Here is a 57245-nt window from a genome sequence, read left to right as displayed (position 1 = left end):
AACACGTAGGGCTGGTGCATATGCCGCTCCTGGTGAGAGGACCGGCTAATTTAGGCTACGCGTTGAGGCGCCTGAATAGGACTATTCTGAAACGCTTGAGGGAAGATTCCGAGCTTCTGGAGCCGCGTTGCGGCCCCAGAAGACAACGCAGTTACAGCGGCTTGCCGCGGTTACCGTGCTGGCTGACAAAGCCCTGGACTGCTTTCAGGTCATTGGCCAGCACCGTGCAACGCTCTTCACGGCTGAACAGGTCGCTGAGGTGCGCCGGCAGTTCCAGCGCCCTGCCTACACCCGCCTTCTCTACCGCTTCCGGGAACTTGACCGGGTGCGCGGTACCCAGCACCACCATTGGCGTATCCAGGCTACGGCGGCACTCACGGGCAGCCTTGACCCCGATCGCGGTATGCGGGTCGAGCACTTCACCGGTGGCGGCGAAGACCTCGGCAATGGTCTCGCAAGTCTGCTCGTCACTCACGGCCAGCGAGTCGAACAGCTTGCGGGCTTCGGTCCAGCGGCCTTGCTCGACGCTGAAGCCGCCACCTTGTTTGAAGCTGTCCATCAGCTCGGCAATCGCCCCACCGTTGCGACCGTGCAGGTCGAACAGCAGGCGCTCGAAGTTGGACGAGACCATGATGTCCATCGACGGCGACAGGGTCGCGTGCAGGGTTTCCTTGACGTACTGATTGCCGCTCATGAAGCGGTGCAGGATGTCGTTGCGGTTGGTGGCGACGATCAGCTGGCTGACCGGCAGGCCCATGTTGCGCGCCAGGTAACCGGCGAAGATATCGCCGAAGTTGCCGGTTGGCACCGAGAATGCCACCGAACGCGCCGGGCCACCCAATTGCAGGGCTGCATGGAAGTAGTAGACGATCTGGGCCATGATGCGCGCCCAGTTGATCGAGTTGACTGCCACCAGGCGGGTGCCCTTGAGGAACGACTGGTCAGCGAAGCTGGCCTTGACCATTTCCTGGCAGTCATCGAAGTTGCCTTCGATGGCGATGTTGTGGATGTTGTCGCCGAAGAGGGTGGTCATCTGGCGGCGCTGCACTTCAGACACGCGCTGGTGCGGGTGCAGGATGAAGATGTCGACGTTGTCGCAACGGCGGCAGCCTTCGATGGCGGCGGAACCGGTATCACCGCTGGTGGCACCGATGATCACTACGCGCTCGTTACGCTTGGCCAACACGTGGTCAAGCAGACGGCCAAGCAGTTGCAGGGCGAAGTCCTTGAACGCCAGGGTCGGGCCGTGGAACAGCTCCAGCACCCACTCGTTGCCGTTCAGCTGACGCAGCGGGGCGACCGCAGCGTGAGCGAACTCGCCGTAGGTTTCTTCGAGGATCTTCTTGAAGTCGGCGTCGGCGATGCTGCCTTCAACAAACGGGCGCATCACACGGAAGGCCAGCTCGTGGTACGGCAGGCCAGCCCACGAGGCGATTTCTTCCTGGGTAAAGCGTGGCAGGTTCTCGGGGACGTACAGGCCGCCGTCACTGGCCAGGCCAGCCAGCAGCACGTCTTCGAAATTCAGGGCCGGTGCCTGGCCGCGGGTACTGATATAGCGCATGGGTGCAAACCTTCAATGCTGGGGCCGGGGCCGCACTGGCGGCCCGACGGCACTCGTTTGTTAGTTGAGCTGTTCGACGCGGATGCGCACGACCTTGCCGACCACGTCCTGCAGGGCTTCCAGGGCGACGATGGCGTCGTTGATGCTCTGCTCGACCACGCCGTGGGTCAGGAGGATCATTGGCACCAGGCCGTCCTGCTCCTCGGCTTCCTTCTGCATGATCGACTCGATGTTGATGCCACGCTCCGACAGGATGCTGGCCACCTGGGCCAGTACGCCTGGGTGATCCTTGGCCTGGATGCGCAGGTAGTAGGCGCTTTTGCAGGCTTCGATCGGCAGGATCGGGTGGGCCGACAGCGAGTCTGGCTGGAAGGCCAGGTGCGGTACGCGGTTTTCCGGGTCGGAGGTCATGGCGCGGACCACATCGACCAGGTCGCCGACCACCGACGAAGCGGTGGGCTCCATGCCGGCGCCAGCACCGTAATACAAGGTGGAACCGGCAGCATCACCGTTGACCATGACGGCGTTCATCACACCGTTGACGTTGGCGATCAGGCGGTCGGCCGGGATCAGCGTCGGGTGCACGCGCAGCTCGATGCCTTCGGCGGTGCGGCGCGCCACGCCCAGGTGCTTGATGCGGTAACCCAGGGCCTCGGCGTAGTTCACGTCAGCGGTGGTCAGCTGGGTGATGCCTTCGGTGTAGGCCTTGTCAAACTGCAGCGGAATGCCGAAAGCGATCGACGCCAGGATGGTCAGCTTGTGCGCGGCATCGATGCCTTCGACGTCGAAGGTCGGGTCGGCTTCGGCGTAACCCAGCGCCTGGGCTTCGGCCAGCACGTCCGGGAAGGCACGGCCCTTCTCACGCATTTCGGTGAGGATGAAGTTGCCGGTGCCGTTGATGATGCCGGCCAGCCAGTTGATACGGTTGGCCGACAGGCCTTCGCGGATGGCCTTGATCACCGGGATGCCACCCGCCACGGCCGCTTCGAAGGCGACGATCACGCCCTTTTCGCGGGCCTTGGCAAAAATTTCGTTACCATGCACGGCAATCAGCGCCTTGTTGGCGGTGACCACATGCTTGCCGTTTTCGATGGCCTTGAGCACCAGATCACGGGCGATGGTGTAGCCACCGATCAGCTCGATGACGATATCGATCTCCGGGTTGCTCGCAACTTCGAACACGTCAGCGGTAATGGGGGTACCGGTAATCTGGCAGTTCGGGTTCTGCGAGCGCATGGCGATCTGGGCCACTTCAATACCGCGCCCGGCACGGCGGGCAATCTCCTCGGCGTTGCGCTGAAGTACATTGAAGGTTCCGCCACCGACGGTCCCCAACCCACAGATGCCTACTTTGACCGGTTTCACTGTGAACTCCCCATTGAACGGCCGACACCTTCGCCGACCGTGAAACATGCCGTCACCCCATGACGACGGCGTACTGAATTGGATTACTTGGCAAGTGCCAGCTTGGCGACCTGCGGTGCCGGCTGGTAGCCCGGAATGACCTGGCCGCTTTCGAGGACGATAGCCGGCGTGCCGTTGACGCCGATCGACTGGCCCAGCTGGAATTGCTTGCCGACCGGGTTGGCGCACTTGGCGGCCTTGATCTCTTCACCTTCGACCATCTTGTCCATCGCCCCGCGGCGGTCACTGGAGCACCACACCGCCTGCAACTGCTGGTCACCCGGCGAGCCGAGCCCTTGGCGCGGGAAGGCGACATAGCGCACTTCGATACCGCGACGGTTCAACTCGGGCACTTCGGCGTGCAATTTGTGGCAATACGGGCAGGTGGTGTCGGTGAACACGGTGATGTGCGACTTGGTCTCGCCTTTGGCAGGATAAACCACCATCTCGGCGGCTGGAATGCCGTTGATGAGTTTGGCAACCCCTTGGCGTTCGGTCTTCTCGGTGAGGTTGACCGGCTTGCCGTCCTGGATCTGGAACAGGTAGCCCTGCATCACGAACTGGCCGTCGGCGCTGGCATACAACACGCGGCCGCCCTGCAGCTTGACTTCATACAGGCCGTTGAGCGGGCTGCTGGCCACGCTTTCTACTGGCACTTCCAGCTCGAGGTTCTGCAGCGATTTGCGGATGGCCTGCTCGGCCACGGCATTGCTGTCGGTTGCCGCGGCAACGGCAAAGGTACTGGCCAGCGCCAACGCGGCGGCGGCGAAAAACTGGGTCACGCGCATGGGAACTCCTGAAGGCGGACAGGGGCCGGGGGCGCCACCTGCGGAAAATACGCGGTGGCCGTGCGGCCCTTGGTGCAAACCGCCCAAGCCTACCACATCACACCACCGGTGAAGGGGCTTGCAAGGACCAGTCGGCGGAACATGAAAAACATTCATCCACGTGGGTGGTGCTGTGCGTGCAACTGCTGCAGGCGGGCTTTGGCCACGTGGGTGTAGATCTGAGTGGTCGAGAGGTCGCTGTGGCCGAGCAGCATCTGGACCACGCGCAGGTCGGCCCCATGGTTGAGCAGGTGAGTGGCAAAGGCATGGCGCAGCGTGTGTGGCGACAGCGGTTTGTCGATACCTGCCACCCGGGCATGGTGCTTGATGCGGTGCCAGAAGGTCTGGCGGGTCATCTGTTCGCCGCGCTGGCTGGGGAACAGCACGTCGCTGGGGCGGCCATTGAGCAACTCGGCGCGGCCATCGCGCTGGTAGCGCTCCAGCCACACTACTGCCTCTTCGCCCATGGGCACCAGGCGCTCTTTGCTGCCCTTGCCCATCACCCGAAGCACACCTTGGCGCAGGTTGATCTGGTCAAGGGTCAGGCTGACCAGTTCGGTGACGCGCAGACCGCAGGCATACAGCACTTCGAGCATGGCGCGGTCACGCTGGCCGATGGCTTCACCCAGGTCCGGGGCCTGCAGCAAGGCTTCAACGTCAGCTTCGGACAACGACTTGGGCAGCGGCTTGCCCAGTTGCGGCATCTCGACCTGCAGGGTCGGGTCAATCGCCACCAGCTTCTCGCGCAGCAGGTAGCGGAAGAAACCCCGCAGGCCGGACAGAAAGCGCGCCGTGGAGCGTGGCTTATAGCCCTGATCGAGGCGCCAGGCGAGGTGGTCGAGGATCAGGTCACGGCCGGCGTCGGGCAGGGAAACCGAATGCTCCTGCAGCCAGCCATTAAACAGCGCCAGATCGCTGCGATAAGACACGCGGGTGTTGTCGGACAGGCCTTTTTCAAGCCAAAGGGCGTCGAGAAACTGGTCGATCAGGGGGTGGTCTAGGGCGGGCATTCGGGGCTGCTGGATGTTGGACGTTGGCCTAGTGTTTCACAGCAGCTGACAGGTTGTCTGTACTGGCCTCCTCGCGGCTAAAGCCGCTCCCACAGGGTTTGCCACAAGATCAGGAATTGTCTTACCCCTGTGGGAGCGGCTTCAGCCGCGAAGAGGCCGGTGCAGGAAAAGCTCAGGCCTGGGGCAAAACGGGCACAGGGCGCTTGTCCTCATCGATGGCGACGAAGCTGAAGACACCGTGAATCGCCCGCTCGCGGCCGTCCAGGTACATGTTCTCGACAAACACGTCCACCTGCACCTGCAGGCTGGTATTGCCAACCTTGACCACCGAGCCCACCAGTTCAACGATAGAGCCCGCCGGGATCGGGTGCTTGAAGTCGATGCGGTCGGTGGACACGGTCACCAGCGGCAGGCGGCAGAAACGCGTGGCGGCGATGAACGACACTTCGTCCATCCAGGCCAGGGCGGTACCGCCGAACAGTGTGTTGTGATGGTTGGTAGTGTTGGGGAACACCGCCTTGGTCACGCGGGTCACCGACAACTCGGTGCGGCGCTGGATTTCCTGGTCTCGGGTAGTGCTCATGGGTTACTCCATCATACAGCGGGCGGGCCATTGCGCGCCCTTCGCGGGTAAACCCGCTCCCACAAAAAAAGCAGCCCGAAGGCTGCTTTTTTCTCGCTAGGCGGCCTTGGCCACCGGGCAAACTGTACTCAGGACAGTTTTTCCTTGATGCGAGCGGCTTTGCCGGACAGGTCGCGCAGGTAGTACAGCTTGGCTTTACGCACGTCACCACGACGTTTCACGGCCAGGCTGTCGATTTGCGGGCTGTAGGTCTGGAAGGTACGCTCTACGCCAACGCCGCTGGAGATCTTGCGCACGGTGAAGGCGCTGTTCAGACCGCGGTTACGCTTGGCGATAACAACGCCTTCGAACGCCTGCAGACGGGAACGCTCACCTTCCTTCACTTTAACCTGGACAACAACGGTGTCGCCTGGTGCGAAGGTCGGGATTTCCTTGCTCATCTGCTCGGCTTCGAGCTGCTGGATGATCTTGTTGGTCATGCTGTGCTCCTAAGATGGATACGCGATCCACCATCGATACGTTTAACTATCGTCCCGCTCGCGGAGGTATTCCTCGAGCAGCTTCTTCTCTTCTCCAGAAAGCGAGCGACTTTCCAGAAGATCGGCGCGTCGTTCGAAGGTCCTACCAAGGGACTGCTTCATCCTCCAACGCCGGATATGTGCATGGTTGCCACTTAGCAACACGTCGGGAACACGCTGATCCGCATACACCTCAGGTCGGGTGTAGTGCGGGCAATCCAGCAGACCGTCGGTGAAGGAGTCTTCTTCCGCCGAGTCCACATGCCCTAAAGCTCCGGGCAGCAGCCGTGTAACCGCATCGATCAGTACCATGGCCGGCAGCTCGCCACCGGAAAGCACATAGTCACCAATCGACCACTCCTCATCGACATGAGCCTCGATAAAGCGCTCGTCGATGCCTTCATAACGACCGGCGATCAGGATCAACGATTCCTGTTCGGCCAGGCCTTTGACCGCCTGCTGAGTCAGCTTGCGGCCTTGTGGCGAGAGGTAGATCACCTTCGCCGCAGCTCCGGTCGCTTGCCTGGCGCTAACCAGGGCGTCTTCCAGAGGCTTGATTTTCATCACCATGCCCGGACCACCGCCAAACGGCCGATCATCTACCGTGTGGTGACGATCTGTGGTGTAGTCCCGCGGGTTCCAGCAAGTTACCTGAAGCAACCCCTGTTTCACCGCGCGGCTGGTAATGCCGTACTCCGTGATGGCCGAGAACATCTCGGGGAACAACGTGATGACGTCTACGCGAAGGTTACCCATCGTTTAGAAGTCCGCGTCCCATTCGACCCGCATCACGCCTGCTTCCAGGTCGACGTTGAGCACGCATTGCGCCGTGTAGGGCAACAGACGCTCGCGATCATCCAGGCTGCCTGCGCAGGGCTTGACCACCATTACATCGTTCGCACCGGTCTCCAACAGGTGATCGACCTTGCCGAACAGCTGTTCGTCCTGGTTGATGACCTTCAGACCTACCAACTGGTACCAGTAGTACTCGTCGGCAGCCAGGTTGGGCAAAAGGCTCCGCGCAATGCAGATTTCGTAACCGCTCAGAAGACGGGCTTCATCACGATCATCGAGGCCTTTCAACTTCACGACCAGGCCCTTTTGGGAGCCACGACCGCTGACCAGCTCGACCTGCTTTACCTTGCCTTCGTGCCGAAGCGTCCAGCCGGGATAATCCAACAGGTTTTCAATCGGATCGGTAAAGGAATACACCTTCACCTCGCCGCGAACGCCGTGAACCGAAAAAATCTTGCCAACGACGATGAGGTCGTCAGCCTTTTCTGGCGTCGCGTTCATACTGTTCAGGCAGCGGCCTTGGCAGCGTCCTTCAGCAGCTGAGCAACACGCTCAGACGGCTGTGCGCCCTGGCTCAGCCAGTAGGTGACGCGCTCTTGGTTGACCGACAGCTTGACTTCGGCGCCCGATGCGATCGGGTTGAAGAAGCCAACGCGCTCAACGAAACGGCCGTCACGGGCGTTACGCGAGTTGGTCACGGTCAGGTGGTAGAATGGGCGCTTTTTCGAGCCGCCACGGGCCAGACGAATGGTTACCATGTGAACATCGTTCCTATAGTCGGTGTTGCAGTTTGTACTGCAAATCTGAATGCCAAATAGGCACACGGGTGCCCAAAAGGCCGCATATTCTCGGGGAATACACGGACATTTGCAAATGACTTTTTCGGCAAGGCATTGCCCCACCGTCCAGATTTGCCGATTTAGCCGCTAAATCAACGGCAGTTGCCCCGCCAGGCGGGGGTTCTGGAAGCCTGCCCCGCTAAAGGCGGGCTCCCGGAATAGGGATTACAGCTTCGGCATGCCGCCGCCTGGCAGCATCCCGCCCAAGCCGCGCATCATCTTGGCCATGCCGCCTTTGGCGGAGAATTTCTTCATCATCTTCTGCATTTGCTTGTGCTGCTTGATCAGCCGGCCGATGTCCTGCACCTGCGTGCCGGAACCCAAGGCGATACGGCGCTTGCGCGAACCACTGATCAGGTCAGGGTCGCGGCGCTCGGCCGGGGTCATGGAGTTGATGATCGCTTCCATCTGCTTGAACTGTTTCTCGGCCGCGCCCTGGGCGTTGCCCATCTGCGACAGGTTGACCCCACCGATGCTCGGCAGCTTGTCCATCAGGCCGCCCAGGCCGCCCATGTTCTTCATCTGTTGCAGCTGGTCGCGGAAGTCTTCGAGGTCGAAGCCCTTGCCCTTCTTCAGCTTCTTGGCCAGCTTGTCGGCCTTGGCCTTGTCGATGGTCTGCTCGGCCTGCTCGATCAGGCTGAGCACGTCACCCATGCCGAGGATGCGCGAAGCGACGCGGTCAGGGTGGAACGGCTCGAGGGCCTCGGTCTTCTCACCCATACCGATGAACTTGATCGGCTTGCCGGTAATGGCACGCACCGACAGTGCAGCACCGCCACGGGCATCACCGTCCACCTTGGTCAGCACCACGCCGGTGAGTGGCAGGGCCTCGCCAAAGGCCTTGGCAGTGTTGGCGGCGTCCTGGCCGGTCATGGCGTCGACCACGAACAGGGTCTCGATCGGCTTGACTGCAGCGTGCAGCGCCTTGATCTCGTCCATCATGTCGGCGTCGATGTGCAGACGGCCGGCGGTGTCGACGATGACCACGTCGATGAACTTCAGCTTGGCTTCGCGGATGGCCGCTTCGGCAATGGCCACCGGCTTCTGGCTGATGTCGGACGGGAAGAAGGTGACGCCGATGTCGTTGGCCAGGGTTTCCAGCTGCTTGATCGCCGCCGGACGGTAGACGTCGGCGGACACCACCATCACGCTCTTTTTCTTGCGCTCTTTAAGGAAGCGCGCGAGCTTGCCGGCAGTGGTGGTCTTACCGGCGCCCTGCAGGCCGGCCATCAGTACAACGGCAGGCGGTGCGGCGTTCAGGGCAAGGTCTTCGTTGGCCGCGCCCATCAGGCTTTCCAGCTCGGCCTGGACGATCTTCACGAACGCCTGGCCCGGGGTCAGGCTGCGCGACACTTCGGTGCCGACCGCACGCTCCTTGACGCTATTGACGAAATCCTTGACCACCGGCAGGGCAACGTCGGCCTCAAGCAGGGCCATGCGCACTTCGCGCAGCGTGTCCTTGATGTTGTCTTCGGTCAGCTTGGCCTTGCCGGTGACATGGCGCAGCGTCTGTGACAGGCGGTCGGTCAGGTTTTCGAACATGGTGATCCTTTCAGGCCCAGTAAAAGCCGAGGTTTGTCAGGCACCCTGGGGGAAATACACACCCGCCGGGCACAGCAAGGCGGCGATTATAGCGAAGTGCAGCGGCGGCGCACACCTTGGGAGACATTCGGTGGCTGCAGTGCCCCCTTCGCGGACACGCCCGCTCCCACCGGATCCCCACCTTATTGCGACCTGCGCTGGACCTGTGGGAGCGGGCGAGCCCGCGAATGCCCTGACACAAGCCTTCAGTCTTCCTTGATCAGCGGAATCTATGCCAAACTCCGTCTCTTTAAGGCTCGCCAACCAGGACTTATGGTTTCCTCTCCCAGCCTCATCCCCAACCTGATCGCTGCCGGCCTTTATATAGCGGCGGCCATCTACCAGGGTTCGCACCTGGCCCAGGGCCGCAAGTCCGACAAGCGCCTGCTTGCCCTGCTGGGTACCTTTGCGGTGCTCGCCCAGGCCGGTGCACTGTACTTCCAGCTGATCACCCCGCTGGGCCTGAGCCTGGACTTCTTCAGCGCCGCCAGCCTGATCGCCGTGGCCGTCATCGCCCTGACCCTGGTGGCCTGCCTGCGCATACCGGTAGAAAACCTGCTGGTGCTGCTGTTCCCGCTGGGTGCGGTGACTGCACTGCTGGCGCAGTTCGCGCCACCTGGCACAGTGCCGCTGATCAACGAAGAGCCGGGCATCCTCGCGCATATCCTGCTGTCGATCCTGGCGTACGGGCTGTTTACCATCGCGGTGTTCCAGTCGCTGCTGTTGCTGCTGCAGGACCACCAGTTGAAGCACAAGCACCCGTCCGGGCTGATCCGCAACTTCCCGCCCCTGCAAACCATGGAAAGCCTGCTGTTCGGCTTCCTCTGGGCCGGCTGGTGCCTGCTGTCGCTGTCGCTGATCTCCGGCTGGCTGTTCCTCGACAACCTGTTCGCCCAGCACCTGGTACACAAGACCTTGCTGGCCTGTGTCGCCTGGGTGGTGTTCAGCGTACTGCTGTGGGGCCGCACCCGCCTGGGCTGGCGTGGCCACAAGGCCATCCGCTGGACGCTGGCCGGTTTCTGCCTGCTGATGCTGGCCTATTTCGGCAGCAAGCTGGTTCGCGAATTCATCCTGCATATCTGACGGCCGCTCATGGACACACTGCCGTACGCACCGCTATTCGGCACTTTGGCACTGGCGCTGCTGTGGTCGGCGCTGTTCACCACGGTGGAAGCCGCCCGACTGCAGCTCAATGGCACCCTGCGCGCCCACGAGGACGGCCAGCCCGTGCTACCGGCACAGGCCCTGGTGCTGTGCGCCAGCCTGGGCAAGCTGCTGGTGTTGGGCCTGGCCTGCCTGGTGGGCCAGCGCCATAGCGGCGAGCACGGCTTCTGGCTGGCAGGGCTGGCCGCAACCCTCACCTTGCTGGTGTTTGCCGAGTACCTGCCGCAGCGCCTGGCCCGGCGCAACCCACAGGCATGTGTCAACCTCGGTACCAGCCTGCTGAAAGTGCCCCTCGCCCTGCTGCAGCCACTGGCCTGCCTGCTGGACGGTTTCGCCAAGCTGCTGCTGCGCCCGTTCCGCGTGCAACCCACGGCCGTGGCCCTGCACCCGCAGGAAGCCGACGACTTCGACGAAGACGAGGAGCACGAAACACCCCGCCATGGTCTGCTCGATGGCCTGCAGGCGCTGGACAAGATCACCGTCAACGACATTCTGGTACCGCGCAACGAAGTGGACGGCATCAACCTCGACGAGCCGATCGAGCGCATCATCGAGCAGTTGATCGTCAGCCGCCATACCCGCTTGCCGGTCTACCACAACGACATCAATCAGGTCGAAGCAATCCTCAACACCAAGCTGATCAGCCACCTGCTACCCAAGGCCGACCTGACCCTGGAGGCACTGCACGGCGCCTGCTACGAACCCTATTTCGTGCCGGAAAGCACGCCCTTGCAAATGCAGCTGCTGAACTTCCACAAGCAACAGCGCCGGTTGGGTGTGGTGGTGGACGAGTACGGCGAGGTGCAGGGCATCGTCACCCTGGAAGACATCCTCGAAGAGATCGTTGGCGAGTTCGAGGACGAACAGAGCCTGGAAAACCCCCATGTACACCCGCAATCCGATGGCACCTTCGTCATCGACGGCAACGCCTCGCTGCGCGAGATCAACCGCACCCTGGGCTGGCACCTGCCCTGCGACGGCGGGCCGAAAACCCTCAACGGGCTGGTGACCGAAGCGTTGGAAAGCATCCCGGAAACCGCCGTTTGCCTGAAGATCGGCCGCTATCGCCTGGAAATCCTCGAAACAGAGGACAATTGTGCCAGCAAGGTACTGGTGTGGACGGTGACCCGATAGCTATACTCGGGTCACGCTTACCCAGCCCCGCCGCCACGCCTGCTACCCGCACCCGGCGTTCCACGGCCAGTCCGCTCCACTGACACGCCCTGCGGTCCTGCTTCAACACCCCGAACAGTGCCCGCGCCGCCCCTACCCCCCTTGGGCTATCGTCAGTCGTGCGCACACAACAACAAAACGCTCCGGCGCCCGCGCAACCGTGCCTGCCTTTTTTCGGCACGCCGCTGCGGGCCATGCCCATGGAGCCGGACCAGACTGTCAGGGACCTATTCAATGACAAGCAGCACCTATGCCGAAGCGCCTGACGCGCCGGTCAACTCGCCCGCGCGGGTCGCCACTGCCAGCTTCATCGGCACCGCCATCGAGTTCTACGATTTCTATGTCTACGCCACCGCTGCAGCCCTGGTGATCGGCCCGGTGTTCTTCCCGTCCGGGTCGGGCACCGCGCAAATGCTGGCAGCCTTCCTCACCTTTGGCATCGCCTTTCTCGCCCGCCCGCTGGGTTCGGCGCTGTTCGGCCACTTTGGCGACCGCATCGGCCGCAAGTCGACCTTGGTTGCCTCGCTGCTGCTGATGGGCGTCTCTACCACGGCCATCGGCGTGCTGCCTGGCTATGACAGTATTGGCGTGTGGGCGCCGATCATTCTTTGCCTGCTGCGCTTTGGCCAAGGACTGGGCCTGGGCGGTGAATGGGGTGGCGCGGCGTTGCTGGCCACCGAGAACGCCCCGGAGGGCAAGCGCGCCTGGTTCGGCATGTTCCCGCAGCTGGGCCCTTCGATCGGCTTTTTGGCCGCCAACGGCCTGTTCCTGACCCTGGCCCTGACGCTCAGCGACGAGCAGTTCCGTGAATGGGGCTGGCGTATTCCGTTCTTGCTCAGTGCCGCGCTGGTACTGGTGGGCCTGTATGTGCGCCTGAAGCTTGAAGAAAGCCCGGTCTTCGCCAAGGCTGTCGCCCGCCATGAGCGGGTGAAAATGCCAGTGTTCGAGCTGTTTTCCAACTATTGGGTGCCCACCCTGCTGGGCGCTGCAGCGATGGTGGTGTGCTATGCGCTGTTCTATATCTCCACGGTGTTCTCGCTGAGCTATGGCGTGACCACGCTGGGTTACAGCCGCGAGACATTCCTTGGCCTGCTGTGCTTCGCGGTGGTGTTCATGGCCTTGGCGACGCCGCTGTCGGCCTGGCTCAGCGACCGTTACGGGCGCAAGCCGGTGCTTATCGTCGGCGGCCTGCTGGCGGTAGCCTCAGGCTTTACCATGGAGCCGCTGCTGACTTCGGGGTCGACGGCCGGTGTGGCGCTGTTCCTGGCGATCGAGCTGTTCCTGATGGGCGTGACCTTTGCGCCGATGGGGGCACTGCTGCCTGAACTGTTCCCGACCCACGTGCGTTATACCGGGGCTTCGGCGGCGTACAACCTGGGCGGCATTGTCGGCGCCTCGGCGGCACCGTTCTTTGCCCAGAAGCTGGTCAGCATGGGCGGGTTGAGCTGGGTGGGGGGATATGTATCGGTCGCGGCGGTGATCAGCTTGATTGCCGTGCTGTGCCTGAAAGAGACCCGTAATACCGCACTTTGAGTGGACCGGGGCTGCTTTGCAGCCCATTCGCGGGACAAGCCCGCTCCCACAGGATTGCCACAGGCCTCAGGCATTGCGAGTGGTCTGTGGGAGGCCATTCGCGGGGCAAGCCTGCCCCCACAGGATTGTCACAGGCTGCAGGCATTGCGATTGATCTGTGGGAGGCCATTCGCGGGACAAGCCTGCCCCCACAGGATTATCACAGGCTGCTGGCATTGCGATTGATCTGTGGGAGGTCATTCGCGGGACAAGCCCGCTCCCACAGGATTATCACAGGCTGCTGGCATTGCGATTGATCTGTGGGAGGTCATTCGCGGGACAAGCCTGCCCCCAAAGGATTATCACAGGCTGCAGGCATTGCGATTGATCTGTGAGAGGCCATTCGCGGGACAAGCCCGCTCCCACAGGATTATCACAGGCCGCTGGCATTGCGAGTGATCTGTGGGAGGCCATTCGCGGGACAAGCCCGCTCCCACAGGATTGCCACAGGCCTCAGGCATTGCGAGTGGTCTGTGGGAGGCCATTCGCGGGACAAGCCTGCCCCCAAAGGATTATCACAGGCTGCAGGCATTGCGATTGATCTGTGGGAGGTCATTCGCGGGACAAGCCCGCTCCCACAGGATTATCACAGGCTGCAGGCATTGCGAGTGGTCTGTGGGAGGCCATTCGCGGGACAAGCCCGCTCCCACAGGATTATCACAGGCCGGTGGCATTGCGAGTGGTCTGTGGGAGGCCATTCGCGGGACAAGCCTCCCCCCACAGGATTATCACAGGCTGCAGGCATTGCGAGTGATCTGTGAGAGGCCATTCGCGGGACAAGCCCGCTCCCACAGGATTATCACAGGCCGCTGGCATTGCGAGTGGTCTGTGGGAGGCCATTCGCGGGGCAAGCCTGCCCCCACAGGATCATCACAGGCTGCAGGCATTGCGAGTGATCTGTGGGAGGCCATTCGCGGGACAAGCCTGCCCCACAGGATTATCACAGGCCGCTGGCATTGCGAGTGATCTGTGGGAGCGGGCTTGTCCCGCGAATGGGCCGCAACGCGGCCCCATACGGTCTCAGATCAGAACTCGACCTTGACCGCCTGGGAAGCGCGGTTCGCCTTGGCCCGTGCCAGCTCCACCGACTCGTCACGCGCCAGGCACACGCCCATGCGGCGAGTACCGTTGATTTCCGGTTTGCCGAACAGGCGAATGGCCGTGTCCGGCTCGCTCAGTGCTGCGCCCAGGTTAGCGAAGCTGGTCTGTTGCGACTGCCCTTCTGGCAGAATCACCGCCGACGCCGACGGGCCAAACTGACGCACCACCGGAATCGGCAGGCCGAGAATGGCACGGGCATGCAGCGCGAACTGCGACAGGTCCTGGGAAATCAGGGTTACCAGGCCGGTATCATGCGGGCGCGGCGACACTTCGCTGAACCACACCTGGTCGCCCTTCACGAACAGTTCCACACCAAACAGCCCGCGACCGCCAAGGGCATCGGTGACTGCCTTGGCCACGCGCTGCGACTCGGCCAGCGCTTTCGGGCTCATGGCCTGCGGCTGCCACGATTCCTGATAATCGCCCTTCTCCTGGCGGTGGCCAACCGGCTCCAGGAAGGTGGTACCGCCAACGTGGCGCACGGTCAGCAGGGTGATTTCGTATTCGAAGTCGATGAAGCCCTCGACGATCACCCGCCCCTTGCCGGCGCGGCCACCTTCCTGGGCGTAGTCCCACGACTTCTGCAGGTCGGCATCGCTGCGCAGCAGGCTCTGGCCCTTGCCGGACGAGCTCATCACCGGCTTGACCACGCACGGGTAACCCACATCGGCCACGGCCTTGGCGTAGTCTTCATAGGTGTCGGCGAAGTGGTACGGCGAAGTCGGCAGGTCCAGCTCTTCGGCGGCCAGACGGCGGATGCCTTCACGGTTCATGGTCAGCTGCGTGGCGCGGGCGGTCGGCACCACGTTGAAACCTTCATTTTCCAGCTCGACCAGGGTGGCGGTGGCGATGGCTTCGATTTCAGGGACGATATAGTGCGGCTTTTCGGCCTCGATCACCGCGCGCAGGGCAACGCCATCGAGCATGTTGACCACGTGGCTGCGATGCGCGACCTGCATGGCCGGGGCATTGGCGTAGCGGTCGACGGCGATCACTTCGACGCCCAGGCGCTGCAGCTCGATCACCACTTCCTTGCCCAACTCGCCACAGCCGCAAAGCAGTACACGGGTCGCGGTGGGCGACAAGGGGGTTCCGATACGTGTCATTTCAGGTCCTCGAAGGCGTCCGGGGCCGCGCCAGGCTTTGCGCCGCCCGCTGAAAAAGGACCGCTATTCTACACCATCAACCGGCGACGGCGGCCCGTCGGGCGCGAAATGCCATGGCCAGCCACACGGCAGTGACACCGGCGAACTTTGACGCCATCGCGGTGCCAATCACCGCCGGGGTCAGGGCGCCGATCATGCCGAAAAAGATGAAGGTATCCACCGGAATGCTCAGCGCCGAGCTTAGCCACAGGCGGTCACGCAGTGGCCGGCGGGTAATGCTGAACACCAGCCAGTCGATCAGCTCGGAAATGAAGAACGCGGTGGCGCTGGCCAAGGCAATGGCCGGCTCCGAGGTGACATAGGACAGCACCAGGGCCACCAGCATGGCAACCAGGGCACCATGGCCGAAGCGGGTCTGCACCATGTCGCGCAGGATGAACACCAGGCCGCCCCAGGCGGACCAGATGATGTCCAGGTGCGGGGCGCTGGAAAAGGCGTAGTTGATCAGCACTACGCTGCTGATGTAGGCAATCAGATAGAACATGGCGGGTCGTCTGTGGGCAAGCCGAACAGATTACCGCTGGCGCCCCCGACAGGCAACGCCGTCCCTGTAGCAGCAGCCTTGTGTCGCGCCTACAGGATGAGGCCAGCCTCTACTGCCCGTTCATGGCAAAGCTTGAGCACCGCCCGGCGCTCATCATTGTCCATCCGCCCCCAGCGGCCAATCTCCGCCACGGTACGCTGGCAGCCCGTGCAGATATCCTGCTCGTCCAGTGCACAAATGCTCACGCACGGCGAAGCTACCGGCCGCTCTGCAACATCACTCATCATCAACCACCAGCTCCTGGGCATAACGCTGGGCATTGTGCACGTAATGCGCGGCACTGGCTTCAAGCATGCGTTTCTGCTGTTCTGTCAGTTCACGGACGACCTTGCCGGGCGAGCCCATCACCAGCGAACCGTCCGGGATTTCCTTGCCCTCGGCGATCAGCGCATTGGCGCCGATGATGCAGTGCTTGCCAATGCGCGCGCCGTTGAGGATCACGGCATTGATACCGACCAGGCTGTAGTCGCCCACCGTGCAGCCATGCAGCATGGCGTTATGACCAACGGTAACGCCCTTGCCCAAGGTCAGCGGCGAGCCCATGTCGGTATGCATCACCGTGCCGTCCTGCACGTTGCTGGCTTCGCCAATATCAATGAGCTCGTTATCGCCGCGCAGCACCGCGCCAAACCACACGCTGGCATTGGCCTGCAGGCGCACGTTGCCGATCAGCGTGGCGTTGGGTGCAGCCCAACTGGTGGGGTGGCTTTCGACCCGCAGGTCGCCCAGGCGGTATTTCATGCATGCTCCTCAGGCTGGAACGCAGACGGCGGGGTGAGCCCCGCTCAGGTTTCGATGTAACGCTCTGGTGGCTGGTGCAGGCTGATGCCGGCATCAAACAGCACGTTGACCAGTTCGACGATCATGATCGCCGACAAGCCCCAGATCTTGTATTCGCCATAGCGGTAGCTGGGCACGTACCAGCTGCGCCCCTGATAATCGATACGGTGGGTATGGTCGCGCGGGTCCTGGCGGAAGAATTCCAGCGGCACGGTGAATACTGCCGCGATTTCGGCATCGTTGGCACGGTATTCGACGAAGTCGGGAATAAGCCCGACGAATGGCGTCACTTTAAGGCCGTGCAGCGAAACAAGCGGGCTGAGCGGGCCTATCACTTCCACCAGCCCAGGCGGCAGGCCGATCTCTTCCTCGGCCTCGCGCAGGGCGGTAAACACCAGGTCCGGGTCTTCCGGGTCGCGTCGGCCACCGGGAAAGGCCACTTCGCCACCATGGGTGGACAAGCCCTTGGCGCGCAGGGTCAGGACCAGCTCGGGCGCTTCGCTGCGGGTAATGGGCAAAAGGACCGCCGCTTCAGGGAACCGCCGGTCGGTTTCCAGTGATGCGGGTTGGTGGTTGCTCATTCGGCGAAGTAGCTCGTCCAGCATTGCGCACGCTCGTATCCAAGGCCTGCCTTGCATGATGCACCAAAGCCGCGAAGCACCCAAGCCCCTGCGCTTGCGGCAGACCTGCCTGCACGCCAAGATAGCCCTGAACAAAAGGAACCTCACATGAAATTCTGCAGCGCGTGCGGCCAGCCGGTCACTCAGCGGATTCCCGAGGGCGATAGCCGCCTGCGGTATGTCTGCGAGTCTTGCCAGACCATCCACTACCAGAACCCCAACATCGTCGCTGGCGTACTACCGACCTGGGGCAGCCAGGTGCTGCTGTGCCGGCGCGCCATCGAGCCACGCCGTGGCTTCTGGACCCTGCCTGCCGGGTTCATGGAGAACGGCGAAACCATCGACCAGGCCGCCCGTCGCGAAACCGTCGAGGAAGCCTGCGCCCGGGTCGGACCCATGAGCCTGTACCAGCTCTTCGATTTGCCGCACATCAACCAGGTGCATGTGTTCTTCCGCGCAGAACTCGCAGACCTGGCGTTTGATGTGGGTATCGAAAGCCTGGAAGTGCGGTTGTTCGAACAACATGAGATTCCGTGGGGCGAGCTGGCTTTCCGCACCGTCACGCGCACACTAGAATGCTACTATCGCGACCGCATCGGGGCGCACTACCCCATAGGCCATGAGTACCTGCCGCCGATGAACGTCTCGACCTCGACCTCTACTTAGAAGAAGCCTTCAGGGATACCGTTCCATGCGCTGGTTGCTTGCCCTTTTCTGCCTTTGCGTTACCTCGGTGTCCCAGGCGGCCTTCACCGAGACCATCATCCGCAAGCCCGTGCCGGCAGCGCAAACGCCGTCGCCTTCGCAGCAGGCCATGCAACCGCTGATCGACAAGGTGCTGGTGATCAAGTCCGAGCGTCGCTTGCAGCTGATCAGCCGTGGCGAGCCGCTGAAAACCTACCGCATTTCCCTGGGCAAGCAGCCCAAGGGCGCCAAGCAACGCGAAGGCGATAAAAAAACCCCTGAAGGCCTGTACTGGCTGGACTGGCGCAAGCAGAGCGACCGCTTCAACCTGGCCATGCACATCAACTACCCGAACGTGAGCGATGCCGCCCGCGCCACGCGCGAAGGGGTGAGTGCCGGCAGCATGATCATGATTCACGGCACGCCGATCAACGACGAGTACCCGGAGTGGTACTTCCATACCCTGGACTGGACCGACGGGTGTATTGCCATGCGTAACCGTGACATGCAGGAGGTCTGGGACCTGGTACGTGATGGCACGTTGATCGAGATCAGGCCCTGATATAGGGCCTTCCGGCAAAGGTTGTAGGAACCTTCCCACCACTTTACGCGACCTTGCCTCACAGTTGCTTAGGCAAGGTACTGCATCCAGGCGAATGCCTTAATTTTTAGCATCCACGCAGACGAGTACGAAGACCGTACATCATTTGCGGGGTGTATCAATGCCGTGCCTGTTTTACCGCATCGCCCGTTGGCTGCCAGCCAGTTGCCTGTCAGGCCTGTTGTCCATCGCCCAGGCGCTGGCCGACGACCCGGCCAGCCAGCAACTGCGCGATCAACAGCATGGGCTGCGGCAGCTGGAGCAACAGCAGCGCCTGGAACGCTGGCAGCGTGCGCCCGCCGCAGCTCAACCCACCGACAGCACGCCTCGCCCCCCCCACGACGCCCGCTGCTGGGCAGTCGATGGCGTGCGCGTGGCGGGCAACCACCAGCTTTCAGACACGGCGCTGGCGCCAATCATCCGCGCCCTCACCCCTGCCTGCATGGGCATCGCCGACATAAACCGGCTGCTCCAGGCCATCACCCGGCGCTACGTGCAAGCCGGCTATCCGACCAGCCGACCTTACCTGCGGCAAGCACCAGAGAACGGCGCACCGTTGGACATCGTCATACTCGAAGGCTTTGTCGAATCCATCGAACTGGCGGGCCCCGACCTGCCCTTGTCCCTCTCCAGCGCATTCCCGGGCCTGCTTGGGCGGCCACTGTACCTGCCAGACCTTGAACAAGGTCTGGACCAGCTCAACCGCCTGCGCGCCTACGAGCTGACCGCCACCCTGCTGCCCGGCGAACTGCAGGGCGGCTCGCGCGTGGTGGTGCAGCCAGACAAGGTCGCGTCACGATGGCACCTGGACAGCCGCTTCGACAACCGTGGCAGCGAGCTGACCGGTCGTCACCGCGTCAACCTTGGCATTGGCCTGGACAGCCCCTTGGGCCTCAATGATGACCTGCGCCTGTCGCTGACCAGCACCGTGCTCGATACCCCTGGAAAAAGCCAAGGTCTATCGCTGTACTACAGCATCCCCTATGGCGCCTGGTCGCTGTCGCTCAGCGCCAGCGAACTGCGCTACCAGGCGCCGCTGCCCGGCAGCGACAAGGCTGCCGACGGCAGCAGCAGCTATCAGGGCCTGGGTATCGAACGGGTATTGTGGCGCAACGCGCAAGGCATGCTCAGTGCCAGCGTGCGGCTGGACCGCAAGCAATTGGTCAACCGCAGCGCTGGCGCTGTCATCGTCCAGCAAAGCCCGACACTGACTACGGTGGAAGCCGGTATCAACCTGCTCTGGCTGGAGGGTGGTTTGTGGAACGGCTACCTCGGGGTTGCCCAGGGCATTGACGCATTCGGTGCCGACCAATCGCCACTGGGTGCGCAGCGCCTGCGCCCGGACTTTCGCAAGTACCGCGCCAGCCTGCTGCACCTGCGCCAGGGCCCGGCCCGTAACCCATGGCGCTGGCAGAGCGAGCTGGGGCTGCAGTACAGCGGCGATCAGTTACCTGCCGTCGAGCAGTTACTGGTCAGTGACGACTCTGCCGTGCGGGGGTTTCGTCTGCGCACTTACTCCGGCGCCAGCAGCGCCGTCTGGCGCAACACGTTCAGCCAACCGCTGCCCCTCCCCTGGGCTTCTCCCGTCCAGGTTCGCCCGTACATCGGCCTGGATCTGGGCTGGACCCGTACCGCCCAAGGCAACCCGTCACAACGCCTGGCAGGGGCGGCCGCCGGGCTGGAGCTGAGCCTGCCCGGCAGCCGCCTGCGCCTGGACTACCAACGCGCCTTGAACGCCAGCGACCTGCCCCGCCCGCTGCTGGAACCGGGGTTTTGGGTACTGGACTGGACCCTGAGCATCTGATTCACCCACAACAAAGAGAACGAGAAAATGCAAACACTCTCGCAGTTACCGCCCATTCGCCCGAACACCCTGCGCTGGGCCATCTTCCTCGCCTTGCTCGGCTCCAGCGCCGCACTGGCAGACAGTGCGCTGGAGGCAGCCAGCGGACCGGGTGGCATGCCGGTCATCCACAACGGCCACGGAATACCGGTGATCGACATCGTGCCGCCCAATGCCAGCGGGTTGTCCCACAACCAGTTCATCAACTACAACGTTGGCAACCCTGGCCTGGTGTTGAACAACGCCACCGGAGCCGGGCAGTCGCAACTGGCCGGCGCTTTGGCCGCCAACCCGCAGTTTCAGGGCCAGGCCGCTTCAACCATCCTCAACGAGGTAGTCAGCCGCAACGCTTCAATGATCGAAGGGCCGCAGGAGATCTTCGGGCGCCCGGCCGACTACATCCTGGCCAACCCCAATGGCATCACCCTCAATGGCGCAAGCTTCATCAACACCACGCGCGCAGGCCTGGTGGTTGGCACCCCGGAATTCGAGCAGGAGCAACTGCGCTACCTCGACACGCTCAACGCCAGCGGCTCTCTGCAGGTACTGGAGCAGGGGCTGAGCAATACCGCTGGCGCCATTGAGCTGATTGCGCCGCGCGTGGACAGCAAAGGCCTGCTGATGGCCAGCGAAGCGCTCGACATCACGGTCGGGCGCAACCGTATCGACAGCCGCAGTGGCGAGGTGGTCGAACACCTGCCCAGCCCCTCGTCGAGCATTGATGCCAGCCTGTTCGGTGCAATGCGCGCTGGGCGGATCCGCGTGGTGAGCACGGCCGAGGGCGCAGGCGTGCGGGTGGGCACATCACAGATTCTGGGCACGGAGGGGGTGGAAATACGCTCGGCGGGGCGTCTGCATGTCAGCGGCGAGGCCGACACCCCCGCCGAGCTGCGCAGCGAGCACGGTACACTGAAACTCACCGCTGCCGATGACCTGACGCTGGAAGCGGTCGACGGCCAGGCCCCGCGAATCGAAGCCAAGGCCGGCAAGAAGCTGACGCTGGATGCCAAGACCCGCGAGCGCATCGAACACGACACTGACAGCTGGAACAAAAAGTTCTTGTTCATCACCCGCGAAACCTACAACCGCAAAACCACCACCACCAAGCAGCAGCAACAGGGCAGCCAATTGCTGGGCAGTGACAGCGTGCTGCTGCAGTCCGGTGACGACATGCGCATGACCGCCGCGAACGTGGTGGCAGGCAACACGCTGACGGTAGACAGCAGCGCCGGCCTGGACATCGTGGCCGGCATCGACAGCCAGCGCGTCGAAGAGCAGGTGCGCCATCGCAAGGACTTGTGGCGCGGTGACCGGGATACCGATCAGCTGAAGGAAACCGCAAACGGCAGCACTCTCGGCGCCACGCACATGACGATCAAGGCAAGCGGCAACCTCAATGTTCAAGGCAGCAGCTTGCAAAGCCGCGGCGATATGGCCATCCATGCGAAACAGGCTGATATCGGCACCACCACCCTGCAAGAACGCGGAACCGGGCGTAACTACCGTGGCGACCTGGTATCAGGCACCTTCTTTGCCGACCGCGAAGGGAACGACAGCGAGGGCCAGGCCATTGCCGGCAGCACAGTTGCCAGCGATGGCAAGCTTACCGTGACAGCCGAACAGGTCGCCATCAAAGGCAGTACCGTGCACGGCAAACAGGACGCGGTGCTTTACAGCGACAAAGGGGCGCTGGCCATCGAGGCTGACCACAGCCGCAGCACTTCCACCCACCGTACCCAGGACAGCAAGCTGTTCGGCCTGATTGGCAATGAGCATGAAAGCACGGACCGTAAACAGCAGGTACTGGTCAGCGACGTCAGCTCGGCCAGCAACCTGCGCCTGGCCAGCGCCGCCGATTTACGCATCCAGGGCGCCAAGATCGAAGCTGGCAAGCACTTGCAGGTCGAGGCTAAAGGCGATCTGCGGGTGGGCAGCGCGCAATCGGTCGATGAGCGCGAAACCCGCGACCAGCATCGCGGCTTCACAGCCAGCGCCAGGCAAACCCAGGAAGCCGAGGATGGCAAACCCGAGTCCCGCCAGTACGCAGCTGGCGTGGCGTACGAGGTGGCTACCAGCACCAGCAGGCAACGCACGACCGGCCAGGTCGCCAGTGAACTCAAGGCTGCCTCGGTGGGCATGAACAGTGGCGCACACCTGCAGGTCAACGCCAGCAAGGTCCAGGCCACTGCCGGTGGCCTTGATGTACAGGCGCGTAAAACGACGCTGGGCGCAGCCCGCAATGACCGCGACGCGACCACCAGTACCACCCACAGTGGTGGCGGTTTGACGGTAACCGGCGGCATCGACCGGCTGGGCAGCGCGTTCGAAGGCCATCACAACCGCGAGGTGCGGACTGAGCGCGAAAGCAAGGTGCAGCGCAGCGAGTTGCAAGCCAGCGGCGATCTTGAATTGCGCAGCGACGACCTGGTCACCGAGGCCGCACGCGTCAAGGCCGGCAACACCTTGCAGGTGACCGCAAAACGCATCGACAACCGCGCGGTGCAGGATACCCAGGCGCATGAGCAGCGCCGTGACGACTGGTCGGGCAGCCTGGGCGCGAGTGTCGAGTACCGCGACCTGACCCGCCCCATCGAACGCCTGGTACTGGGTGAGGAAGCCGCTCGCTTCCAGCAGGCCTCGCCCGAAGATGCCATGGCGCTGCCCAGCGCAGGTGCCGACATGACCGTCGAGCACCTCAAGCGCCTGGAAAACCAGCGCCGTGGTTTTGCCCAGGTGAGCGAGCTGTCAGGGGCCAAGGCCGAGGTCAAGGCCGACGCCCTTGCAGACCAGGGCACCCAATGGCGGGCCACTGCCGGCTCGCTGAAGATCGAGGCGCAGCAACATGATTTGCGCGCCGCCAGGAACAGTGAGGAAACCAGCGTACAACGTCTGACCTATGGCGGCGACGCACGCCTGGACACCAGCACCGGCAAGGACCTGAATGTGCGCGTGGCAGGCAAAGGCGGGTCGCTGGATAAAAAGGATAGCGCCAGCACGGCTGTGCCGGGCAGCCTCTACGGGCAACAGGGTATCCAGGTCCAGCTGGGGAGCGATGGCCGCTACGAAGGCGCCCGCATCGATGGCGGTGAAGGCAGCGTGGTCATGCACAGTGCCGGCTCGCTGGCCCTGCTGCAGGCGACCGACCAGGCCGAACAGCAGTCACGCCAGCTCGACGGCAATGCCTGGACCAAAGTCGGCAATCGACCAGGCAGCACCGGTGTCGATGGCCGTGGCTATCTCGACCACGGCCAACAGCTGAGCACGCAGACCAAGGCCCAAGTGGCGCAAATCGACGCCAAAGGCGAGGTGCAGCTGACCAGCACAGGCGACCTGATGCTCGAAGGCACCCGCATTGGCAGCCGAGCGGCCAAGACCGGCGACATTCTGGTGCAAAGTGGTGGCCAGCTGCAGGTCAAGGCCGCCAGCAATACCCAGCAAGCCACCGGCGCCAAGCTGGGCGGCGGCCTGGAGCTGGCGGTGAAGGCAGGCGAGACCAAGGGGGGCGCCATAGGCGGCCACTTCAGCCACGGCAAGCAGAACGAAAATGCGCGGCAGGCGGTCGATGCCCAGTTTGCAAGCAACGGCACACTGACCCTGAGCAGCAATGCCCGCGAGGACGTCGCCCTGCACCTGCAAGGCCTGCAGGCCACGGCCGGGCAGATCAGCCTCGAGGCCCCGAATGGCGGTATGCGGGTGGAGGCCTCCTCCAACCAGGAGCAACGCGACAACCTCGACATCACCGCCGGTGCCGGTTTCAACATCGCCCAGGGCGCACTCGACACACGCGGCGTACATGGTCGCCTGAAGGTGGCACTCGACAAGCGCGACAACCTCACCTGGAATGCCAGTGACCTGCGCGCCGAGCGCATCGACCTGAAAAGCCTCAGCGACACCCGGATCGAGGGCACAAGCCTGGAAGCGGGGCACATCGGTGGCGCGATCGACGGTGACCTGTACATCGCCAGCCGCAAGGACAGCGTCGATACCCTGAGTGTGAACGGCGATGCCAGGCTCAGCCAGGAGAAAAACCCGCAGGGCTATGTCAACGCAGCCACTTCGATGGCAGGGCCGTTGGCGAGCAAGGTCGAGAAAAAGGCCGGTCCGGCCCTGAGCAAGGCTGAGCCTGGGTTCTCGCCAACCTTCAGCCTTGACGTGTCGCATGTGCAGCGCGACGGCGTGGCCCATCAGGCCGTGCTCAAGGGCCGCGACGGTATCGACCTGCAGGTCGGTGGCAATGCCCGGTTGCTGGGGGCACGCGTGCAGTCGGCCAAGGGCGACGTGGTGCTCGACGCCGACGCGGTCACCCGGGAAACGCTGAGCGGTCGTGACTATCGCCGGGACGTGTCGCTCAATGCATCCAACTCGCCAGTGGACCTGGGCACGGCCATCGCCGAGATGGCCAAGGGCAAAGGGGCTGCGGAGGGGGAAAATGCGCTGGACCTGGGTGTATTGAGGACCAGTGGGTACAGCCGCAGCGAGCAATGGGCTTCGAGTGTGCAGGGTAAGAAAAACTGAAGCACACGCGCAGGCCGCGCAAGACCAAGTCGAGCGGCCCCGGCAGGAGCAACCGCCCCTGCCGGGGGCCGCGTCAGGTTGCGTTTTACCAGCGTAGGTCTCGCTGCCCCGCCAGCGCCTGGGGCCCGAGCCATTGGGCGCCCCGCAACAATGGCGTCAGTGCCGCCTCTGGTTGCAGCTCGAATACCACCTCTGCCCGGCGCGCCCCCAGGTCGGCATCCACGGCCAGTTGATGCTGCCCCTGCTGCGCCAGTTGCCCACGAAGCCGCCACCCACTGTGGCAGTCCATCTCCAGCCAGCCCTGCCCCAAGCCCAGTGACCATGGCTCGCTCAGGCCCAGGTCGGTTACCGTTACGCGGCCTTCGCTGGCTCGGCATAGCCGCCCTGCCCCCTGCACCTTCAACGCGCCCTGCCACTGACCCGCCAGACGATAATCCGTGGACACCGTCGCCTCGGCGCCCCGTGCGGTAACCTCCATCTGCCAGCGCCATGGCCAGCCCGCGATGTGCAACTGCCAGCCCTGCCCCTGGACGCCAAACTGCGCATCCGCCTGCAAGTGCCAAGGCTGCACCACCCAGCGCAGCGGCCCGACTGGCCCTAACTGATGTGCCTGGCCTTGCCAAAGGCTCCCGCTCACCTCACGCATTGGCAGGCCGGACGCACGCACCAGCCAATTGGCCGGCAGCTCAACCAGCAGCGTCAGCACGCAGACCAGCAGAACCCACACCATCGCTCTGCGGTTCATGGCTGCACCCGCACATCGAACCTTAACCCCTTGCCATCCAGCTCCAGCCCCCATTGCAGCGGCTGTGCGCCTTCTGCGCGCAGGCTTTGCAACCAGCCTTGCAGGGCCCGCTCATCAGCCACCTGGCCCTGCAGTTGCCAGGTGTTGCCCTGCACATCGACCTCGGCCAGTTCGATCTGCCGGGCCTGGGCCGACTGGCGTAGCCGTTCCAGGTTCAGCCCGGGGCCGCCATGCAGGTTGGCGGCTTGTTCTGCCAGCCCCCGCCACTGACTGAGCTCGCGCCATTGCGCCAAGCCCTCGCGCACCGCCAGGAAGGTCAGCAACACGGCAATCAGCAACCAGGCGAATTTCAGCCGATGGCGCTGCATCCAGGCCCGGTTCATGCGGCCACCCCCAAGTCGAAGACCACTTCACCACCCTGTACCTGTACGGCAGCACCGGCAGCGTTGGCCATGTCCTGCCAGGGTGGCGCGGCGCCGTCGCCCTCTAGCCGCAAGTGCCAGCGCTGGCCGTCGAAACGCACCGCTTGCAGGCGCCAGCCGGGGTGATCCTGCAGCCAGGCCTGTAACGCTGCCTGCAAGTCTTCAAGCTGGCGGGTGCGTACCTGCTGCTGAAGCTCGCTTTCGCGCAGGCGCTTGAGGGCCTGCGCGGCGTGGCGTGGGCTGGCCTGCTCGCCCGTCACGGCAATGACCTGAGCGCGCCAAAGTTGTGCCTGGCGCCATTGCTGGCTCAACCACAGCCCGCCCCAGACTGCCGCCAGTACCAGGCAGGCTGCCAACAGTCGTTGCTGCGGGCGTGAAACGTCGGGCAACGAAGGGGCCTTGCGTGCACGCTCGAACAGGCCGGGTATCGTGTCGAGCGGCGCAAGCGCGCCTGGCCAGTTTCCACTCAGCGGCACGCTTTGCAGATGTGCCCACGGTTGCTGCGGCGTCTCACCCAGTGCTTGCGGCCATGCCAGCCAATGTTCCTGCCCGTCCTCGGCCAGCCCTTTGTACAAGGACATGCCGGGCGTGCGCTGCCAATGCCAGGCGGTGCCTGCCTCAGGCCCCGGCAGCAACTGCAACTCCGCCCAGCAACGCTCTACCTGCCAGCCCCATGCGGCACACTGCCCGCGCCAGCCGTCCAGTTGCTCACGCGCCACCACCAGCAAGCGAAGGTGCCCCGGCGCACGGGCCAGGCACGCGCAGCTGACTTCGTCCGGCGGTTGCAGCAAGCGGTCTTCGAGCAACAACGGCCACTCCTCACGCTTGAGCCCGGGTGGGGCGGGCACGTGGAAGAGGCTGCAGGCCTCGGCAGGCAGAATCAGGGCAACCCGGGCTTGCAGGTTCGCCGGTGGCTCACCCTGCCCCTGGCTTTGCACGGTGCCACCGTCCGCCAGCGCCCAGTGCCAGACATCACCCGGGCGCAGCAGCAACCAGGGCTGAGCAAATCTGCGCTGTCGCCATTCAAATTTCATGAGCGCCCCCACGGGAGGGCGAAGGTGCAGACATAAGGTGCTCCATCACGCTGCAGTTCCAGGCGCACGCCACGGCCGGGGTGCGCAGGCTGGTCAGAAGGCCAGGCCAGCCAACGGCCGCCCTGGTAATAAAGGATATTCATGGCACCGACCCGGTCGAGCCGCTCACGCTGTACCCAGTGCGGTGCGGCGGCGGCGTACAGGTCGGCCGAGCTTTCCAGCAGCAGGCGCTGCTCACGGGGCTCGAAGCGCAAGCGCTGGCGTTGCAGGCGCGAGCCGCCTTCGGCTTGCGGCAGGCCGGTGATGGCAACCCACTGCAACTGGTTGCTTGCCGGTTGCCAGTCCAGCCAGCGGCTGGCCAGCGGCAGACGCTGGTCGTAGACGCGGCGCAGCACCGGGCTGTCGAAACGCCGCTCAAGGGCCAGGCAAAAGTCCAGCACCGAGGTTTCCTGGGTGGTCACCTGCAGGCGCTCGCGCACTTTCAGCCAGCCATTGACCAACGCAGCGAGCATGATGCCGAGCAGGACGGTCAGGGCCAGGGCGACCATCAGTTCGATCAGGGTAAGGCCTGCCTGGCGGCGCTTCATGTATTGATGCTCGGGTTCAATGCCTGCACAGAACCTTTGTAGGAGCAGTGGTGGCGAGCTTGTCATGGGCGCTCCAGAAACACGGTGTACTGGCCCAGTGGCACGCGCTGGTCGCGGTCGGCGAACAGTTGCAGCTCGCCACGGCGCAGGTCGCGCACACCAGTGCGGCGCAGTTGCAGTTGCCAATGACACGGCTGGCCACCCTGGCTCAGTTCACCCCTCACCGGGTTGGCGGCAGGCCAGAATTGCTCGACGGCGAAGCGTGTTTGCAGTTCGCGGGCACACAACAGGCCAAGGCGGTGTTGTTGCAGGTTGTGCTGCACGGCCAGGCGCTGACGCAGGACCTGGCTGGTGATCACCGCCAGCACAGCGGCGATCGCCAAGGCCACAGTGACCTCCAGCAAGGTGAAGCCACGCTGGCGTCGCTTCATGGTGCAACCACGACCTGTAAACGGCCATCGCGGCTCCAGGCCCATTGCTGGCTGCCATCGGCCCAGCGCCAGCGCACGCTGCCCGGCTGTGCCCAGCCATGCGGGGTAAACACCAAGTGGGGCTGCGGGCTGGCGGGCCAGTCCGGGTGCAGGCCCTTGGGCCAGTCGCCAAGCCCGACCGCTTCGACCACCCAGGCATTCCCCTCACGCCGCACGAACTCCGGGCGTCGGCCATTCCAGCGCAGGCCCCGCAGTTGCCCGGCATGCCGGGCCAGCGCGGCCTGGGCGCGAGTTTCGCTGGCCAGGCGTTGCAGGGCCTGATCGACACGGGCCTGGCCACCGCCGAGGCCGACCACTGCCAGGCCTGTCATCAGCCCGGCGATGGCCAGCACCACCAGCAATTCGATCAGGCTGAAGCCCCGCTGACGGCGCACCCTTACAGCGCCCAGTTACCCAGGTCGGCATCCTGGCCTTCGCCGCCTGGCTGGCCATCGGCACCCAGCGAGTACACATCAACCCGGCCATGTTCACCGGGCATGCGGTACTGGTACGGGGTGCCCCACGGGTCTTGCGGCAGGCGTCGCACATAGCCGTCGCTGCGCCAGGCCCGCGGCAGCGGTTCCTGGCTAGGTTTTTTCACCAGTGCGGCCAGGCCCTGCTCGCTGCTGGGGAAGCGCAGGTTGTCCAGCCGGTACATGTCCAGCGCCTGCTCCAGGGTGGCCAGGTCGGCCATTACCTTCTGCTTCATGGCTTTGTCCTGGTTGCCCAGCACGCTGGGTGCAACCACGGCGATCAGCAGGCCGATGATGAAGATCACCACCATGATTTCCATGAGGGTGAAACCGCGCTGGCGGTTACGTCGATGCTGCATGGCAGTGCTCCTTGTATTCACAGTTGCAGGCCCTGGTTGAGTTGCATGATCGGCAGCAGCACCGCCAGCACGATGAACAGCACCACGGCGCCCATCACCAGGATCATCAGGGGTTCGAACAGTGCCATGGCGGTATCCACCTGGCGCGCAAAGCCACGCTCCTGGTCGTCGGCCACACGCTCGAGCATGTCGGCCAGGGTGCCGCTGGCCTCGCCGCTGCCGACCATGTTCACCAGCAGCGGCGGGAATTGCTGGCTGGCATCCAGGGCACGGTGCAGGCTGGTGCCGCCCTGCACTTGCTGGCGCACCTGCTCCATGGCCAGGCGTATGCGCCGGTTGCCGACGGTTTCGGTGGCCACTTGCAAGGCTTCGAGCAGGGCCACGCCACTGCCGCTGAGAATCGCCAGGCTGCGCGCCAGGCGTGCGCTTTCCAGCACCTGCAACAGGCTGCCGATACGCGGCAAGCGCAGCAGCAACTGGTCACGGCGCAGGCACCAGTGCGGCTTGCGCAGCAGCCAGGTGCCAAGCCCACCCGTCAATAGCGCCAACCCCAGCAACCAGGGCCCGGCGTGCACCAGCCCCTGGCTCAGGCCGATCAGCAACGCGGTAATCAGCGGCAGGCTTTGCCCGGCGTGGGCAAACTGTTCGGTGAGCTTGGGCACGACAAAGGTCATCAGGCCGATGACCACGGCAAGCGATACGCCCATCAATACGGTGGGGTAGATCAGCGCAGTACGCGCCTTGTGTTGTTGCCGTTGCACCTGTTCCAGGTGGTCGGCCAGCCGGGTCAGCACCTGTGCCAGGCGTCCGGAGCGTTCGCCGGCCTCGACCAACGCGCAGTACAAGCCAGTGAACGGCGCCCCCTGGCGGGCCAGGCTGCGGGCCAGGCCCAGGCCTTCGGCGAGAGCGCCGCGCAGGGCCACCAGCACACTGTGCAGGGCCGGCTGGCGCAGTTGGCGTTCAAGGGTGGCCAAGGCATCGACCAAGGGGATGCCGGCACCGGTCAGCGTCGCCAATTGACGGGTTAGCTCACACAGTTGGGGCTGGCTCAGACGCTGGCGCCGGGGTTGCCGGTTGCTGATGTCCTGGCGCTGCAACTGGCGGGCAAACAGGCCCTGCTCGCGCAGCAACTGGCGCGCATGGCGTTCGCTGTCAGCCTGCAGGCTGGCCTTGCGGGTCTTGCCGGTGAGGTCCACGGCCAGGTAGCGATAGGTCGGCATGGGTTAGCCCTGCACCACGCGCAGCACTTCGGCCAGGCTGGTCTCGCCACGGGCCAGGCAGTCGCTGGCCATCGCGACCAGGCTCTGCCGGCGTTCGGCCAGGTAATCCTGCATGGCCAGTTCACTGGCGCCGTCATACAGCAAGCCGATCAGCCCGGCATCCAGCTCGATGAATTCGTACAGGCCCACGCGCCCGACATAGCCGCTGCCCTGGCACAGCTCGCAGCCCACCGCGTGGTAGCTGCTACCCAGCGCCGCCAGTTCCGGCCACAGGCCACGCTCGGCATGTTGCAGCGGCTGCGCTACGGCGCAACTGCACAGGCGCCGCACCAGGCGCTGGGCCAGCACCCCACGCAGGCACGAGGCAATCAGGAACGGTTCGATGCCCATGTCGCGCAGGCGGGTCACCGCGCCCACGGCACTGTTGGTGTGCAGGGTGGACAGCACCAGGTGGCCGGTCAGGCTGGCCTGCACGGCGATCTGCGCGGTTTCCTGGTCACGGATTTCGCCGAGCATGATCACGTCCGGGTCCTGGCGCAGAATCGCACGCAGGCCACTGGCAAAGGTCAGCCCCGCACGCGGGTTGATAGCGGTCTGGCCGATGCCGGCGATGGCGTATTCCACCGGGTCCTCGACAGTGAGGATGTTGCGGCTGCCATCGTTGAGGCTGTTGAGGCTGGCGTACAGGGTGGTGGTCTTGCCTGAACCGGTCGGGCCGGTGGACAGCACGATGCCATTGGGGCGGGCCAGGCAGCTGCGCAGGCCTTGCAATACCGAGGGCGGCATACCCAGGTTGCCCAGCGCCAGCAAGCTGGCCTGCTTGTCGAGCACACGCATGACCACGCGCTCGCCATGAATGCCGGGCAGGGTCGAAACCCGCACATCCACCTCACGCCCTGCCGCGCGCAGGGTAATACGGCCGTCCTGGGGCTGGCGCTTCTCGGCGATATCCAGGCGTGCCATGACTTTGATCCGCGACACCAGCATGGCCGACAGCGCACGTGGCGGGCGCAACACTTCGCGCAGGTGGCCATCGACCCGCAGGCGCACCACCAGGCTTTGCTCGAAGGTTTCGATATGGATATCCGAGGCACGCAGGCGCAGGGCCTGGCCGAACAGACCATTGATCAGGCGGATTACCGGGGCTTCGTCATCGCTTTCCAGCAGGTCTTCGATCTGCGGCATCTCGCTCATCAGGCTGTCCAGGTCGACCTGGTCGCCAATGCCTTCGATCAACGCTTCAGTGGCGCCATCGCCAGCCTGGTACAGCTGGCCGAGGCGCTCATCGAACACGGCAGGTTCCAGGTATTCGAGCCTGCACGGCTGGCCATGCACCCGCAGCAGCTCCTGCACCTGGGCACTGTCGGCGTCGGGCCGCAGCCACAGCTGCCAGCCCTGTTCCGTGGTGGTCATGGCCACCCCGCTCTGCCGCGCCTGGCGATAGGGCAGCATCACCAGGCACCGCCTTCGAGGCGCGCGCGGCTGGAGGGGAATACCTGCAACAGCGGCGTACCCTCGGCAAGGTCCGGCAGTTGCAATGGCGTGGTCTGCTGCAAGGTGCGGTATTTTTCTTCGCTGAGCCCGGCCAGGCTCGGCCCGTCCCGCAGAATGCGCGGGCGGATGAACACCATCAGGTTCTGCTTGGTGTTTTTGCTGGCATCGGAGCGGAACAGCCGGCCCAGGTAAGGGATGTCACCGAGCAGCGGCACGCGCTGGTTGCTGGTGCTCAACTCGTCGCTGATCAGGCCGCCGAGAATGACCAGGCCATTGTCTTCCACCATGACTTTGGTCTTGATCTCGCGCTTGTTGGTGATCACGTCACTGGCCGCGCTGGACTCGGCGATCGACGACACTTCCTGGACAATGTCCAGGCGCACGCTGTTGTCGATGTTGATCTGCGGCTTGATGCGCAGCTTCACCCCGACTTCTTTGCGCTCGATGGTCTGGTAGGGGTTGGCGTTGTTTTGCGTCACCGAGCCGGTAACGAACGGCACTTCCTGGCCGACCAGGATCGATGCTTCGGCATTGTCCAGGGTCAACAGGGTAGGCGTGGACAGCAGGTTGAAGCCGCTCTTGCCCTTCAGCGCATTGACCAGCATGGCAAAGTTGAACCCGCCGCCGAAATGGCCGATGCCCGCCGTGGCGCCGGTAGTCGCGGACAACAGGTCGCCAAGGGCCTGGTTGTCACCGCCGGCAGCAGCCCCGGCAATGTTGGCGATGTTTACCCCATTGCTGCCGAAATTGACGATGCCGGCCCCGAATTTTTCGTCGGCAAACAGCCATTGCACGCCCAACTCCTGGGCGCTGCTATCGGACACCTCGGCGATGATGGCCTCCACTACGACCTGGGCGCGGCGGATGTCCAGCTGTTCGACGATGGTGCGGTAGGCGGCCAGCTCGCTGTCGGGGCCGACCATGACCACGGCGTTGGCGCCTTCTTCGTACTCCAGACGGATGCCCGGGGCACCGGCAGCGGCCATCACCGGCCTGTCCTTTCCCTCGCCTTCGCCCGTGCCTTCAGCCGGCGCCATGCCTTCCTGACCAAGCCCGCGCAGCACCTTGACCACTTCACCTGCGTTGGCGTGGCGCAGGTAGATGACTTGAGTACTGCCGCTGCCGGGTGCTTCCTGAGGGCGGTCAAGCTGGCGCAGCAAGCTGGCGATACGGTCCAGGTTGCTGCGCCAGTCGGTTACCACCAGCTGGTGCGCCGCCGGGTACGGGGTGATCACCCCCACCCGTGGGTCGATCAGCGGTTTGAGGATACCCAGCACCTGCTCGCTGGCGGCGTTGCGCACATTGAATACCCGAGTTGCCACGCTGTCACTGCCCTCGCCCTGCTGCCCAACCGCCTCCACCGGCACCGGCTCCAGGCGCGCGGCCTGGTCGGGGACAATCTTCACGCTGCCGTTGGGCAGGTCGACGGTGGCGTAGCCCTGGGCGCGCAACTGCGCCAGGAAGATGTCGTAGATGGCATCGGCGTCGTGCAGGTCAACGGTGCGCACGGTGACCTTGCCCTTGACCCGGGGGTCGACGATGAAGGTGGTGCCGGTGATGCGCGACACGCTGTCGATGAACTCGCCCAGTTCGGTGTCGACGAAGTTCACCTCGTACATCGGCGTACCATTTTCATCGAACACTGGCTCTTCGGCGCGGGCCTCAGGCAGGCCTGTGGCCAGGGCCAGGCTCAACACGGCGGCCACGCAGTATCTAACAGGCATCGTTCATCCTTGCCGCTTGAAGCCGGTCACGGCGGGGCGTGGCGGCCAGGGCAAGCGTTCACGCCGCCCCTGGTTGTTGAAAATCAGGCCATCGGTGTCGATGTCCTGCAGCACGATCCCCGGCGCCAGGCGCTGACCGCGGGCCAGGGTGCGCACCTGCTGGCCGTAGCGCAGCACCACTACGCTGGAAGACAGCGGCTGCGCCCTGAGGCCGCCGAGGTAGTGCAATGGCAGGCGGGTAATGGCGATGGCGCCATCGTCGATGGGCGCTTGCCAGTGCCCGACCATCAGCCCGGGCAGCGGGTTGGCGGCGGCCGTCGGCGCGATGGCCGGTTGCGGCTGGCGGCTCAGTTGCAGCACGCACTGGGCGGCTAGCCAACCGGCCAGGGTCAGGCCAACGCCGGTGAAAACGCGCGAGGCCAGCGTCACGAGGCCAACTGCCGTGGGTGCCAGCCCGGATGCCCCTGCACGTAACGCACTTCGGGCAGTTGCAGCGGTGCCAGCTGCCAGTCGCCACGCTGCCGGGCGAGCCAGGCTTCGACCCGTTGCCACAGGGGTTCGCCAGCCTGGCTTTCAAACTGCAGGCCGAAGGTGCGGCACAGGCCCTGCACTGGCTCCAGCCCAGTGACGCGCTTGCCTTGCGGGCTGTAGCTGACGCGCCAAGCCTGGCTCTGCCAGCGGGGCAGATCCTGGCTGTTGTCCAGCAACAGCGGGTCACCGAACAACTGCTCTGCCGCGTTCTCCAGCACTTGCTCCACTTGCCGGGCCGGCGCTTCGACCACCGGCGCCGGGTAGCCACCGGTGAGGCTGATCAGGTGTTCGCGTGTGATCGATGCACCTGCGGGCAGCGGGTAGTCGTAACGCAGGCCCGGCAACAGCACGGGCATGCTGCTGTCATCGGCCAAGGCTTGATGCAGCAGGCGGTCCCAGCTACCGCCACGGGTATCGCGGCGCCACAAGGCCTGAGGCGCACGGGCCAGCGGTTGGTCGAGCCACGCCGCATGGCCGGCACGTTGCTGGCGCAGCTCTGCCTGCAATGGCGCGACGCGCAGCTGCGCGGCAGGCGCCAGTTGTTGTTCAAAGGCCGGGAAAAAACGCCCGTCGAAGTGCCACTGCCCGGCCACACGCTGGCAGCGCAGGCGGAACGCACCGCTGCCCCGGCAACCGGCGAACAGCACCGGTACCCGGCGACCACTGGCTTGGGTTACCTCGACGGGCGCCGGCCACAGGTCCTGGCCACGGGCGCACAACAGCACATCGATGTGGGGCACACGCTCGGCCAGCCAAAGGCCGGGGCCGGTGCCGACATCGGCCATGGCCACCACCAGGTCGGCCTCGCGCCGGGCCTGCTCGAAGACCGGCTGAAGTGACTGGTACCACTGTTTGAGAGAGGCTTTCTGGTCTTGGGCGTAGGGGTCGGTCACGCCGACCACGGCAACCCGGGCGCCGCCGCGCTCGAAGACGTGCAAGGCTTCCAGGCCCAGGGCCTGGCGTTGCCCGTCCGCCAGGCCGGCGCCGAGGCTAACTGCACCCGCCTGGCGATACAGCCCTGTGCTGCGTTGCGGCCACAGCACACGCTCGTCACTGCTGACCCGCGCTTCGATACCCAGCAGTTGGCTGCCCTGCACCCCGCTCTCGCCCTGGGTCAGGTAGGCCAGCCCACTGCCGTTCCAGCCCTGGCCATTCTCCAGGGTCAGGCTGTTGCCTGCGCCGGCCTCGCCGCGCAGTTGCTCCAGCAGGGCCGCCAGCACCGCATAGCCGCCGAGCTGGGCTGATGTTGCCTGGCTGGCATCGAGCAGCGGCGCCAGCTGCGGGTAGGCCAGGCTGGCGCTGCTACCGGTCATCCACGGCGCGCGGCCCAGGTGGCTGACCGGCCCCAGGCGGGTGGCTGGCACCACGGCCTGGCCGGGTTGGCGGGCATCGAGGGTATCGGCCACGTACAGCAGGTCGAGCCGGGCGTTGCCGCCCTGCTGCCCAGGGAAGGCGGAACAGGCGCCGAGCAGCGGTGCCAATGCCCCGACACCCATCCAGCCGATCACTTCGCGCCTGTGCACACTGCTCGCCATCGCACCCGCCATCCTTTTTCGCACCATTCAGGGCCCCGGATGTTGCGGCGTTGGCATTACAGTTTGATGGCAGAAATCCGACAGCAATTCCAAATTGATCTGTCAGTGTAATTTCTAAGAGCGCGCCGTTTTAAAAGCCCCTTAACATTTCTGCCAATCAATCATCATATTTCCCCCCTAAAGTCGCGGGTTCCTCTAACTCAGCCACTACAAGGACACCCTGATGAGTCGAGATACCGGCGACAACCTGGACCGGAACCACAGCGGCAACATGCCGATGGCCAATGTCATGGACGCCTACCTGAGCCGCCGCAGCGTGATGCGCGGCAGCCTGGGCGCCGCCATCGCCATGATCGCCGGTACCGGCCTGACAGGCTGCTTCGACGGTGGTGGTTCCGATCACGATGATCCGGTCACCGAACCACCGGTGACCGAGCCGCCTGTCACCGAGCCAGAGGTGCCGAAACTGGCACTGGGCTTCCAGTCCATCCCCGGCTCGCGTACCGACGCCTGCGTGGTTGCCGCCGGCTACAGCGCCTACGTGCTGGCGCCCTGGGGCACGCCACTGAACAGCAACGCCAACCCATGGAAGCCCGACGGCAGCAACACCTCGACCGACCAGGCCAACGCCATGGGCATGCACCATGACGGCATGCACTTCTTCCCTATCAACGGCAGCTCGGAGGACGGCCTGCTGGCGATCAACTTCGAGTACATCGACACCGCCGCCCTGCACCCGGCCGGCCCGACCACCGATGTCAACGGCAAGCGCCCGGTCGAGGAGGTGCGCAAGGAAATCAATGCCCATGGCGCTGGCGTGGTACGCCTGCAGAAAGTCAGCGGCCGCTGGCAAGTGGTCGACAACGACCCGTTGAACCGCCGCTTCACCACGGCTTCGCGCATGGAAATCACCGGCCCGCTGCGCGGCACCGACCACGTCAAGACCAAATACTCCACCGCCGGTACCCACTGCCGCGGTACCAACAACAACTGCGGCAACGGCTATACCCCGTGGGGCACCTACCTGACCTGTGAAGAGAACTGGCCGGGCATCTTCGTCAACAAGGGCACCCGCCCCGAAGACCAGCGCCGCATTGGCGTAGGCACCTCCAGCGGCCAGTACAAGTGGGAAAGCGCTGCCGGTGACAGCACTGAAGTGGCTGACGAATTCGCCCGTTTCGATGTGACCGTCAAGGGCGCCAGCGCTACCGACGATTACCGCAACGAAGCCAGCACCTACGGCTATATCGTCGAGATCGACCCGTACAACAGCAGCACCCTGGCCACCAAGCGCACCGCCCTGGGCCGTTTCCGCCACGAGGGCTGCGCACCAGGCCTGCCTGTCGCCGGCAAGCCGCTGGTGTGGTACATGGGTGACGACTCGAACAATGAGTACCTGTACAAGTGGGTGTCCACCGCCGTGTGGGATGCCGCCGACGCCACTCCGGCGGACCGCCTGGCCACCGGCGCCAAGTACCTGGACCAGGGCAAACTCTACGTGGCCCGCTTCAATGCCGATGGCACCGGTGTATGGCTGCTGCTGGATGTGGCCACTGCCACCACGGGCGGTAGCACCTTGGGTGCGCTGTATGGTGACCTGCCGGGCATCATCCTCAACACCCGGGGTGCCGGCGATGCCGTGGGTGCAACACCGATGGACCGCCCGGAATGGACCACGGTCAACCCGCTGAACGGCGATGTGTACCTGACCCTGACCAACAACAGCGCGCGCACCCCGGAGAAGGTCGATGCGGCCAACCCGCGCGGCCCGAACCGCCACGGCCATATCATTCGCTGGCATGACAGCGACGACCAGTTGAGCTTTACCTGGGACATCTTCGTGTTCGGCGCCAACGCGGCCGGTACCGCCGACATCAACCGCTCCGGCCTGACCGAACTGAACCAGTTCGCCAGCCCCGACGGCATGAGTTTCGATAGCCGTGGCGTGTTGTGGTTCGAGACCGACAACGGCGAGAGCACCCTCACCGATTACACCAACGACCAACTGCTGGCGGTGATCCCTACCGACCTGGTGGACGCCACCGGCAAGCAGGTGCCGGTGAACGCACAGAACCAGGTGGACCTGCGCCGCTTCTTCGTTGGGCCGAATGACTGCGAAGTGACCGGGATTGCCTTTACCCCGGACAACAAGACCTTGTTCGTGAACATTCAGCACCCGGGGAACTGGCCGTATACCGACAAGGCGATCGATGCTGCGCCGGCCGGAACCAAGGTAAGGCCGCGGGCTTCGACGGTGGTGATTCAGCGGATTGATGGCGGGGAGATCGGGACTGCCTGATCGAGCTGTTTACGGGCCCGCTTTGCGGCCCTTTCGTCGGCAAGCCAGCTCCCACAGGGATATCACAGGCCATGAATGCCTTGGTTTCCTGGGGGAGCTGGCTTGCCGGCGAAAGGACTGCAAAGCAGCCCCGGCAATATCGAGCCCTACCAGGCCATCGGCTCCCGGCTACGCACCCGCACCTGCTGCGCCGGCACCCGGGCATGCCATTGCACCACTCCCAGCGCCTCCACCTGAAACTCGCTGCGTATCACCCGCCCCTCTTCCTCGAACGACAGCTGCAGCAGGAAGTACCCGCTGTTGAGCAGCAAACCCTCACTCAGCCGTTCAAACGTTTCGTCATCCACCGCCCCTAGCGCCTGGCGCAACGCGGCCGCATCCACATACCCCGACGCCGGCCGCCCGCTGATGATGCGGCTGAGCAGCGACCGCGAATAGCGCCCTTCGTACAGCGCTTCCAGCAACGGGAGGTGCTCCAGCCCGAGCGCATTGGCGTTCAGACGCCAGCCGGTGATCTCGGGCAAGGCGCACAGCATCGGATAACGCGCTTGGCGGCTGGCGTCCGGCTCCAGCAACAGGTTCAGTTCGCTGGTGTCGAGCATCGGCTGGTTGGCCGCCAGGCGCGGCGGTTGCTGGCGCAGGTACTGGGCACTTTCGGCGCCCTGCAGGCGGGTGTCGCTGTCGGCGTCGAGCCAGTCGGCCAGCGCATCGACCAGGCGTTCGGCGGCCATGTCGTCGCCCAGCAGGTGACGCAATTGGCGCTCGGCGCGCTCGCCATCGGCACCCAGCAGCGCATTGACGTTGAAGCAGGTGTGCTGGTCGCGCACCCGCAGCTGCGCCTGCCCGGCGCCAAAGTCGTAATTCAGCGGCTGCCCCCGCAAGGCCTGCCAGAACAGCGGGCTAAGCCGCCAGGCGGGGTCGCGCAGAGCCTGCTCGGCATAGGCCAGGCCGGCCTGCTCCATAGCCCGCACCTGTATGCGCTGGTGCAGCAGGCGCACTTCATCCACCTGGCGCCGGCCATCTTCCACCAACCAGGCCATGCCCGCCGCCAGCATTGCCAGCACCACCATCACCATCAGCAGGGCCGCACCCTGCTGTTGCCTGCCACCCATTCGTGCGTGCCTCGCTCGCAGAATAAAGACGCCAGTCAACACGCGGTGTGTTGCAGGTAGATGGCAATGCCAGTCCGTCATCTGCGCGTCATCTGCACGAGGCAGGATTGCCCTTCCTTTTCATGACCTTACAGGAGTGGTGGCAATGGGTGGCATTGGAATCTGGCAACTGGTGATCGTACTGCTGATCGTATTCCTGCTGTTTGGTACCAAGCGCCTCAAGGGCCTGGGCAGCGATGTGGGCGAGGCGATCCAGGGTTTTCGCAAGTCCATGGGCGGCGACACTGACGCCAGCGCAACTGGCCAGGCGCAGGTTCAGCAACAGGCCCCGCTGACCGGCCAAGCCGCGCAGCAGCCTCAAGCGGACCGTCAGGCCTGATGTTCGAGGTAGGCTTCAGCGAGCTGCTGCTGGTGGGCGTCGTCGCGCTGCTGGTGCTGGGCCCGGAGCGCCTGCCGGTTGCAGCGCGCACCCTCGGGCGCGGCCTGGGCCAGGCACGCCGGGCCATGTACGCCTTGCGCACGCAGGTAGAACGCGAAATCGAGTTGCCCAACCTCGACAGCGCACCGCTGCAGCGCCTGGAACAGGAAATACGCCAGGGCATCAGCCTGAACACGGTGCCGGCCAATGATGCCACCACGGTCGCCGCCCCCAAGGAAAACGCCTCATGAGTATTGCCATGGACCCGACAGCCAGCATGCCGCTGACCGAACACCTGCGGGACCTGCGCAAACGCCTGGTGCGTTGCCTGGCACTGGTGGCCCTGGTATTCGCCGGCCTGTTCCCCTTCGCCCAGACGTTGTACACGCTCATCTCCGAACCGCTGCGGCGCTTTTTGCCGGAAGGCGCCAGCATGATCGCCACCAGCGTCACCTCGCCGTTTCTGACGCCGTTCAAGCTGACCGCAATGTGCGCACTGTTCATCGCCATGCCGCTGCTACTGCACCAGGCATGGGGCTTTCTGGCACCGGGGCTGTACCGCCGTGAGCGGCGCATTGCCCTGCCACTGCTGGTGTCGAGCATCGTGCTGTTCTATGCCGGCATGGCGTTCGCGTTCTTCCTGGTATTCCCGATGATGTTCGGTTTCTTTGCCAGCGTGACGCCGGACGGTGTGGCGATGATGACCGATATCAGCCAGTACCTGGACTTTATCCTGGCGCTGTTCCTGGCATTCGGGCTGGCGTTCGAGATACCGGTGGCAACGTTCATCGTTGTCTGGGTGGGGTTGGCGGATGTGGCCACATTGCGGCGCAGCAGGCCCTACGTGATCGTCGGGTGCTTTGTGGTGGGGATGATTTTGACGCCACCGGATGTGTTTTCGCAGACGATGTTGGCGGTGCCGATGTGGGTGCTGTTCGAGGTGGGGTTGCTGGCTTGTGCCGGGTTGAAACGGCCTGAGCCAGGCAAGGAGATTGTGGCTGAACTGTAGGGCCTGTTCGCGGGCACGCCCGCTCCCACAGGGATCGCACAATACTCGAGGGTTGTGCGATCCCTGTGGGAGCGGGCGTGCCCGCGAACAGCCGTGATGCGGTCTAGAACTCGGCGAGCCGCCAGACCTCATAGGCTGGCGTCTCGTACGGGTGGCTTTGCTTCAGCGCTGCGACAGCCTGGGCAATCAGCTCGTCAGCCACCACCAGCTCTACCTTCCACTCCTCCACCACCTCGACCTGACCGGCTTGCCCGAGGAACGGCTGGCTGCCGTCCAACGGGCGGAACTGGCCCTGGCCCAAGGTTTGCCAGGCGCAGTGGTCATAGTCGCCGATGCGCCCGCCACCAGCAGCGAACACAGCGGCCTTGACCACCTCGACATGGCTGGCGGGGACAAAGAAGGCGAGCTTGTACACGCCTTAGTTCACCCACACCCGCGCGTTGCGGAACATACGCATCAGCGCGGCATCTTCCTGCCACTCATCCGGGCGCCAGGAGTTCTGCACGGCGCGGAACACGCGCTCCGGGTGCGGCATCATGATGGTCACGCGGCCGTCGCGGCTGGTCAGGCCGGTGATACCACGCGGCGAGCCGTTCGGGTTGGCCGGGTAGGCTTCGGTGACCTTGCCGTGGTTGTCGACGTAGCGCAGGGCCACACAACCGGACAGGTCGGCTTCCAGCAGTGCCGCTTCATTGGCGAACTCGGCATGGCCTTCACCGTGAGCAATGGCGATCGGCATGCGCGAACCGGCCATGCCCTGCAGGAAGATCGAGTTGGACTTCTGCACCTCGACCATGGCAACGCGAGCCTCGAACTGCTCCGAGCGGTTACGCACGAAGTGCGGCCAGTACTCGGTGCCCGGGATCAGCTCGTGCAGGTTGGACATCATCTGGCAACCGTTGCACACGCCCAGGGCGAAGCTGTCGGTACGCTCGAAGAAGGCCTGGAACGCATCACGGGCACGGGCGTTGAACAGCGCCGACTTGGCCCAGCCTTCACCGGCACCCAGCACGTCACCGTAAGAGAAGCCACCGCAGGCGACCAGGCCCTTGAAGGCCTCGAAGTCGACACGGCCCGCCAGGATGTCGCTCATGTGCACGTCGATGGCGGCAAAACCGGCACGGTCGAAGGCAGCGGCCATCTCGACCTGGCCGTTGACGCCCTGCTCACGCAGGATGGCCACTTGCGGGCGCACGCCCTTCTTGATGTACGGCGCAGCGATGTCGTCGTTGACGTCGAAGCCCAGCTTGACCGACAGGCCTGGGTTGTCTTCCTCGAGCAGCAGGTCGAATTCCTGGTCGGCGCAGTCAGCGTTGTCGCGCAGGCGCTGGATCTGGTAGCTGGTCTCGGCCCACTGACGCTGCAGCATGCGACGGTCGTCGTCGAACAGCACTTCGCCGTTCAGGCTGATGGACACTTCGGCGTTGTTGACCGGCTTGCCGATCACCGCGACGCACTCCTCGCCCAGGCCAGCCGCGCTGAACTGCGCCAGCACGTCCGGGGTGGCATCCTGGCGAACCTGGATAACCGCACCCAGCTCTTCGTTGAAGAGGATGGCCGGTACGTCTTTACGGTTGTCAGTCAGTGGGTCGAGTTGCAGGTCCAGGCCGCAGTGGCCGGCGAAGGCCATTTCCAGCACGGTGGTGATCAGGCCGCCGTCGGAGCGGTCGTGGTAGGCCAGCAGGTGGCCGTCGGCGTTCAGCCCCTGGATCACGGCAAAGAAGGCCTTGAGGTCTTCGGCGTCGTCCACGTCCGGTGCCTGGGCAGCAATCTTGCCGTAGGTCTGCGCCAGGATCGAGGCGCCCATGCGGTTCTTGCCACGGCCCAGGTCGATCAGGATCAGGTCGGTCTCGCCCTTGTCCATGCGCAGTTCAGGGGTCAGGGTCTTGCGAATGTCGGTGACCGGGGCGAAGCCGGTGATGATCAGCGACATTGGCGAGGTGACGCTCTTCTCGCCACCCTCATCGCTCCACTTGGTCTTCATCGACATCGAGTCTTTGCCGACCGGAATGGTAATGCCCAGCTCTGGGCACAGCTCCATGCCGACAGCCTTGACGGTGTCGTACAGGCGGGCATCTTCACCCGGGTGACCGGCGGCGGACATCCAGTTGGCCGACAGTTTGATGTCGGACAGTTTCTCGATGCGCGAAGCCGCCAGGTTGGTCAGGGCTTCACCGATGGCCATGCGCCCGGACGCCGGGGCATCCAGCAGCGCCAGCGGGGTGCGCTCGCCCATGGCCATGGCTTCACCGGTGTAGACGTCGAAGCTGGTGGCGGTGACGGCGCAGTCAGCGACCGGTACTTGCCACGGGCCGACCATCTGGTCGCGGGCAACCAGGCCGGTGATGGTACGGTCGCCAATGGTGATCAGGAAGCTCTTGCTGGCCACGGCCGGGTGGTTCAACACGCGCTGCACGGCGTTGTCCAGGTCCAGCTCGCTCGGGTCGAAGTCATCGCCCAGCTCGGCCTCGCGGGTAACCGAGCGGTGCATGCGCGGCGGCTTGCCCAGCAGCACGTCCAGCGGCATGTCCACAGGCGTGTTGCCGAAGTGGCTGTCGCTTACGGTCAGGTGCGGCTCTTCGGTTGCTTCACCGACCACGGCAAACGGGCAACGCTCACGCTCGCAGATGGCCTGGAAACGCTCGAAGTCGACCGCGCTGACGGCCAGCACGTAACGCTCTTGCGATTCGTTGCTCCAGATTTCGTGCGGGGCCATGCCCGGCTCGTCATTGGGCACGTTACGCAGCTCGAAGCGGCCACCACGGCCACCGTCGTTGACCAGCTCGGGGAAAGCGTTGGAGATACCGCCCGCGCCCACGTCGTGGATGAAGGCGATCGGGTTGTTGTCACCCAGCTGCCAGCAGCGGTCGATGACCTCTTGGCAACGGCGCTCCATTTCCGGGTTTTCGCGCTGTACCGAGGCAAAGTCCAGGTCAGCCGAGCTGGCACCGGTAGCCACCGACGAAGCGGCGCCGCCACCCAGGCCGATCAGCATGGCCGGGCCGCCGAGCACGATCAGCTTGGCGCCGACGGTGATCTCGCCCTTCTGCACGTGGTCTTCACGGATGTTGCCCATACCACCGGCCAGCATGATCGGCTTGTGGTAGCCGCGCACTTCTTCACCGTGCGGGGTATTGATGGCCTGCTCGAAGGTACGGAAGTAACCGGTCAGGGCCGGGCGACCGAATTCGTTGTTGAACGCGGCGCCACCCAGCGGGCCTTCGATCATGATGTCGAGGGCGTCGACGATACGCTCAGGCTTGCCGTAGGCCTGCTCCCAAGGCTGTTCGAAGCCCGGAATGCGCAGGTTGGACACGGTGAAGCCGGTCAGGCCCGCCTTGGGCTTGGCGCCGCGGCCGGTAGCACCTTCATCGCGGATTTCGCCACCGGAGCCGGTGGAGGCGCCGGAGAACGGGGCGATGGCAGTCGGGTGGTTGTGGGTTTCCACCTTCATCAGGATGTGCACCGGCTCCTGCACCGCGCCGTACTGGCGGGTTTCAGGGTTCGGGAAGAAGCGGCCGGCTACGTTACCGACGATGACCGAGGCGTTGTCCTTGTACGCAGACAGCACGCCTTCGCTGTGCATCTGGTAGGTGTTCTTGATCATGCCGAACAGGCTTTTTTCCTGAGCCTGGCCGTCGATGTCCCAACTGGCGTTGAAGATCTTGTGGCGGCAGTGCTCGGAGTTGGCCTGGGCGAACATCATCAGTTCGATGTCGTTCGGGTTGCGCTTGAGCCCCTGGAAGGCAGCGACCAGGTAGTCGATCTCGTCTTCGGCAAGGGCCAGGCCCAGGTCGATGTTGGCCTGGGCCAGGGCGTCACGGCCACCGGCCAGGATGTCCACCGAGGTCATCGGCTTGGGCTGGGCGTGGCTGAACAGGTCGGACGCCTGCTCCAGCTGGCCGAGCACGCGCTGGGTCATGCGGTCGTGCAGTTCGGCAGCAATCAACGCGGCATCAGCGTCGCTCAGGGTGCCGGCAACGTAGTAGGCGATGCCGCGCTCCAGGCGCTGGATCGACTGCAGGCCGCAGTTGTGGGCGATGTCGCTGGCCTTGCTGGCCCACGGCGAAATGGTGCCCAGGCGCGGCACGACCAGGAACAGGCGGCCAGTCGGCTCCTGTACCGGCACGCTCGGGCCGTACTTGAGCAGACGGCCCAGCACCTGCTGCTGGTCGGCGGTCAGCTCGCCATCGACATCGGCGAAGTGGGCAAATTCGGCATACAAACCAGTAACAGCGGGGACTTTCTGGCTCAGTTGCTCGAGTAATTTACCGTGGCGAAAGGCAGAAAGGGCAGGAGCGCCGCGCAGGATCAACATCGTCGGGACAGCCTCAGGAAGGGGTGTGCTTAGAGGCCGTGCATTCTAGCCTACTTCGATGGTTTTCGGCACCCGCTCTAAGCCACGGCTGCCGGGCGGCGTAACCGGACTTTCGGGTCAGAATTTGAAGTGCTCGCCTTGAGAGGTTTGTCGCGTGGAAGATCGAGCGCCGCCCGCGCGGCGCTTCGCGGGGCAAGCCCGCTCCCACATTTGTTTCGGGCCAATCATTCCTGAACCATTGGCGCGCGGGCCGTTGTTTGCTCCATTCGATATCGCGTGTTGCGCTGATGCTTTTCATCCCTTTCCAGCCATGCACCCAGGGTGCGCGCGCCAATGGAGGCAGGAGAAACTGGCCCGAAACAAATGTGGGAGCGGGCTTGCCCCGCGAAGCGCCGCGCGGGCGGCGCTCGATCTCACAGGCGCAACACCTCCCAAGGCCAGCACCTGGTGGCTCCAACCGCAATCCTCCGCCACGCCCCACAACACATAAACCGCTACCAGACAAGCTAACCGTTGTCGAGATATGGCTGAACCGGTCCTTTGCGTATACTGCAACCTATGTTCGCCCACACTGCTTTGCGCCAGCGTTGCGCCAAATGGCTTCTCGCAACCGGACTCTTTCTGCTGCTCGGTGCCTGCGTTGAAAAACCCAGCACCCTCGAGCGCGTGAAGGAGGATGGCGTGCTGCGCGTGATCACCCGCAACAGCCCGGCCACCTACTTCCAGGATCGCAACGGCGAAACCGGTTTCGAATACGAGCTGGTCAAGCATTTCGCCGACGATCTCGGTGTGAAACTGGAGATCGAGACTGCCGACAACCTCGATGAGCTGTTCGACGACCTCGGCAAACCCTCCGGCCCGGTGCTGGCAGCCGCCGGCCTGGTCAGCAGCGAACGGCGCACCGCCCAGGCGAAATTCTCGCACCCTTATCTGGAAGTGACCCCACAGGTCATCTACCGCAACGGCCGGCCCCGCCCAACCAACGCCAAGGGCCTGGTCGGCAAGAAGATCATGGTGCTCAAAGGCAGCAGCCATGCCGACCTGCTGGCCGAGCTGAAAAAGCAGAACCCCGGCCTTGAATATGAAGAGTCGGATGCAGTGGAGGTAGTCGACCTGCTGCGCATGGTCGACGAAGGGCAGATCGACCTGACCCTGGTCGACTCCAACGAGCTGGCGATGAACCAGGTGTACTTCCCCAACGTGCGCGTGGCCTTCGACGTGGGCGACACCCGCGACCAGCGCTGGGCAGTGGCAGCGGGCGAAGACAACAGCCTGCTCAACGAGATCAACGAATTTCTCGACAAGGCACAGAAGAACGGCACCCTGCAACGCCTGAAAGACCGTTATTACGGCCATGTCGACGTATTAGGTTATGTGGGTGCCTACACCTTCGCCCAGCACCTGCAACAGCGCCTGCCCAAGTACGAAAAGCACTTCAAGAGCTACGCCAAGGTCGAGCAGGTGGACTGGCGTCTGCTGGCCGCCATCGGCTATCAGGAATCGATGTGGCAGCCGGAGGTCACCTCCAAGACCGGTGTTCGCGGCCTGATGATGCTGACCCAGCGCACCGCCCAGGCCATGGGTGTGTCCAACCGGCTGGACCCGAAACAGAGCATCCAGGGTGGTGCCAAGTATTTCATGAAGATCAAGGCCGAGCTGGACGACAGTATCCAGGAGCCGGACCGCACCTGGTTCGCCCTGGCTGCCTATAACGTCGGCAGTGGCCACCTGGAAGACGCCCGTACCCTGGCCAAGCGCGAGAAGCTCAACCCGAACAAGTGGCTGGACGTGAAGAAGATGCTGCCGCGCCTGTCGCAGAAGCAGTGGTATCGGCAGACCAAATACGGTTATGCCCGTGGCGGCGAGCCGGTGCACTTCGTGGCCAACATCCGCCGCTACTACGACATCCTTACCTGGGTGACCCAGCCGCAACTGGAAGGCCAGGTGGCCGAAGGCAACCTGCATGTGCCCGGGGTCAACAAGACCAAGCCGGCAGAACAGTCGCCGCCGATGTAGGCACCATCGCCCTCAGGCCAATAGATTTCCTGCAGGAGCAGCCTTGCGCTGCGAAGAGGCCGGTATAGCCACAAAGAATCTATTGCCATGCGGGCCTTTCTGGAACGCTAGGTCTTGGCCCGGCGGGCCTTGAAGAAATCGCTGAGGATCTGCCCACACTCCTGCGCCAGCACCCCGCCCTCCACCATCACCCGATGGTTGAGGAAGCCTTGGCCGAAGAACTGCCCCTGGCTCTGCACAATGCCTGCCTTGGGCTCCAGCGCGCCAAATACTACCCGCATCACCCGCGAATGCACGATCAGCCCTGCACACATGCTGCACGGTTCCAGGGTCACGTACAGGGTGCTGCCGGGCAGCCGGTAATTACTGGCTGTTTTCGCCGCTGCGCGGATGGCCACCATCTCGGCATGCGCGCTGGGGTCGCTGTCGATGATCGGCCGGTTGAACCCCTGGCCGATCACCTGCCCATGCTGCACCAGCACCGCGCCCACCGGCACCTCGCCCAGGGCCGCGCCCTCGGCCGCCAGGGCCAGGGCCAGTTGCATGAACTCCTGATCACGGCTGCGATCGATGATCTGCGGGCGCATCAGACCACCGCAATCGCGGCCATCAGGCCGGTTTCCATGTGGTCGATGACGTGGCAGTGGAACATCCAGGTACCCGGGTTATCCGCCACCAGCGCTACCTGGGCGCGCTCGTTCTTGCCCAGCAGGTAGGTGTCGGTGAACCACGGCTCTTTGATGTCGTGACGGTTGGAGGCGATCACCTTGAAGCTCATGCCGTGCAGGTGGATCGGGTGCTGGTACTGGGTCATGTTCTTGAGCTCGAAGATGTAGCTCTTGCCCTTTTTCAACGTGGCGATGGGGCGGTCGGCGCAGGTCTTGTCGGTGATATCCCAGGCCTGGCCGTTGATCTGCCACATGCTCGACGGTTTGTCCGGGTCGGGGGTGACAGAGACGCTGGCCGCCCACTCGAAATTGAAGTTGAGCTTTTCGGCATTCTCCAGGTCCGGCTCGGCGATCGGGTTGGGCGGCAGCGCTGGCGGCCAGCCACCCGCGGCGTCGTTACTGGGCACTGAACGCAGTGTACCCAGGCGCACGAAACCGTCGCGCAGGGAGATTTCTTCACCCGCTTCGGGAATACGTATGGCCAGACAGATGCGCATGCCGGGGCCGAGCCAGTACTCATCCTCCAGCGGCCGCGGGGTCACCGGGTTGCCGTCGAGCGCGTAGATTTTCGCCTCGCAGTTGCCCTTGAGGTTGAGCCGGTAGGTCCAGGTGTTGTCCAGGTTCAGCAGGCGCACCCGCACCACCTGGCCGGCCGGCAGCTCGGTGACCGAGTCGGCCTGGCCGTTGATGGTGATCAGCCGCCCAGCCGTACCGTTACGCGCCGCCTCGCGAGGGATGCTGAAAGGCAGCCAGGCACCCTGCTCGTCCACATGCCAGTTCTTCAGGCTCAACGTGCGCTCATGCTGGAACCCTGTAGGTTCGCGCTCCTCGACGATCAACGGGCCGACCAGGCCGCGGCCCAGCTCTTCGGAGCTGCTGACATGCGGGTGGTACCAGTAGCTGCCGGCATCCGGCACGCGGAACTTGTAGTCGAAGTACTCGCCTGGCTTGACCGGCAGTTGCGACACGTAGGGCACGCCGTCCATTTCCAGCGGCAGGCGAATGCCATGCCAGTGGATGGTGGTTTCCACCGGCAGGTGGTTGATAAAGCGTACCCGCAGCCAGGTACCCTGGCGCACACGCAGCTCGGTGCCCGGTGCCGACGGGCCGAAGGCCCAGGCCTCGGTCTTGAAGCCCGGCACCAGTTCGACGTCCAGCGGCGCCGCGATCAGCTCGTAATCATGCCCGGCGTTGTCATCTTCGACCTTGCCCAGCCAGTAACGCACCGCGCCACCGGCGCCCAGGCCAACCACAACCAGGCCGGTCAGGCCTTTGAGCATTTGTCGACGGGTGAAGGACATCGGTGCGGGTACCTCGTGTTCGGCGCAATCAAGCTGCCAGCAGTGGCTGGCAATGAAGGGCGAATACGATACACCTGCAAATGCGAAAGATTAAGTGAAGTCTTGTTTTGCCTGGGCTGGCCTCTTCGCGGGTAAACCCGCTGCCACAGGGACCGCACAGTGATTGAGGCTTGTGCAGCACTTTGTGGGGGCGGTTTTACCGCGAAGGGGCCGGGACAGGCGACAGATACAACAAGGGCGCCTTGCGGCGCCCTTGTGGCTCAACTTATTCCCACTCGATGGTGGCCGGCGGCTTGCTCGACACGTCGTAGGTAACGCGCGAGATACCGTCGATTTCGTTGATGATACGGCCGCTGACAGTTTCCAGCAGCTCGTATGGCAGGTGTGCCCAACGCGCGGTCATGAAGTCCACGGTTTCGACGGCACGCAGGGCCACGACCCAGGCGTAGCGACGGCCGTCGCCAACAACACCCACCGATTTGACCGGCTGGAACACCACGAATGCCTGGCTGGTCTTGTGGTACCAGTCGGCCTTGCGCAGTTCTTCGATGAAGATGTGGTCAGCGCGACGCAGGATGTCGGCGTATTCCTTCTTCACTTCACCAAGGATACGCACGCCCAGGCCCGGGCCCGGGAACGGGTGGCGATAGACCATGTCGTACGGCAGGCCCAGTTCCAGGCCAATCTTGCGCACTTCGTCCTTGAACAGCTCACGCAGCGGCTCGACCAGCTTGAGGTTCATTTCCTCCGGCAGGCCACCCACGTTGTGGTGCGACTTGATCACGTGGGCCTTGCCGCTCTTGGCGCCAGCCGACTCGATCACGTCCGGGTAGATGGTGCCTTGGGCGAGGAACTGGATGTTATCCAGCTTGCTGGCTTCGGCGTCGAAGACGTCGATGAAGGTGCGGCCGATGATCTTGCGCTTCTTCTCCGGGTCGGCTTCGCCTTCCAGGTTGTCGAGGAACTGCTTTTCAGCGTCGGCGCGGATCACCTTGACGCCCATGTTCTCTTTGAACATGGCCATCACCTGGTCGCCTTCGTGCAGGCGCAGCAGGCCGTTGTCGACGAATACGCAAGTCAGCTGGTCGCCGATGGCGCGGTGCAGCAGTGCAGCAACCACCGAGCTGTCAACGCCGCCGGACAGGCCCAGCAGGACGTTGGCCGAACCGACTTGCGCACGCACCTGGGCGATGGCGTCTTCAACGATGTTGGAGGCGGTCCACAGGGCTTCACAGCCGCAAATGTCCTGCACGAAACGGGACAGGATGCGACCGCCCTGCTTGGTGTGGGTCACTTCCGGGTGGAACTGCACGCCGTAGTAGCCGCGAGAATCGTCGAACATGCCGGCGATCGGGCAGCTCGGGGTGCTGGCCAGTACATGGAAGTTGCCGGGCATCTGGGTGACCTTGTCACCGTGGCTCATCCATACATCAAGGCCCAGCACGCCATCGGCGTCAACGTGGTCTTCGATGCCGTCGAGCAGGCGGCTCTTGCCGACCACGTCCACGCGGGCATAACCGAACTCACGCAGGTCGGAACCTTCAACCTTGCCGCCCATCTGCTCGGCCATGGTCTGCATGCCGTAGCAGATGCCCAGCACGGGTACGTTCAGGTCGAACACGGCCTGCGGCGCGCGCGGGCTGTTGGCTTCGTGGACCGACTCGGGGCCGCCGGCGAGGATGATGCCGCGCGGGTTGAATTCGCGGATCGCTTCATCGTCCATGTCGAACGGGTGCAGTTCGCAGTACACGCCGATTTCGCGCACGCGGCGGGCGATCAGCTGGGTGTACTGGGAACCGAAATCGAGGATCAGGATGCGGTGAGCGTGAATGTCGAGGGCCATGACTCAATCTCGTCAGTGGAAATCGGAAACGACGCGGGGCTGTCGTGACAGCCCCGCATGCTTGTATTGCTGGAAGCCTCAGCCTACGCGGTAGTTAGGGGCTTCTTTGGTGATCTGCACGTCATGCACGTGGGACTCGGCCATGCCGGCACCGGTGATGCGTACAAATTCCGGCTTGGTGCGCATCTCTTCGATGGTGGCGCTGCCGGTGTAGCCCATGGACGAACGCAGGCCGCCCATCAGCTGGTGGATGATCGCAGCCAGGGCGCCCTTGTAAGGCACACGGCCTTCGATCCCCTCAGGAACAAGCTTCTCGGCGCCGGCCGAGGAGTCCTGGAAGTAACGGTCCGACGAGCCTTGCGCCTGTGCCATGGCACCCAGCGAGCCCATGCCGCGGTAGGCCTTGTAGGAACGGCCCTGGAACAGTTCGACTTCGCCTGGGGCCTCTTCGGTACCGGCAAACATCGAACCCATCATCACGCAGGAAGCACCGGCAACAATGGCCTTGGACAGGTCACCGGAGAAGCGGATACCGCCGTCGGCGATCAGTGGCACGCCAGTGCCTTCCAGTGCGGCAGCAACGTTGGCGATGGCGCTGATTTGCGGCACGCCGACACCGGCAACGATACGGGTGGTGCAGATGGAGCCTGGGCCGATGCCGACCTTGACGGCGTCAGCGCCAGCTTCGGCCAGGGCCTTGGCTGCGGCGCCGGTGGCGATGTTGCCGCCGATCACCTGCACTTGCGGGTAGGTTTCCTTCACCCAGCGAACGCGGTCGATCACGCCTTTGGAGTGACCGTGTGCGGTGTCGACCACCACCACATCAACGCCAGCGGCAACCAGCGCGGCAACACGCTCGCCGGTGTCCTTGCCGGTGCCGACCGCAGCGCCAACGCGCAGGCGACCCTGGTCGTCCTTGCTGGCCAGCGGGTAAGCCTTGGCTTTTTCGATGTCCTTGACGGTCATCATGCCCTTGAGGTTGAACTTGTCGTCAACGATCAGGACCTTTTCCAGGCGGTGCTTGTGCAGCAGCTCGCGGACTTCGTTCTTGTCGGCGCCTTCGCGGACGGTGACCAGACGCTCTTTGGGGGTCATCACGTCGCGGACCTTGGCGTCCAGGCGGGTTTCGAAGCGTACGTCACGGGAGGTGACGATACCGACCAGGTCACCATTCGCCAGCACTGGAACACCGGAAATGTTGTTCAGGCGGGTCAGGTCGAACAGGTCACGCACGGTGGCGTCGGCTTCGATGGTGATCGGGTCCTTGACCACGCCAGCCTCGAACTTCTTGACCTTGCGTACTTCGCCGGCCTGCTGCTCGATGGTCATGTTCTTGTGGATGATGCCGATGCCGCCTTCCTGGGCCATGGCAATGGCCAGACGCGCTTCGGTCACGGTATCCATGGCGGCGGAAACCAGCGGAATGTTCAGCTCGATGCCACGGGTCAAACGGGTCTTGAGGCTGACTTCATTAGGCAGTACCTCGGAATAACCAGGTACAAGGAGGATATCGTCGAAGGTCAGGGCTTCTTGGCTGATACGCAGCATCGCGGGGGCTCCCGGGCGGGAAAAATGGAAGCGCGCCATTATACTCATCCACGGCGCGCCGCTCAATGCAAAATAAGGGCCTTCGGTCAGCCTTGTGGCAGTTTTACCTGCACCACGGTCACCGGCTGGTCGAGCCAGTCGGCAAAGCTGTCGAGAAAGGCCTGGGTGAACCCGGCCTCGCCCCAGTTGTTGAAGATGAACCCCAGGTTGGAAAAGGCACATGGCTGCAGGTAAATGAAGCCATTGATGTCATCTTCAAAGCCGCACAGCGGGCAGGTGAAGTTGTCGGTCACCGCCGGCGTCCACTCCTCCAGGCTTTCGAACAGCGGCTCGCCCACCTCGCGCCGGCACTCCGGGCAACCGGCCTCTTCGAGAAACCCTTCGGTGGGGGTGTAGATGCAGCGCTTGAGCACCACCTCCATGCCGTTGACCGGCTGATCGAAGGGCAGTTTTTCCGGATGAAGGGCCACCTTGCGCGCCCCTGCAGCCAGGGCATGGCCCATGCGGTTGCCGGTGCGGCCACAGGTGGTCAGCTGCTCTTCGACGACTTTTTCGCGCACCAGCCAGCGCACGATGGCGCGCGCGCGGGCTTCATGCACCGGGACGGTGGACAGCTTGGGAACGATGATGCTCTGGGTGTTCATGAACGGGACAAGCCTGAAAAACGCCGGTAATGGCGCAATTCTACCGCTCAGGCGCTCAGGTAGCGACCGATCAACGCCAGGCCACTGGCCAGCACCAGCCAGGTGACCAGGCGAACGAAAGCCTCACGCGACAACCGGTTGGTCAGCCGGCGCCCCACCCAGAGGCCGACGAACATGACTGGCAGCAAGCAGGCTGCGAGCAGCAGCAGGCTTTGGTCGGCATAGACACCGGCGATCAGGAACAGCGAAAGGCGCACTACGGTACTGCAACTGATCAGCGCACTCTGGGTGGCGCGAACCTGTTCCTTTACCTCCAGCCGTGCGCTCAGGTAAAGCGCATAAAGAAACCCGCCACTGCCGAACAGCGCCCCGAACAACCCGCCTGCCGTACCCATCGGCACCGCCCACAAGCCTGACAGGGTGGCCGGCCGGGCCTTCACTGCCAGCCCGTATAACGCATAGGCGGTCACGAACACGCCCATCAACAGCAGCAAAAGGTCGGATTTCAGTTGCAGCAGGAACACCACGCCCAACGTGCAGCCCAGGGCCATGAACGGTAACAGCCGCAACAACTCGCTGCGCACCACATCCCGGCGCGACGGCAGCAGGTTGCCGAACGCGGCAACGAAGTCCAGCAGCACCAGTAGCGGGATGATGCGCGACAACGGCATGAAATGGATCAATATCGGCCCGGCCACCAGCGCGGTACCGAAACCGGCAATGCCGAATACGACATAAGCAACGCCGACACCCAGCAGGATGGGTAGCCAATCGAGGCCGGAAAACGACAGTTGGGCGAGCATGGCAGCGGTTCCTGGGAAGACAGGCAAAGATTAGCCAGACACGAGCCATGCCGACTAATATGCCTTTACTGTCAAACCCATCTCAAAAAGGCATGGCATGACCTCGATCCGCCAGTTGCGTTACTTCGTTGAAATCGCCGAGTGCGGCAGTTTCAGCGCTGCCGCCGAACGGCTGTACATCGCCCAGTCGGCGCTTAGCCGGCAGATCAAGGAGCTGGAGCAGCAACTGGGCACGCCGCTGTTCGAACGCACCGCGCGCCTGCCACGCCTGACACTGGCCGGCGAAGCATTGCTTGAACGGGCGCGGCGCTTGCTGGCCGACCTTGCACAAGCCGAGCGGGTAACCCGCGACATTGGCGAGGGGTTGCAAGGCAGTCTGCGCCTGAACCATTCCAGTACCGTGCCGCTGACCGGCACGCTGCTGGCTCGCCTGGCCGACTACCTGAAAGACAACCCGGGGGTTTCGCTGGAGATTGCGCAGCAGTCTTCGGAGGCACAGCTGGAAGATATTGCTGCCGGGCGGCTGGATATCGGCCTGCTGCGGTTGCCGGTGCTGCGTCAGCACGAAGGTGTGGTGCTGCATGAACTGTTCAGCGAACCCTTGTTGCTGGCGGTCGCTGCCGGGCACCCCTTGGCCAGCGCGCCACGGGTGAAACTGGAGCAGCTGAGGGAAGAGCGCTTCATTTCCATCCCGCACCGGGACCGTGGCGGGCTGAGTTACCTGTCGGCTTCGCTGTGCATGGAGGCAGGCTTCTTCCCGCAAGCGGCGCAGGTGCTGTCGCGCAAGACCACGCAGTTGCAGCTGATTCAGGCGGGGTTCGGGGTGGCGCTGTTGCCGCAGTGCATGCGTGAGATTGCGCCGGCTTCAGTCAGCTTCGTGGCGCTGGACGGTGATTGCCAGAGCACAGTGGCACTGGCCTGTCGTCGCGATGCAGGGCAGATGGTGCGGCAGTTCGTGGCGACGATGCAGGGCTGAAGGCACCGGCTGCGATCTTGTGGGAGCGGCCTTGCGTCGCGAAAGGGCTGCGAAGCGGCCCCAGGTTTTCAGCTTCGCCGCATGAAGTGCCGGGGCCGCGTTGCGGCCCTTTCGCGACGTAAGGCCGCCTCCACAAGGATTGGGTCAAGGCTGGCAGTAGGGGCAAGACAGACAACCGGGGCGGATGTCCTTTATGATGCCTGCCATGATCAAAGACCCCTTCGAACGACTCGGCCTGGACCGTGAGGTCCTTACCGTCAGCCAACTCAACGGCCGCGCCCGCGTGCTGCTGGAAGACGTGTTCCGCAGCGTCTGGGTGGAAGGCGAAATCTCCAACCTTGCCCGCCCGGCATCCGGCCACATGTACTTCACCCTCAAGGACAGCGGCGCCCAGGTGCGTTGCGCGCTGTTCCGGCAGAACGCCACGCGGGTGCGCCAGGCGCTGCGCGACGGCCTGGCAGTGCGGGTACGCGGCAAGGTTTCGCTGTTTGAAGGGCGTGGCGACTACCAGCTGATCCTCGACACCGTCGAGCCGGCCGGCGACGGCGCACTGCGCCTGGCCTTCGAGGCGCTGAAGGAAAAGCTCAGTGCCGAGGGGCTGTTCAGCGCCGAACGCAAAAAACCGCTACCGGCCCACCCTCAACGTATCGGCATCATCAGCTCGCCTACCGGCGCCGTGATCCGCGACATCATCAGCGTGTTCGGCCGCCGCGCTCCACAAGTGGAGCTGAACCTGATTCCCACGGCGGTGCAGGGCCGTGAAGCCATCGCGCAGATCGTGCGCGCCATTCGCCTGGCCGACAGCCTTGGTTTCGACGCGCTGATACTGGCCCGCGGTGGTGGTTCGCTGGAAGACCTGTGGTGCTTCAACGAAGAAGCCGTGGCGCGTGCCGTAGCCGCCTGCGTCACCCCTATCGTCAGCGCCGTGGGCCATGAAACCGATGTGTCGATCAGCGACTTCGTTGCCGACGTACGGGCACCCACGCCGTCTGCCGCCGCGGAGTTGCTGGCCCCCGACAACAGTGGCTTGCAGCAACGGCTGGACGGCCTGCAGCGGCGCCTGCTGCTGCGCATGCAGAACCGCCTGACCCATGACCGGCTGCGCCTGGAATCACTGACCCGGCGCCTGCGCCACCCGGGCGAACGCCTGCGCCAGCAGGCCCAGCGCCTGGACGACCTGGACATGCGCCTGCGCCGCGCTTTCATGCTCAGCCTCAATCAGCGCCGCGAGCGCGTGGCACGCATGGACACGCGCCTGGCCGCGCAGCACCCGGGGCGCAACCTGAAATTGCTGAGCCAGCGCCTGGACAGCCTGGCCGAGCGCCTGCCACGGGCCATGCGCGAGGTGCTGAAAGACCGCCGCCAACGCTTCCAGGCCCAACTGCAAACCCTGCAGGTGGTGAGCCCGCTGGCCACCCTCGCCCGCGGCTACAGCATCCTGCTGGACGACCAGGGCCAGGCCATTCGCAGTGCCGAACAGACCCGCAATGGCCAGCGCCTGACCGCCCGCCTGAACGAAGGCGAACTGCAGGTGCGGGTCGAAGACAACCACCTGACCCCGGTCACCCTCTCATTACTGGACTGACACATGCCCCGCCTGCTCGCGCCCCTGCTCGCCCTCTCCCTCGTGCTGCTCGCCGGCGGCGCCCAGGCCAGCTATATCACCCGCACACTGAACAAGCCGGTGCCGGGTGGCGTGGCGGTGGTTGACCTGGGCCCCGCCACAAGCGCGCCCAGCGCCCGTTTCGACGGCAAGCCGGTGCTGGTGGTGAAGGAGCAGGACAACTGGCTGGCCATCGTCGGCATCCCGCTGACCCAGAAGCCCGGCACTGCCGTGCTGAGCCAGGACGGCCGCACCCTGCCCTTCAGCGTCGGGAGCAAGAAATACCCGGAACAGCGCATCACGCTGAAGAACACTCGCCAGGTCAACCCGAACCCGGCCGACCTCAAGCGCATCGACCGCGAGCTGGCCGAACAGATCAAGGCCTACCGCAGCTTCAGCCCGACCCTGCCAAGCAACCTGGTCCTCGACAAGCCGGTCAACGGCCCGCTGTCGAGCAAATTCGGCGTGCGCCGCTTCTTCAACGGTGAAGAGCGCAACCCGCATGCCGGGCTGGACTTTGCAGTGCCAGCGGGGACACCGATCAAGACACCGGCCAATGGCAAGGTGATCCTGGTGGGGGATTACTTCTTCAATGGCCGCACGGTGTTCGTCGACCATGGGCAGGGCTTTATCAGCATGTTCTGCCACATGTCGAAGATCGATGTGCAGGTGGGGCAATCACTGCGCCGTGGCGAGGTGGTCGGGCGCGTGGGCTCGACCGGGCGGGCAACCGGGCCGCACATGCACTGGAACGTCAGCCTGAATGATGCGCGGGTGGACCCGGCTATTTTCATCGGCGCGTTCCAACCCTGAGACCTGCGCTGCCTATGCTGGCCTCTTCGCGGGTAAACCCGCTCCATAGGTACGACGTAGCTTTCAAATGCGGCGCGATCCCTGTGGGAGCGGGTTTACCCGCGAAGAGGCCAGCACAGGCAGCACCCTTACCACTGGGTTGCGCCATCGAAATATACCGCGCAAAAAACACGAAACACTCAACAAATTACAGCCATAAAATCTCGCCCAATCGCTTTTTTTAAGCATTTCTCTCAATTTTTTCTGGACACTTGCCATCCCTGACCTCTCTGGTTAGGGTTGAGGGCATGAAAACCTTCAGCACCCTCATCCTGCTCCGACAACATCGCAGCCTCTGCCTGGTCAGCGCCCGACTACCAGGCTGAATCGCGTCGCCTCGCCTCTTCATCTCGTTATCGC

Annotated in this window: 52 protein-coding genes (1 of these 52 only partly in view); 15 read left to right on the top strand and 37 right to left on the bottom strand. The window is 64.1% G+C overall.

The window, feature by feature from the left end; translation table 11 throughout:
• The 11 genes from OZ911_RS05295 to ffh form a co-directional block, all read right to left on the bottom strand.
• Nucleotides 1–20: the beginning of an ANTAR domain-containing protein gene (locus tag OZ911_RS05295; RefSeq protein WP_023047323.1), read on the bottom strand. Its footprint begins 400 nt before the window's first position; the window shows 20 of its 420 coding nt (coding positions 1–20); it begins with the start codon at nucleotides 18–20; the stop codon falls past the left edge of the window.
• Between the two features lie 131 nt (nucleotides 21–151).
• Nucleotides 152–1561, bottom strand: coding sequence for a threonine synthase (gene thrC / locus OZ911_RS05290; RefSeq protein ID WP_023047324.1), 1410 nt, complete (start codon nucleotides 1559–1561; stop codon nucleotides 152–154).
• 60 nt (nucleotides 1562–1621) lie between these two features.
• Nucleotides 1622–2926: a homoserine dehydrogenase gene (locus tag OZ911_RS05285; RefSeq protein ID WP_016485148.1), complete on the bottom strand. Its 1305-nt coding sequence runs from the start codon at nucleotides 2924–2926 to the stop codon at nucleotides 1622–1624.
• Nucleotides 2927–3009: 83 nt separating this feature from the next.
• A complete protein-coding gene (locus OZ911_RS05280; protein ID WP_016485147.1) occupies nucleotides 3010–3753 on the bottom strand; it encodes a thioredoxin fold domain-containing protein in 744 nt (247 codons plus the stop codon).
• 152 nt (nucleotides 3754–3905) lie between these two features.
• A complete protein-coding gene (xerD, locus tag OZ911_RS05275; protein ID WP_016485146.1) occupies nucleotides 3906–4802 on the bottom strand; it encodes a site-specific tyrosine recombinase XerD in 897 nt (298 codons plus the stop codon).
• 172 nt (nucleotides 4803–4974) lie between these two features.
• A complete protein-coding gene (locus OZ911_RS05270; protein ID WP_016485145.1) occupies nucleotides 4975–5385 on the bottom strand; it encodes an acyl-CoA thioesterase in 411 nt (136 codons plus the stop codon).
• A gap of 128 nt (nucleotides 5386–5513) precedes the next feature.
• Complete coding sequence (gene rplS, locus OZ911_RS05265) at nucleotides 5514–5864, bottom strand: 50S ribosomal protein L19 (RefSeq protein ID WP_003252148.1); 351 nt, start codon at nucleotides 5862–5864, stop codon at nucleotides 5514–5516.
• 42 nt (nucleotides 5865–5906) lie between these two features.
• On the bottom strand, nucleotides 5907–6659 hold the full coding sequence (gene trmD / locus OZ911_RS05260) for a tRNA (guanosine(37)-N1)-methyltransferase TrmD (RefSeq protein ID WP_003252146.1): 753 nt from the start codon (nucleotides 6657–6659) through the stop codon (nucleotides 5907–5909).
• Nucleotides 6660–6662: 3 nt separating this feature from the next.
• The gene (rimM, locus tag OZ911_RS05255; RefSeq protein WP_023047325.1) at nucleotides 6663–7199 is read right to left on the bottom strand and encodes a ribosome maturation factor RimM; all 537 of its coding nucleotides are present in this window, start codon (nucleotides 7197–7199) and stop codon (nucleotides 6663–6665) included.
• 5 nt (nucleotides 7200–7204) lie between these two features.
• Entirely contained in the window at nucleotides 7205–7456 is a 252-nt protein-coding gene (gene rpsP, locus OZ911_RS05250) for a 30S ribosomal protein S16 (RefSeq protein WP_008094480.1), read from the bottom strand.
• Between the two features lie 246 nt (nucleotides 7457–7702).
• Nucleotides 7703–9079, bottom strand: coding sequence for a signal recognition particle protein (gene ffh, locus OZ911_RS05245; protein ID WP_012270758.1), 1377 nt, complete (start codon nucleotides 9077–9079; stop codon nucleotides 7703–7705).
• A gap of 312 nt (nucleotides 9080–9391) precedes the next feature.
• Between ffh and OZ911_RS05240 the strand changes: the two genes are divergently transcribed.
• The 3 genes from OZ911_RS05240 (at nucleotide 9392) to OZ911_RS05230 (ending at nucleotide 12988) form a co-directional block, all read left to right on the top strand.
• Entirely contained in the window at nucleotides 9392–10201 is an 810-nt protein-coding gene (locus OZ911_RS05240) for a cytochrome C assembly family protein (protein WP_016485143.1), read from the top strand.
• A 9-nt stretch (nucleotides 10202–10210) separates the two neighbouring features.
• Nucleotides 10211–11416: a transporter associated domain-containing protein gene (locus OZ911_RS05235; protein ID WP_023047326.1), complete on the top strand. Its 1206-nt coding sequence runs from the start codon at nucleotides 10211–10213 to the stop codon at nucleotides 11414–11416.
• Between the two features lie 273 nt (nucleotides 11417–11689).
• Nucleotides 11690–12988 carry an MFS transporter gene (locus OZ911_RS05230; protein WP_016485141.1) on the top strand — a complete coding sequence of 433 codons (1299 nt, stop codon included), beginning with the start codon at nucleotides 11690–11692 and terminating at the stop codon, nucleotides 12986–12988.
• A gap of 1064 nt (nucleotides 12989–14052) precedes the next feature.
• Here the strand turns inward: OZ911_RS05230 and purT are convergent.
• From purT to OZ911_RS05205, 5 genes are all read right to left on the bottom strand, one after another.
• Entirely contained in the window at nucleotides 14053–15234 is a 1182-nt protein-coding gene (purT, locus tag OZ911_RS05225; RefSeq protein WP_023047327.1) for a formate-dependent phosphoribosylglycinamide formyltransferase, read from the bottom strand.
• Nucleotides 15235–15310: 76 nt separating this feature from the next.
• On the bottom strand, nucleotides 15311–15778 hold the full coding sequence (locus tag OZ911_RS05220) for a 7-cyano-7-deazaguanine/7-aminomethyl-7-deazaguanine transporter (RefSeq protein ID WP_010952556.1): 468 nt from the start codon (nucleotides 15776–15778) through the stop codon (nucleotides 15311–15313).
• An 89-nt stretch (nucleotides 15779–15867) separates the two neighbouring features.
• On the bottom strand, nucleotides 15868–16065 hold the full coding sequence (locus tag OZ911_RS05215) for a DUF1289 domain-containing protein (RefSeq protein ID WP_016485139.1): 198 nt from the start codon (nucleotides 16063–16065) through the stop codon (nucleotides 15868–15870).
• Nucleotides 16055–16579, bottom strand: coding sequence for a gamma carbonic anhydrase family protein (locus OZ911_RS05210; RefSeq protein WP_023047328.1), 525 nt, complete (start codon nucleotides 16577–16579; stop codon nucleotides 16055–16057). The genes OZ911_RS05215 and OZ911_RS05210 overlap by 11 nt, the downstream gene beginning before the upstream one ends.
• Before the next feature lie 44 nt (nucleotides 16580–16623).
• Nucleotides 16624–17223, bottom strand: coding sequence for a CoA pyrophosphatase (locus tag OZ911_RS05205; protein ID WP_016485137.1), 600 nt, complete (start codon nucleotides 17221–17223; stop codon nucleotides 16624–16626).
• A gap of 123 nt (nucleotides 17224–17346) precedes the next feature.
• Here OZ911_RS05205 and OZ911_RS05200 point away from each other — a divergent pair, with 123 nt between their 5' ends.
• From OZ911_RS05200 to OZ911_RS05185, 4 genes are all read left to right on the top strand, one after another.
• Nucleotides 17347–17904 carry an NUDIX hydrolase gene (locus OZ911_RS05200; RefSeq protein WP_016485135.1) on the top strand — a complete coding sequence of 186 codons (558 nt, stop codon included), beginning with the start codon at nucleotides 17347–17349 and terminating at the stop codon, nucleotides 17902–17904.
• A gap of 25 nt (nucleotides 17905–17929) precedes the next feature.
• Nucleotides 17930–18484 (top strand): L,D-transpeptidase family protein, encoded by a 555-nt coding sequence (locus tag OZ911_RS05195; RefSeq protein WP_016485134.1) that lies wholly within the window; start codon nucleotides 17930–17932, stop codon nucleotides 18482–18484.
• A 160-nt stretch (nucleotides 18485–18644) separates the two neighbouring features.
• The gene (locus OZ911_RS05190) at nucleotides 18645–20327 is read left to right on the top strand and encodes a ShlB/FhaC/HecB family hemolysin secretion/activation protein (RefSeq protein WP_016485133.1); all 1683 of its coding nucleotides are present in this window, start codon (nucleotides 18645–18647) and stop codon (nucleotides 20325–20327) included.
• A gap of 27 nt (nucleotides 20328–20354) precedes the next feature.
• Complete coding sequence (locus OZ911_RS05185) at nucleotides 20355–24881, top strand: hemagglutinin repeat-containing protein (RefSeq protein ID WP_023047331.1); 4527 nt, start codon at nucleotides 20355–20357, stop codon at nucleotides 24879–24881.
• Nucleotides 24882–24966: 85 nt separating this feature from the next.
• On the opposite strand, the gene OZ911_RS05180 is transcribed toward OZ911_RS05185, so the two are convergent.
• From OZ911_RS05180 to OZ911_RS05125, 12 genes are all read right to left on the bottom strand, one after another.
• Nucleotides 24967–25626: a general secretion pathway protein GspN gene (locus OZ911_RS05180; RefSeq protein WP_031311783.1), complete on the bottom strand. Its 660-nt coding sequence runs from the start codon at nucleotides 25624–25626 to the stop codon at nucleotides 24967–24969.
• A complete protein-coding gene (gene gspM, locus OZ911_RS05175; RefSeq protein WP_024717656.1) occupies nucleotides 25623–26009 on the bottom strand; it encodes a type II secretion system protein GspM in 387 nt (128 codons plus the stop codon). The genes OZ911_RS05180 and gspM overlap by 4 nt, the downstream gene beginning before the upstream one ends.
• Nucleotides 26006–27082 carry a type II secretion system protein GspL gene (gene gspL, locus OZ911_RS05170; protein ID WP_024717655.1) on the bottom strand — a complete coding sequence of 359 codons (1077 nt, stop codon included), beginning with the start codon at nucleotides 27080–27082 and terminating at the stop codon, nucleotides 26006–26008. Before gspL ends, gspM begins: the two co-directional genes overlap by 4 nt.
• Nucleotides 27079–27669 (bottom strand): type II secretion system protein, encoded by a 591-nt coding sequence (locus tag OZ911_RS05165; RefSeq protein ID WP_268968581.1) that lies wholly within the window; start codon nucleotides 27667–27669, stop codon nucleotides 27079–27081. The genes gspL and OZ911_RS05165 overlap by 4 nt, the downstream gene beginning before the upstream one ends.
• A gap of 62 nt (nucleotides 27670–27731) precedes the next feature.
• Entirely contained in the window at nucleotides 27732–28100 is a 369-nt protein-coding gene (locus OZ911_RS05160) for a type II secretion system protein GspI (RefSeq protein WP_016485127.1), read from the bottom strand.
• Nucleotides 28097–28534 carry a type II secretion system minor pseudopilin GspH gene (gene gspH / locus OZ911_RS05155; protein WP_060517568.1) on the bottom strand — a complete coding sequence of 146 codons (438 nt, stop codon included), beginning with the start codon at nucleotides 28532–28534 and terminating at the stop codon, nucleotides 28097–28099. The genes OZ911_RS05160 and gspH overlap by 4 nt, the downstream gene beginning before the upstream one ends.
• Before the next feature lie 2 nt (nucleotides 28535–28536).
• Nucleotides 28537–28971, bottom strand: a complete 435-nt coding sequence (gene gspG / locus OZ911_RS05150; protein WP_016485125.1) for a type II secretion system major pseudopilin GspG — start codon at nucleotides 28969–28971, stop codon at nucleotides 28537–28539.
• A 17-nt stretch (nucleotides 28972–28988) separates the two neighbouring features.
• Nucleotides 28989–30191 (bottom strand): type II secretion system inner membrane protein GspF, encoded by a 1203-nt coding sequence (gene gspF, locus OZ911_RS05145; protein WP_016485124.1) that lies wholly within the window; start codon nucleotides 30189–30191, stop codon nucleotides 28989–28991.
• 3 nt (nucleotides 30192–30194) lie between these two features.
• On the bottom strand, nucleotides 30195–31643 hold the full coding sequence (locus tag OZ911_RS05140; RefSeq protein ID WP_023049353.1) for a GspE/PulE family protein: 1449 nt from the start codon (nucleotides 31641–31643) through the stop codon (nucleotides 30195–30197).
• Nucleotides 31643–33409, bottom strand: a complete 1767-nt coding sequence (gene gspD, locus OZ911_RS05135; RefSeq protein ID WP_175444041.1) for a type II secretion system secretin GspD — start codon at nucleotides 33407–33409, stop codon at nucleotides 31643–31645. Before gspD ends, OZ911_RS05140 begins: the two co-directional genes overlap by 1 nt.
• Before the next feature lie 3 nt (nucleotides 33410–33412).
• Complete coding sequence (locus OZ911_RS05130; protein WP_070086882.1) at nucleotides 33413–33838, bottom strand: pilus assembly protein PilZ; 426 nt, start codon at nucleotides 33836–33838, stop codon at nucleotides 33413–33415.
• The gene (locus OZ911_RS05125) at nucleotides 33835–35475 is read right to left on the bottom strand and encodes a bifunctional UDP-sugar hydrolase/5'-nucleotidase (RefSeq protein ID WP_096425649.1); all 1641 of its coding nucleotides are present in this window, start codon (nucleotides 35473–35475) and stop codon (nucleotides 33835–33837) included. Before OZ911_RS05125 ends, OZ911_RS05130 begins: the two co-directional genes overlap by 4 nt.
• A gap of 223 nt (nucleotides 35476–35698) precedes the next feature.
• Between OZ911_RS05125 and OZ911_RS05120 the strand changes: the two genes are divergently transcribed.
• A complete protein-coding gene (locus OZ911_RS05120) occupies nucleotides 35699–37774 on the top strand; it encodes a PhoX family protein (protein ID WP_023048691.1) in 2076 nt (691 codons plus the stop codon).
• Between the two features lie 146 nt (nucleotides 37775–37920).
• On the opposite strand, the gene gspK is transcribed toward OZ911_RS05120, so the two are convergent.
• A complete protein-coding gene (gene gspK / locus OZ911_RS05115; RefSeq protein WP_070086996.1) occupies nucleotides 37921–38886 on the bottom strand; it encodes a type II secretion system minor pseudopilin GspK in 966 nt (321 codons plus the stop codon).
• Between the two features lie 145 nt (nucleotides 38887–39031).
• Here gspK and tatA point away from each other — a divergent pair, with 145 nt between their 5' ends.
• From tatA to tatC, 3 genes are read left to right on the top strand one after another with little or no spacing between them, the layout of a single operon-like run.
• Nucleotides 39032–39265 (top strand): twin-arginine translocase TatA/TatE family subunit, encoded by a 234-nt coding sequence (gene tatA, locus OZ911_RS05110; protein ID WP_023049536.1) that lies wholly within the window; start codon nucleotides 39032–39034, stop codon nucleotides 39263–39265.
• Nucleotides 39265–39555 (top strand): Sec-independent protein translocase protein TatB, encoded by a 291-nt coding sequence (gene tatB, locus OZ911_RS05105; RefSeq protein WP_070086995.1) that lies wholly within the window; start codon nucleotides 39265–39267, stop codon nucleotides 39553–39555. Before tatA ends, tatB begins: the two co-directional genes overlap by 1 nt.
• Entirely contained in the window at nucleotides 39552–40313 is a 762-nt protein-coding gene (gene tatC / locus OZ911_RS05100; protein ID WP_070086994.1) for a twin-arginine translocase subunit TatC, read from the top strand. The genes tatB and tatC overlap by 4 nt, the downstream gene beginning before the upstream one ends.
• Nucleotides 40314–40416: 103 nt before the next feature.
• On the opposite strand, the gene OZ911_RS05095 is transcribed toward tatC, so the two are convergent.
• Nucleotides 40417–40728 (bottom strand): YqfO family protein, encoded by a 312-nt coding sequence (locus tag OZ911_RS05095; protein WP_016485114.1) that lies wholly within the window; start codon nucleotides 40726–40728, stop codon nucleotides 40417–40419.
• A gap of 3 nt (nucleotides 40729–40731) precedes the next feature.
• A complete protein-coding gene (purL, locus tag OZ911_RS05090; protein WP_023047715.1) occupies nucleotides 40732–44631 on the bottom strand; it encodes a phosphoribosylformylglycinamidine synthase in 3900 nt (1299 codons plus the stop codon).
• Between the two features lie 558 nt (nucleotides 44632–45189).
• On the opposite strand from purL, the gene mltF reads away from it, so the two are divergent.
• Nucleotides 45190–46647 (top strand): membrane-bound lytic murein transglycosylase MltF, encoded by a 1458-nt coding sequence (gene mltF / locus OZ911_RS05085; protein ID WP_016485112.1) that lies wholly within the window; start codon nucleotides 45190–45192, stop codon nucleotides 46645–46647.
• Between the two features lie 107 nt (nucleotides 46648–46754).
• Here mltF and tadA read toward each other — a convergent pair whose 3' ends face one another.
• From tadA to OZ911_RS05055, 6 genes are all read right to left on the bottom strand, one after another.
• The gene (gene tadA / locus OZ911_RS05080) at nucleotides 46755–47234 is read right to left on the bottom strand and encodes a tRNA adenosine(34) deaminase TadA (RefSeq protein ID WP_023047716.1); all 480 of its coding nucleotides are present in this window, start codon (nucleotides 47232–47234) and stop codon (nucleotides 46755–46757) included.
• Nucleotides 47234–48616, bottom strand: coding sequence for a multicopper oxidase family protein (locus tag OZ911_RS05075; protein WP_070086495.1), 1383 nt, complete (start codon nucleotides 48614–48616; stop codon nucleotides 47234–47236). Before OZ911_RS05075 ends, tadA begins: the two co-directional genes overlap by 1 nt.
• A 265-nt stretch (nucleotides 48617–48881) precedes the next feature.
• Nucleotides 48882–50459, bottom strand: a complete 1578-nt coding sequence (gene guaA / locus OZ911_RS05070) for a glutamine-hydrolyzing GMP synthase (RefSeq protein ID WP_016485109.1) — start codon at nucleotides 50457–50459, stop codon at nucleotides 48882–48884.
• A gap of 78 nt (nucleotides 50460–50537) precedes the next feature.
• Nucleotides 50538–52007 carry an IMP dehydrogenase gene (guaB, locus tag OZ911_RS05065; RefSeq protein ID WP_012270723.1) on the bottom strand — a complete coding sequence of 490 codons (1470 nt, stop codon included), beginning with the start codon at nucleotides 52005–52007 and terminating at the stop codon, nucleotides 50538–50540.
• A gap of 86 nt (nucleotides 52008–52093) precedes the next feature.
• Complete coding sequence (locus tag OZ911_RS05060; protein WP_016485108.1) at nucleotides 52094–52651, bottom strand: hypothetical protein; 558 nt, start codon at nucleotides 52649–52651, stop codon at nucleotides 52094–52096.
• 47 nt (nucleotides 52652–52698) lie between these two features.
• Entirely contained in the window at nucleotides 52699–53454 is a 756-nt protein-coding gene (locus OZ911_RS05055) for a sulfite exporter TauE/SafE family protein (protein WP_023047717.1), read from the bottom strand.
• A 97-nt stretch (nucleotides 53455–53551) separates the two neighbouring features.
• Here OZ911_RS05055 and OZ911_RS05050 point away from each other — a divergent pair, with 97 nt between their 5' ends.
• The 3 genes from OZ911_RS05050 (at nucleotide 53552) to OZ911_RS05040 (ending at nucleotide 56846) form a co-directional block, all read left to right on the top strand.
• On the top strand, nucleotides 53552–54430 hold the full coding sequence (locus tag OZ911_RS05050; RefSeq protein ID WP_016485106.1) for a LysR family transcriptional regulator: 879 nt from the start codon (nucleotides 53552–53554) through the stop codon (nucleotides 54428–54430).
• Nucleotides 54431–54635: 205 nt separating this feature from the next.
• Nucleotides 54636–56015: an exodeoxyribonuclease VII large subunit gene (xseA, locus tag OZ911_RS05045; protein ID WP_024717654.1), complete on the top strand. Its 1380-nt coding sequence runs from the start codon at nucleotides 54636–54638 to the stop codon at nucleotides 56013–56015.
• Nucleotides 56016–56018: 3 nt separating this feature from the next.
• Nucleotides 56019–56846, top strand: a complete 828-nt coding sequence (locus OZ911_RS05040; RefSeq protein ID WP_016485104.1) for a M23 family metallopeptidase — start codon at nucleotides 56019–56021, stop codon at nucleotides 56844–56846.
• The last annotated feature ends 399 nt before the right edge of the window (nucleotides 56847–57245 follow it).

It is taken from the genome of Pseudomonas fortuita (assembly GCF_026898135.2).
Lineage (GTDB): Bacteria > Pseudomonadota > Gammaproteobacteria > Pseudomonadales > Pseudomonadaceae > Aquipseudomonas > Aquipseudomonas fortuita.
Note: the sequence above shows the minus strand (reverse complement) of the source record. Positions and strands in the feature narration are given on the sequence as shown.

Coding starts and splice junctions, on each gene's coding strand:
- OZ911_RS05230 (WP_016485141.1), top strand. CDS start 11,690: ATGACAAGCAGCACCTATGCCGAAGCGCCTGACGCGCCGGTCAACTCG.
- OZ911_RS05210 (WP_023047328.1), bottom strand. CDS start 16,579: ATGAAATACCGCCTGGGCGACCTGCGGGTCGAAAGCCACCCCACCAGT.
- rpsP (WP_008094480.1), bottom strand. CDS start 7,456: ATGGTAACCATTCGTCTGGCCCGTGGCGGCTCGAAAAAGCGCCCATTC.
- OZ911_RS05055 (WP_023047717.1), bottom strand. CDS start 53,454: ATGCTCGCCCAACTGTCGTTTTCCGGCCTCGATTGGCTACCCATCCTG.
- OZ911_RS05190 (WP_016485133.1), top strand. CDS start 18,645: ATGCCGTGCCTGTTTTACCGCATCGCCCGTTGGCTGCCAGCCAGTTGC.
- OZ911_RS05280 (WP_016485147.1), bottom strand. CDS start 3,753: ATGCGCGTGACCCAGTTTTTCGCCGCCGCCGCGTTGGCGCTGGCCAGT.
- tatC (WP_070086994.1), top strand. CDS start 39,552: ATGAGTATTGCCATGGACCCGACAGCCAGCATGCCGCTGACCGAACAC.
- OZ911_RS05040 (WP_016485104.1), top strand. CDS start 56,019: ATGCCCCGCCTGCTCGCGCCCCTGCTCGCCCTCTCCCTCGTGCTGCTC.
- OZ911_RS05075 (WP_070086495.1), bottom strand. CDS start 48,616: ATGTCCTTCACCCGTCGACAAATGCTCAAAGGCCTGACCGGCCTGGTT.
- guaA (WP_016485109.1), bottom strand. CDS start 50,459: ATGGCCCTCGACATTCACGCTCACCGCATCCTGATCCTCGATTTCGGT.
- gspK (WP_070086996.1), bottom strand. CDS start 38,886: ATGGGTGGCAGGCAACAGCAGGGTGCGGCCCTGCTGATGGTGATGGTG.
- rimM (WP_023047325.1), bottom strand. CDS start 7,199: ATGAACGCGACGCCAGAAAAGGCTGACGACCTCATCGTCGTTGGCAAG.
- OZ911_RS05215 (WP_016485139.1), bottom strand. CDS start 16,065: ATGATGAGTGATGTTGCAGAGCGGCCGGTAGCTTCGCCGTGCGTGAGC.
- OZ911_RS05200 (WP_016485135.1), top strand. CDS start 17,347: ATGAAATTCTGCAGCGCGTGCGGCCAGCCGGTCACTCAGCGGATTCCC.
- purT (WP_023047327.1), bottom strand. CDS start 15,234: ATGACACGTATCGGAACCCCCTTGTCGCCCACCGCGACCCGTGTACTG.
- OZ911_RS05050 (WP_016485106.1), top strand. CDS start 53,552: ATGACCTCGATCCGCCAGTTGCGTTACTTCGTTGAAATCGCCGAGTGC.
- OZ911_RS05240 (WP_016485143.1), top strand. CDS start 9,392: ATGGTTTCCTCTCCCAGCCTCATCCCCAACCTGATCGCTGCCGGCCTT.
- gspG (WP_016485125.1), bottom strand. CDS start 28,971: ATGCAGCATCGACGTAACCGCCAGCGCGGTTTCACCCTCATGGAAATC.
- rplS (WP_003252148.1), bottom strand. CDS start 5,864: ATGACCAACAAGATCATCCAGCAGCTCGAAGCCGAGCAGATGAGCAAG.
- tatB (WP_070086995.1), top strand. CDS start 39,265: ATGTTCGAGGTAGGCTTCAGCGAGCTGCTGCTGGTGGGCGTCGTCGCG.
- OZ911_RS05165 (WP_268968581.1), bottom strand. CDS start 27,669: ATGAAGCGCCGCCAGGCAGGCCTTACCCTGATCGAACTGATGGTCGCC.
- OZ911_RS05060 (WP_016485108.1), bottom strand. CDS start 52,651: ATGAACACCCAGAGCATCATCGTTCCCAAGCTGTCCACCGTCCCGGTG.
- gspL (WP_024717655.1), bottom strand. CDS start 27,082: ATGAAATTTGAATGGCGACAGCGCAGATTTGCTCAGCCCTGGTTGCTG.
- OZ911_RS05160 (WP_016485127.1), bottom strand. CDS start 28,100: ATGAAGCGACGCCAGCGTGGCTTCACCTTGCTGGAGGTCACTGTGGCC.
- xseA (WP_024717654.1), top strand. CDS start 54,636: ATGATCAAAGACCCCTTCGAACGACTCGGCCTGGACCGTGAGGTCCTT.
- OZ911_RS05220 (WP_010952556.1), bottom strand. CDS start 15,778: ATGTTCTATCTGATTGCCTACATCAGCAGCGTAGTGCTGATCAACTAC.
- OZ911_RS05205 (WP_016485137.1), bottom strand. CDS start 17,223: ATGCTGGACGAGCTACTTCGCCGAATGAGCAACCACCAACCCGCATCA.
- ffh (WP_012270758.1), bottom strand. CDS start 9,079: ATGTTCGAAAACCTGACCGACCGCCTGTCACAGACGCTGCGCCATGTC.
- thrC (WP_023047324.1), bottom strand. CDS start 1,561: ATGCGCTATATCAGTACCCGCGGCCAGGCACCGGCCCTGAATTTCGAA.
- OZ911_RS05125 (WP_096425649.1), bottom strand. CDS start 35,475: ATGGCGAGCAGTGTGCACAGGCGCGAAGTGATCGGCTGGATGGGTGTC.
- OZ911_RS05180 (WP_031311783.1), bottom strand. CDS start 25,626: ATGAACCGCAGAGCGATGGTGTGGGTTCTGCTGGTCTGCGTGCTGACG.
- trmD (WP_003252146.1), bottom strand. CDS start 6,659: ATGGGTAACCTTCGCGTAGACGTCATCACGTTGTTCCCCGAGATGTTC.
- gspM (WP_024717656.1), bottom strand. CDS start 26,009: ATGAACCGGGCCTGGATGCAGCGCCATCGGCTGAAATTCGCCTGGTTG.
- tadA (WP_023047716.1), bottom strand. CDS start 47,234: ATGCGCCCGCAGATCATCGATCGCAGCCGTGATCAGGAGTTCATGCAA.
- tatA (WP_023049536.1), top strand. CDS start 39,032: ATGGGTGGCATTGGAATCTGGCAACTGGTGATCGTACTGCTGATCGTA.
- OZ911_RS05235 (WP_023047326.1), top strand. CDS start 10,211: ATGGACACACTGCCGTACGCACCGCTATTCGGCACTTTGGCACTGGCG.
- OZ911_RS05185 (WP_023047331.1), top strand. CDS start 20,355: ATGCAAACACTCTCGCAGTTACCGCCCATTCGCCCGAACACCCTGCGC.
- OZ911_RS05270 (WP_016485145.1), bottom strand. CDS start 5,385: ATGAGCACTACCCGAGACCAGGAAATCCAGCGCCGCACCGAGTTGTCG.
- mltF (WP_016485112.1), top strand. CDS start 45,190: ATGTTCGCCCACACTGCTTTGCGCCAGCGTTGCGCCAAATGGCTTCTC.
- xerD (WP_016485146.1), bottom strand. CDS start 4,802: ATGCCCGCCCTAGACCACCCCCTGATCGACCAGTTTCTCGACGCCCTT.
- OZ911_RS05195 (WP_016485134.1), top strand. CDS start 17,930: ATGCGCTGGTTGCTTGCCCTTTTCTGCCTTTGCGTTACCTCGGTGTCC.
- purL (WP_023047715.1), bottom strand. CDS start 44,631: ATGTTGATCCTGCGCGGCGCTCCTGCCCTTTCTGCCTTTCGCCACGGT.
- guaB (WP_012270723.1), bottom strand. CDS start 52,007: ATGCTGCGTATCAGCCAAGAAGCCCTGACCTTCGACGATATCCTCCTT.
- gspF (WP_016485124.1), bottom strand. CDS start 30,191: ATGCCGACCTATCGCTACCTGGCCGTGGACCTCACCGGCAAGACCCGC.
- OZ911_RS05120 (WP_023048691.1), top strand. CDS start 35,699: ATGAGTCGAGATACCGGCGACAACCTGGACCGGAACCACAGCGGCAAC.
- OZ911_RS05140 (WP_023049353.1), bottom strand. CDS start 31,643: ATGCTGCCCTATCGCCAGGCGCGGCAGAGCGGGGTGGCCATGACCACC.
- gspD (WP_175444041.1), bottom strand. CDS start 33,409: ATGCCTGTTAGATACTGCGTGGCCGCCGTGTTGAGCCTGGCCCTGGCC.